The following is a 56015-nucleotide window of genomic DNA, read 5'->3' on the forward strand; positions in this document are numbered from 1 at the left end:
GGTGGAGGGCGGCTCCGCGGAGGACGGCTCCGCCGGCGCCTGCGCGGCGGGCTCGGACCGGCTCCGGGACGCCGGGCCGGCATCATGCGGCGGCACGGGGGACGGAACGCGGGCGGTGAGGAACTTGGTCTCCCCCACCAGCCGCAGCAGCACGTCGCTCGACGTGGGCCGCCGCGCGGGATCCTTGGCCAGGCACTCCACGACCACGCCGTGCAGGTCCCCCAGGTCGGGCAGTTCGGGGTCCTCGTTGGTGATCCGGTTCACGGTCGCCGCCATCGAGCCGCCGTCGAACGGCGAACCGCCCGTCGCCGCCGACACCAGCGTCGCCGCCCAGGAGAACACGTCGGCCGGCGGCTCCATCGGGGCTCCGCCGAGCCGTTCGGGCGCGGTGTAGGCGGGCGGCTGGACCTTGCGGGTGGTGGCGGACTCGGTGGCCGCGAGCGCCTGCCCGATGCCGACGTTGATCACCCTGGGGCCGTCGGGGCCGAGGACCACGTTGCCCGGCCGGATGTCGCCGTGCACGGCCCGCGCCTGGTGGATGGCGACCAGCGCGGTCGCGGTCCCGACCGCCAGGCGGTGCAGCGCCGCGTCCCTCAGCCGGGTGCCGGTCGCGGTGGCCTGTTCCAGGGTGGGACCGTCGATGTACTCGCTCACCACGTACGGCCGCCCGCCCGCCACGCCCGAGTCGAGCACCTGGGCGGTGCAGAAGGCGGTGACCTCCTGGAACGGCTGGATGATCGCCAGGAACCTGTCCTGATCGAGGTCGGGGTGCAGCAGCTTGACCACGACCGGCTCGCCGGCGTCGCCGCCGGGCGGCGGCATGGCGGCGAAGACGCCGCGGCCCAGGCGGCCGATCAGCCGGTAGCCCCCCACCTCGGACGGGTCGCCCTCGTGCAGGGGTAAGAACTCTGGCATTCGGGTGTCTCCTCCCGGCGGCCCTCCTAGATCACCCATTATGGGTACGCGGCGGGCTCGCCAGAAGGGTGGGCCGGGTTACGGCTCCTTGATCGCGCTGCCCTTCTTCCACTGCGTGAACGGCATCTGCCAGAAGCCCCAGCCGTTGTTCCACTCCAGCTCGCGGTCGGTGCCGGTGATGTCGACCACGTCGCCGCGCTGCATGGTGTCGTGGAACCACTTGGCCTGGTCGGGGCGGGAGTTGATGCAGCCGTGGCTGACGTTGCGCACGCCCTGGGCCCAGACGTTGTTCTTGGCGTGGACGTACTCGCCGGAGTTGGAGATCCGCACCGCGTGGTCGATCATCACGTCGTAGTACTCGGGATCGTCCTTCTCGCGGCCCGGGGAGATCATGCGTACCGGGTTGCCGCGTTCCATGGTCAGGTGGACGCCGGAGGTGGTCGTGTACTCGCGGGTGGTGCCGTTGCCCGCGCTGATGCGCATCGTCTGGACGCGCTTGCCGTCGCGGTAGACGTACATCATCTTCTTGCCGACGTCGATCTTGCTGATGACCCGGGCGCCGATGGTGAGCGTGGTGTCGTAGTCCTGCACGCCGTAGGTGCCCTTGCCGGCCTTGACGCCTTCGAGGTCGGCGCTGAACCTGACCTTCTGGTGTGCGGGCCAGTACTTGGCGGTGCGGTAGATGACGACCGTGTCGTTGATCCACCGCCAGGCGCCCGTTGCGCGCTTTTCGGCCTTGACCCGCAGGGTGCGCTCGACGTCCGCCTTCTCGGTGACGGGCTGGTTGAAGGTGACGATGATCGGCGCCCCCACGCCGAGCTTCTCCCCCTTGCGGTTGGGCGTCACGTCGACCACTCTCAGCTCGCGCTCGGGCTTGAGCGTGGTGAAGGCGCCGGCCGCGGTGGTGACGCCGGACTTGGCCGTGACCTTGTAGGCGGTGGACGGCTTGAGCCTGCCCTGTGAGACCCATCTGGTCTTGTCGGCGTTGTACTTGCCGGTGACCTCCTCGTCGCCGCCCTCGACGGTGACCTCGTCGAGCGTCCCGCCGGACGCCGTCACGACGATCTTCTTCTCGGGGCTGACCTGCGAGCTGCCCTGCGCGGGCGATATGGCGATCGTCGGCGCCTGAGGTGTCGCCGAGGTGGTGGCGTCAGGCGCGCCGGAGCCGCCCGGGACGGGGTCGCCGCCCGAGCAAGAAGCCACCAGGCAGGCCGCGGTCAGGAGCGCGAGGCCCGCGGTGGGCTTCCTCCAACGAGACGTGATGTTCAAGTCCTACCACTCCCCCCATTGCGGCAAACTGCACCAAAAAACCTTAAATGCTCCTGAACGTAAGACGCGGTTTTGTTTGGGAGAGTTCGGTCACGTTTGCATCACTAAGTGAAGTCAACCGCAGGTCAAGAGGGGTAAGGAGCGCGTAAAACGCGGAGGTCAGTGCTGGGACAGGCGGTGGGTGAGGCTGGTGTGCCGCCGCCCCGCCCCCTTGGTCCGCACGGCCTGCGCCAGCGCCCGGCGCGACCCGACGATCACAACGAGCTTCTTGGCCCGGGTGATCGCGGTGTAGAGGAGATTGCGCTGGAGCATCATCCAGGCGCTGGTGGCCAGCGGGACGACCACGGCCGGGTACTCGCTGCCCTGGGAGCGGTGGATGGAGACGGCGTAGGCGTGGGCCAGCTCGTCCAGCTCGTCGAAGGCGTAGTCGACCTGCTCGTCCTCGTCGGTGAGGACGGTCAGCTTGTGCTCGTCGGGCCGGATGTCGGTGACGATGCCGACGGTGCCGTTGAACACCCCGGCCGCGCCCTTGTCGTAGTTGTTGCGCAGCTGGGTGACCTTGTCGCCGACGCGGAAGACGCGACCGCCGTAGCGGCGCTCGGGCATGCCCTCGCGTGCGGGGGTGAGCGCCTCCTGCAGGGCGATGTTGAGCGCTCCCGCCCCCGCCGCGCCGCGGTGCATCGGTGCCAGCACCTGCACGTCGCGGCGCGCGTCCAGCCCGAACCTGCGCGGGATGCGCCGGGCGACCACGTCGACCGTGAGCTGGGCGATCTCCTCGGGCTCCTCGCACGGGAACAGGAAGAAGTCCTTCATCCCCTCCAGCACCGGGTGGCGGCCGGTGTTGACGCGGTGGGCGTTGACCACCACGCCCGACTCCTGAGCCTGGCGGAAGATCTGCGTCAGCCGTACCCGGGGGACGTCGTCGGCGGCGAGCAGGTCCCTGAGCACCTCGCCCGCGCCGACCGACGGCAACTGGTCGACGTCGCCGACGAACAGCAGGTGGGCGCCCGGCGCGACGGCCTTGACGAGCTTGTTGGCCAGCAGCAGGTCGAGCATGGACGCCTCGTCCACCACCACCAGGTCGGCGTCGAGCGGGTTGTCGCGGTCGAAGGTGGCCTCGCCGCCCGGCCGCAGCTGCAGCAGCCGGTGGACCGTGGTGGCCTCGTGGCCGGTCAGCTCGGCCAGGCGCTTGGCGGCGCGGCCGGTGGGCGCGGCCAGGATGACGCGGGCCCGCTTGGCCCTGGCCAGGGTCACGATGGAGCGCACGGTGAAGCTCTTGCCGCAGCCCGGGCCGCCGGTGAGCACGGCGACCTTCTCCGTCAGCGCCAGCCGTACGGCCTGGCGCTGCTCGGCGGCCAGCTCCGCGCCGGTCTGGCCGCGCAGCCAGCTCTCGGCGCGCTCCCAGTCGACGTCGGCGAACGCCTTGAGCCGGTCGTGGCCGCCGCGCAGCAGCGACAGCAGCCCGGAGGCGAGCGACAGCTCTGCCCGGTGGAAGGGCACCAGGTAGACGGCGGGCACGACGTTGTCCCCGGCCGGGATCTCCTCCCGGACCACGCCCTCCTCGGCGACCAGCTCTTCAAGGCAGGCGCCGACCAGCTCGGCGGGCACCTCGAGGATCTTGACCGCGTCGCCGACGAGGTTGGGGGCCGGCAGGTAGCAGTGGCCGTCGTCGGCGGCCTGCGACAGGGTGTAGCGCAGGCCGGCCTTGACCCGTTCGGGGCTGTCGTGCGGGATGCCGACCGCCTGGGCGATGGTGTCGGCCGTCTTGAAGCCGATGCCCCACACGTCGTCGGCCAGCTTGTACGGGCTGGTCCTGACGACGGAGACCGACGACTCGCCGTACTCCTTGAAGATGCGCACCGCGATGGACGTGGACACCCCGACGCCCTGCAGAAAGATCATCACCTCTTTGATGATCTTCTGTTCCTCCCAGGCGGCGGCGATCATCTTCGTCCGCTTGGGGCCGAGCCCGGGCACCTCGACCAGGCGCTCGGGACTCTGCTCGATCACCTCCAGGGTCGCGGTGCCGAAGTGGTCGACGATCCGCTCGGCCATCTTCGGCCCGATGCCCTTGATCAGCCCGGACCCCAGGTAGCGGCGGATCCCCTGCACCGTCGCCGGCAGCACCGTGGCGTACGACCACACCTCGAACTGGCGCCCGTACCGCGGATGGGACGTCCACCGGCCGGTCAGCCGCAGCGACTCGCCCACTTGGGCCCCCAGCAGCGGCCCCACCACGGTCAGCAGCTCCGAACCGGACCTGTCGGTCGCCACGCGGGCGATCGTGTAGCCGGTCTCCTCGTTGGCGTAGGTGATGCGCTCAAGGACGGCGTCCAGGGCCACACCACGTGAACCATCCGATCCAGCCGCCACGAGACCCTCTCTCCCAAGCACCTCCGGCCAGGGTAAAGCAACGACGGCCGACCGCGATCAGCCCAACGCGTCGGTTCATCGCCATGGTCCTTCCGGTTGGTCGGCCCGCGCGCTGCCGGCCCGCCGCCAAGTCCCTGTTCTCGTATGGCAACGGCCAGGTGGCGAGTAACGTCGTACTGCTGGCGGAGCAGGTCCCGCTTGATGGTCCTGGTGGTCAGCACCGGCTTCGCGGACCGACGTTCTGTAGCCCGGGCATGAGCTTGAAGTCGAGCAATTCGCGGCCGTCAGGTCCGGGCAGCCGACGCGCGGCTGGTAACCCCTCAACTGCCTCTTCCGTCCGCCCCCGACCCGCCGGTCTCACCCCGACGCAAGCCGACCAGTCGTAGGCGGCCTCGATGTCCCAGCCCAGTTCGCGCCGTGCCCGCTCCGGATTGGCGCAGAGCGTCTCCACCTCGGCCGGACGAACCAGGGCATTGTCGATCACCACGTGGTCTTCCCAGTTCAGCCCGGCCGTCGCGAAGGCCAGGCGCACCACGTCCAGCACGGTGCGCATCACCCCGGGTCGCTGCCCTGGCACATCGCCCGACGACCGAACGGCCTCATCGCGCTCGCCATCCAATACGGGCAGCAGCAGCGGCATCCACGACCTCATCGGTATCGAGACCGTCCGGGCGGTCGCCGACACCGTCGCCGAGCTGCGCGACGGCCTGGACGCCGGTCAGGGAATCTCCGGCCAGGCGGCCCGGCGCGTCATCAAGGCCGCCGCCCGCGCGCCTGTCTTCGAAGGCACCGTCGTCAACGCGACCACCTTTAGAACCCAAGCCCGTAGGTGGGGCCAGAAGTCTCTCCCATAGCCAGGCTGCAGGCCGCATCGGTCGAAGCGCTGAGCAACAGCCCGTGAGGAAAGCTAAACGACGGCCGCTGCAATCGTTCGGACTTACCTAGCGCTTTCCGTACCGGGGCCGCTACTTGACGACCCGGAACCGCAGGTGCGTGACCGCGTCGGAGGCGATCACCTGCGTGCGCTCCAAGTCGATGTGCCCCAGGTCGTCCAACAGGCGGGTTCCGGCGCCCAGCACGACCGGCACCAGGTTGATCTGCAACTCATCCAGCAACCTGGCGCGCAGGAACTGCCGCCCCGTCTGGGCACCCATCACGATCACGTCCTTATCCCCGGCCGCGTCCTGAGCGGCCTTGAGGGCGGTCTTGATGTCGTCGGTGACAAAGGTGAACGTGGCGCTCTTCATGACGAGCTCGTAGCGGGCTCGGTGGGTGAGCACGAAGGTCGGTGCCGGATACGGGGTGTCGTCCCAGTGGGGCAGGCCGACCTCGAATGTGCGCCTGCCGACGACGACGGCGCCCACCGAAGCGGACATCGCAGCGACGACCTTCTTGTCGCGCGGGTCTGGCCGGTCGGTGAACATCCACTCGTGCAGCCGCATGCCGCCCTTGCCCATGGGATGCTCCGCGCCGATGTCCGGGCCGGCGACGAAGCCATCCAACGACATGCTCTTGTACAGGACCACAGTGCCCATCGAGACCTCCTGAAGTTGTCCTCAGGAGGGTGGACCACCCGGCCTCCCATAACTCATCGGCACAGAACGGGGGCGGACTTCGCGCTCGCCCTCCGTGATACGCCAGAACTCGCGCGTGTAGCGCATGCGCATCGAGTTCTCAGCTCTGGATGTGCTGGTCGTACTCCCTCTGATGCCTTTGGATCTCGTCTGCGTTGTCGACCGTCCAGTCGTACAACCGGCCGAACGGCTCCCGCAGCGATTCGCCGAGCGGCGTGAGTGAGTACTCGACCCCAACCGGCGACGTGGGGAGCACGCGGCGCGTGATCATCCCGTTGCGCTCCAGGCGGCGCAGGGTCTGGGTCAGGACGCGCTGGGTGACGCCCTCAAGGCGGCGCTTGATCTCGTTGAACCGCCTCGGCTCGTTGAGGACCGCCATCACCATCATTGACCACTTGTCGGCGATCTGGTCCAGGATCGGGCGGCTGGGGCAGTCGGCCCGGTAGACGGGGTCCGCTGCGGGGCCGGCTTCGGGAGTGGCCATATCGGTATCCTTCGCGGTCCTTGAGATGCCGAAAGTGCGTTATTGACGGCTGGTCGCCCGCCGCCGCATCGTAAGTATGCATCAGGAACCTAGATGCCTACCAGATACGGATCGGGGATCTCCATGAACGACGCCTACACGACCCTGCGGGTGAGCCGCGAAGCCGGCATCGCCCGCGTCACCCTCGACAATCCACCGGTCAATGTCTTGGGCGTCGCCCTGATGGGCGACCTTCGGCGCCTGCTGACCGCGCTTCGGGACGACGACTCGGTTCGGGTCATCGTGTTCGATAGCGCCAATCCTGAGTTCTTCATTGCCCACGTCGACATGTCGCTGGTTGACACGCCGGACGCGTTCGACAAGTTCGCGCAAGACCTTCCGGATGGTGTCAACGTTTTCCAGGCTCTGGGGGAACTACTCCGGCACCAGCCCCAGGTGTCCATCGTCAAGCTCGCCGGGATGGCGCGCGGCGGCGGGGCGGAGTTCGTCGCCTCCGCGGACATGACGTTCGCAGCGATCGGCCGCGCTGGGATCGGCCAGATCGAAGCCCTCATGGGCATCGTGCCCGGCGGAGGAGGCACGCAGTATCTCGCCAGCAGAGTCGGCCGCAACCGCGCGCTGGAGGCGGTGCTGAGTGCCGACCTGTACGACGCCAAGACCGCGGAGCGATACGGCTGGGTCAACCGGGCCGTCCCTGCCGATGAACTCGACGACGTCGTCGACCGGCTCGCCCGCAACATCGCCGCCCTGCCCGAGGGCGTGATCACAGCGGCCAAGCGCGCCATCCTGCCGGAGGACCTGGCCGAGGGGCTCCTGCGGGAGAACGACGCCTGGATGGGGCAGATCATTCGCCCTGCGGCCACAGCGCTGATCCGCGACGGTCTGGTCCACGGCGCCCAGACCCCCGACGGTGAACGCGATCTCGAGGGCCTCCTCCGGAGAGTGGCCCGTTAGGACCCGGACGAGGGTCCGGGACCTTCCGCTCTGGCAGCCGTGAGCCGTGCCGGACCACCCCGGCATGCCGGGCTGGTCCGGCCGCGGGGAACCTCGCACGGGGTGGGGCAGGCCATCAGGCCCGCCATGCCGCGTCCGGTCGCCGACCAGACACTGGTTGCCCGCCGTACGTCCCGAGCGGTGCCCCTCTTGACTACCCGCAGACGAATCCTGCTGGCGGTGCGACAGGCGACGCCGTCACCTCGCTTGAACCGGCTCGCCGAGGTCATGGGTAAGCCAGCCGGGCGTATCGAAGCGCACGGGCTGTGCATCCACCATTGCTGCCAGCTGCGTCTCGAGGTTCTCGAGTTCGGCGATGCCGATCTGCTGGGCCCACTGATCGCGCAGCTCGTCGAATATCGTCTCGCCTTAGACCAAACCCGTCCAGCGGCCCAAGACCCTCGATTCCTACGGTAACGAACGGCCGATGGTGACGCGGACGCACGAACGCTGTGCCCAGGTCCAGGCGCTGAAGGCCAAGAGCCTGTCGCTGAACGCCATCAGCCGCGAACTCGGCCTGGCCTTTCGCACCGTCCGCAAGTACGCCAACGCCACCAGCGTGGACGAACTCCTGGCCCCGACCCTCGGCCGCTCCAGCAAACTGGATCAGTTCAAGCCCTACCTCACCCGCCGATGGAACGAAGGCTGCAGCAACGCCGTCCAGCTCCATGCCGAGATCAAGACCCAAGGCTTCACCGGCAGCCAGCGCGCCGTCCAGGGCTGGCTCAAACCACTACGCGGCCGCGTCACCGGCTGGATCATGACCCATCCCGACCGTCTGGACAGAGAGAAGAAGACCGGACTGGAGCAAATCCTTGCCCGCTGCCCCGAGCTTCTCGAGACCGCGGGGCTGGTCCGCAGCTTCGTCACGATGATGACCAACCGCGACGGCCACCTGCTCGACGACTGGATCGCCACCGCCGAACCGGAGCCTCGCCCTACCTAGCCACCTTCGCCACCGGACTCCGACGCGACCACGCCGCAGTGCAGGCCGGGCTGACACTGGCTCACAGCAGTGGAGCCGTCGAAGAGACCGTTAACAAGATCAAATTCTTGAAGCGGCAGATGTTCGGCGGCGCCGACTTCGACCTTCTACGGGCCCGCATCCTCCGCTACTCCTGACACCCTGCACGCTCTGTTACCGAGATCATCGAGAGTGAGCCAGAGCCGATAAATGTCAGCGGCTTAACCTAGGGCCAAATGCCGGAGACGACGATCGTGACCAGTTCGCGCAGGGCGACGCGTGGCTGGGCTGAGCGGTTCACGTCGGGAGCTCATGCGATGCCCTACTTTCGGCGTCGGAGGGGGGCGCGGCCCAGGGAGCGTACGGAGGCGTGCCGGGAGCTGGCCGACGTCGGCAACCCCTACCCGGCAGCCAGGAGTTCGCCGCCTGCCCTTTCGATCCGGCCGAGGTGGATGGGATTGCCCCTCACGGACACGGCCGAAGCGGGAGAACTCCCAGGCGATGATCGCATGGGACTTACCGCGCTCGATCGGGGTGACGGCCTTTTGCATGTCCCGGTTGAAGTTGCGGCCGGTGCCGTCGAGCTCGATGACCCATCCTCCGTAGGGCCATGCGGGAGGCGCAGGCGCGAATGACGTCCATCTGGATCTCGGGTGAGATCTTCTCACCCAGGCATCATGGAGACCCGGACGTAGCCGATGGCAGGGAGAAGCGCAGGTCGTTCTGATGTGACCTTGGCTAGGGACAGCACGGTTCACTCGTTGCTGTCCGAGCTGGAGGGCGGGGCCGACCGCCCCCACCCATGGCCTGCAGCGGCGACGGGAGGAGGACCGGGCGCTCGCCACTCGGGCGCCTATTCAACTGGCGCCTCCCGCCGCTGCTGTCGTGGCTGGCCTCATCCCACCAGAGCGTCCCAAGGGACAACCAAAATCCCAGCTCAACGTACCTGAAGTCATCCCAGCGTCCCATTCTTCCGAGCGTTTCTTGACCACGGCGGCATCGGCTCCGGACTCTTGATCCGACATCACGGCACCCGGCCGACGAGAAGGGTTGAACAGAAACCCGTCCCCTTTTGTTCTCTGCCGTCGGCCCGGTGGTGCGGACCTGACGGCAGACAACCCGGTCTCGTCAGCGTCCGAGACAACCGAAGGAGCTCGCAGTGAAATCAATTCGCGTAACCCGGAAAGCGGCCGATGAGCCGAGCGTCATGAGTGCGCCCGCCGGACAACGGTCTCTGGCGAGACGTATCGCGCCGTGGGCGGCGGCATTCGCGTTCCTCACGGCCATGGTGACCCCTGCGGCGCCCGCCTCGGCCGCGGCTTGCACCTATCCGACTTTCTCCGTCTATCCAGGTTCGGCCACCTCTGCTCTCCGCTACGGCCAGGTGGACTTCCACTTCTCGGCGTGCGGCGAGCAGCCGCCTTCGGGCTGGTCCGCTTCCGTCACCAAGGCCACCGTCAACAGCACGGGGAAGAACCTCGGGTTCTTCATCGACGGCACGAGCATTCCCACGGACTCCACCGGAAGTAACTACCGCTACTACACCGGCCGCATATACGCCAGCACGTGCACGCCGAGAGTCGGTTGGCCGTGCTCACGGTCCTACAGCTTCTCCGTCGAGTTCCAGGTCACCACGGATAGGTTCGGCAACCCGCAGGTTTACATGGGGACGAGGAGTGCGCCCATAGGAATGGCTCTCTTCACTACTTCCTGACATCCAGGCGGAGGGATTCCCCGGCCCCGGTGATGGTTCAAGGCCTCCCGCGATCTCCTGCGGGTGCCTTGAACCATTGGCGCCGTGGCCGGGTGCCGGACACTCACGGCGTCGACTCCGCCGGCAGTCGCTCGGCACCGTCGAGGCGGCCCTGAGATCGGGTGACGCAGCCGCCCCCGCCTCAGGCAAGGACCCGTTGAGCGCTCATCGGTGCGGCGGCCAAGCCCAACCGGCCAGTTCTGCCGCACGAGGCCCCACCGGCTCGGCTGTCGGCGTCCGCGAGAACCGGGGGGCAGGTCTGGGCTGGTCCACCCCGTCGATGGACGTGAACACTCCCCGGCTGACCATGTGGGTATCCACCAGAGCCTCCTCGTAGGTGAGGACCGGCGTGACGCACGCGTCTGAGTCCGCGAACACCTCAGCCCACTTCCACATTGTCCTGGACCTGAACGCGGCTGCGATCGCGTCCCTCAGTTCGTGGCCCCGTTCGTGGTCATCCTGCTGAGGCAGGCCGCCCTGGTCCAGCCCGAGCAGGTCCATCATCAGCGAGAAGAAGCTCGGCTCGATGCATCCGACCGCCACAGAGCGCCCATCGGCGCACTCGTAGGTGTCGTAGTACGGATGGCTCCCGTCGAGCAGATTGACACCCCGCTCACTCGACCACAGGCCCATCGCTCGCATCGACCAGGCCATCTGAGCCAGCACACTGACTCCGTCACACATGGCGGCATCGACGACCTGTCCCCGCCCGGAGCGCTCCCGCTCCCAGAGCGCCGCCAGCAGACCCATGACGAGGAACATCGATCCGCCGCCGAAGTCACCGACCAGGTTCAGCGGTGGCACGGGGCGCTCTCCCCGGCGACCGATGTTCTCCAGAACGCCAGTGAGGGCGAGATAATTGATGTCATGTCCCGCGTCCTGCGCGCGCGGACCCCCTTGGCCCCAGCCAGTCATCCGGCCGAACACCAGCCTGGGATTGCGTGCCAGGCACACATCAGGACCAAGGCCGAGCCGCTCCACCACGCCGGGACGGAAGCCCTCGATCAGGACGTCCGCTCCGTCGATCAGGGCGAGGACGTGCGCCAGGTCGTCGGCGTCCTTGAGATCCGCCTCGACGACGACGCGGTTGCGCGCCATGAAGTCCGTGGGCCCGCCACCCGCTCCGACACGCTCGATGCGGACGACGTCCGCACCCAGGTCTGCCAGGAGCATGCATGCGTGGGGACCTGGTCCCAGGCTCGCGAGCTCGACAACGCGAAGACCAGAAAGGGGTCCTTCGGTCATGGTCTCCCCGCTCCGAGCGCCAGGGCACGCAGCCGCGTCTTGTCGATCTTCGTTGTCGACATGGGCCACTCCCCGGCGGCGACGAAGTAGACACTCCTCGGGACCTTGAAGCGTGCGATGCGGCCATCACAGAAGGTCACGACTTCGTCGGCGGTCAGCGAGACCCCTGTGCGGAGCTCGACGAAGGCCACCGGCACCTCGTCCAGGCGGTCGTCCGGGACGCCGATGACGGCCGCCTCGATCACCGCGGGATGTCGACAGAGGAACGACTCGATCTCGAGCGCGGAGACATTCTCTCCGCCGACCTTGAGCATGTCCTTGGCCCGCCCCACGAACACGAGGTTCCCGTTGGCAGCCCAGCGGTACAGATCTCCTGTGTGCAGCCATCCGTCGGCGTCGATCGCGCGGGCCGTTGTCTGGGGGTCCTTGTAGTAGCCCTCCATCATGGAGGGGCCCTGCACCCCAGAGCTCGCCGGGCTCACCCGGTTCGGCCGGGCACCCGTCGTCCGGCCGGACGATCTGCACCCGCACCCCCGGCAGTGGCCGGCCCTGGGTCTCGGCCCGTGACCGGACGTCCTCGTCGAGCGCGCTCAAGGCATAGACGCCGGCCATCTCGGTCATGCCACAACTGGTGACCAGTTCGACCTGCGGAAAGAGGTTCTGCACGCGCTGCAACAGTGACTCGGGCCCGATCAGCAGCATCTTCCGGAGATCGGCGAAGTCCGCAGGATCGAAGCTCGGGTGCTCGAGTATCGGCGACATGATGGCGGGGAAGAGCGGCCAGCCGATCGTCGGCCGCTCACGCCTGATCAGCGCGATCGCACGGTCGGCATCGAAGTGGGTGTCGCTGACGAACGTCCCGTTCGCTCCGATCGAACCGAGCAGCCATTGCAGGCTGCCCATGTGGAACAGCGGCCCCGGACTCCACACGACGTCGTGTTCGCGGGTGCGGAAGCGATCCCTGGCGCGACCGACCGTTCCGCGAGTCACGGCCTCGTGCGTCAGAACGCATGCCTTGGGGTTCGCGGTCGTCCCGGACGTGTACAGGATGACCCCGACGTCCCGCACACGGACGGCATCGCGGGACTCCTCGATCACGTGTGACGCCACGCCTTCGCCGAGCCGGATGAACTCTTCTCGGGCGACGAAACCGGCGCGGACCTCCCCGCCGAGCAGGACTACCGACCGGAGGCGCGGGAACGCGGGCAGTGTGAGCGACGTCGCGTCCGCCGAGGTCGACAGTTCCGGGGCACACGACTCCATCAGGGCAGGGAAGTCGGTGTAGGCACCTGCGAACCCGCTCGTCAACACGGTGACGATGTCCGCACTCGCCACGGCGTAGGACAGCTCGTGGGATCGGTAGCGCGGGTTGAGCGGGACCATGACGGCCCCCAGGTACGCGGCTCCGAAGAACGCCTCCACGAACTCCGGCCCGTTGGGCAGGAGGATGCCGACGTGATCGCCACGCTGGACGCCCAGTGCGGTGAGCCCGCGCGCCACCTGACGGGATCGCTCCAGGAGCTCCAGGTAGCTGAGTGACTCGTCGGGGAAGGCGACCGAACGACGGTGCGGGGTGAGCAGGGCGCCCCTGACCAGGAGGTCGGCAACTGTCGAGATCTCGTTCCACTGCCGGTGGTACGGCTCGGGTGCGCTTCGGTTCTCGAACATGTCACTCGCCTTCTCCAGGCGACAGGGGACCGCTCGACAAGCTCGGACGGACGTAGTCCCACTCCCTGAACGGGGCGTCGCGCCTCTTCAGCGCTTCCCGTAGGCCCAGGTCGTCAACAGAGTCCCAGAATGCTCCGGCTGCCTGGGTGCGATGGGCGATCGCGTCGAACTCGACGCCCATGCCACGGACCGCCGGCCCTCCTGTGACCATGTCGGCGCGAAGGATCAGCCTCTTGAGCAGCAGGAGGTTCTCCAGCGGCATGGCGCGCAGCGCAGAAAGGATCTTCTCCGTCTCGGCGTCGAGCTGCTCCTCGCTCACCGCGCGCGTGATCCAGCCTCGCAGTTGAGCCTGGGATCCCGGCACGGAGTTGCCGGTGAAGAGCATCTCGCGCATGTCGCGATGACCGAGCGTCTGCCCGAAGATCATGAACGGCGGCGTGCCCAACGCGCGCAGCGGCGGGTGGCCGAACCGGGCAGTCGTGGTGGCCACCACGAGGTCGCATGCCATCGCCAGCTCGAGACCTCCGGCGACGGCGTACCCGTGCACTTTGGCCAGGGTTGGCTTCGGGAAGCTGAAAATCCGCTCCCAGCGCTCGTTGTTGCGCTGGAGCCGCGCCCAGTCCTGCAACACGGACTGGTGCTTGACGTTGATCTGTCCGGATGGGTGGAGGTCGTACCCGCTGCAGAACCCCTTGCCGGCTCCGTGGAAGACCAGTGCCTTCACCCCGTCGTCGCCGGCCGCGCTCGCGACCGCCTCATCCATGAGCTCGAGTGTGGACAGGTCGAGCGCGTTGGAGCGTTCCGGCCGACTGAGCTCGATGTAGCCGATCGAGTCGCGCACCTGGTAGTTGAGCCCCGCCATCATGGTCCTATCTCCCTTCGACTCTCTCTTCGACGCTTGCCGTCGTCGACTGACTCGTACCGCGTGACGGTGTCTCGCAGAACCCGCTTCATGACCTTCCCGGAGGCTGTGCGAGGCAGCTCCTTGACGAAGTGCACAGCCTTGGGCACCTTGAACTTGCCGAGTCGCTCACTCGCATGAGCGATCAGCGCCTCTGTCGACAGGCCGTGAACGGAGTCCGCCACGACGAACGCGACGGGCACCTCACCCCAACGCTCGTCCGGGACACCGACGACAGCGGCGTCCAGCACGCCGGGGAATTCGAAGAGCACCCGCTCGACCTCCGGAGAGGCGATGTTCTCTCCCCCGCTGCGGATCATGTCCTTGACCCGGTCGACAAGGAACAGGTAGCCGTCATCGTCCAGTCGTCCGAGGTCACCGGTGCGGAGCCACCCGTCCGTGAGGGCGTGTGCGGTAGCCGCCTCGTCCGCGAGATAGCCGGGGAACACACACAGACCGGAGATCTGGACCTCGCCGGTCTCGCCGTTCCTGACGGGGGTGCCACTCTCGGACACGACGCGGACTCGGGTGCCGATCGTCGACCTGCCCACCGATCCTCGCTTGCCGATCGCTCGACCCATGTCGGCGTACGTCGCGAAGCTGCTCTCGGTGAGGCCGTAGCAGTCGTGGATCCCCGTCTGGGGCCAGGCGGCCTCGAGCCGCTCGAGCAGGTGCTCCGGCATCCGCTCGCCGCCCACGAGGAGGACCCTCAGCGCCGAGACGTCAACCCTTTCCCAGCCCGGGACCTCCGACACCATCCGCACCATCGTCGGAGAGAGCCACGTGTTGGTCACCGCTCGCTGCTCAAGGAGAGCGAGGACATTGCGCGGATCGAAACCGCGGGTCACGACGACGGAGCCGCCCACCACGAAGTGTGTGGATGCGAAGTGATCAAGCGCGCTTGCGTGGTAGAGGGGCCCGTTGACCAGATTGACGTCTCGCTCGGTGAAGTGGAACTCGGTCGCCCTCGCCAGCGCACCCATCCAGATCTGCCCATGGGTGGTCAGCGCGGCCTTGGGGTGTGACGTCGTCCCCGAGGTGAACATGATGCGTTGCGGATCACCGAGAGCACGCGGGACATCGGGCACGTGCCCGGTCTCCACAAGCAGCTCGTCGTAGTCCGGCCAGGTCGATGGACTTGCGTAGCGCCCCAACGGCAGACCCCTTGGACGGATCGCAGCCGCCGCGATGGCCGCATCGGCCAGTTCGACCGAGCCCTCGCCCACGAAGAGCACGTCGACCTGCGCCAGATCGAGCTGGTAGGCGACCTCGACACCCGAGAGCCGGTGATTCAGCGGGAGAAAGATCGCGCCCACCCGCATTGCCGCGAAGTAGAGCTGGAGGAACTCCCCCGAATTCTGGCTGACGACCGCGACAACGCTGGCTGGGCCGACCCCGTGATTGCCGAGGCCCCGCGCCAACGCGTCGACGGACTCGTCGAAGCGCGCGTAGGTCAGTGTGTCGGCGCCGTCGACGATGGCCACCCGCTCGGGATGGCGCGCTGCCGACTGCCGCAGGCACAGGCTGAAGTTGGTCATCGCACACCCCGCACTGCCGCGGTCACGAGAGCACCAACTCCCGGTAGTCGCTGGAGGCGACCGCGTCGAGGATCTCGCGATACTTCGGCTGGCCTCCGTTGAACATCACGTGGCGTACCTGGCCGTGTTCCCTGCCCGGGATGTTGGAGTTGTAGCCCGTGAACCAACTGCGTGCCTCTCTCATCAACAGCTTCTCGTAGAGGTGCGCGACGTAGGCGACCCATTCGCGCTCCGCCTCTGCCGTGGGCTCGAGCCGGGTGAGACCGTTTCGCCTGAGGTGGTCGAGTAGACCCATGCACCAGTCGACTTGCGCCTCGATGCTGCGCGGGAAGTTCACCGACGAGGAGCTGCTCTGTGGCCCGGCGACCATGAGCAGGTTCGGGAAGTGACGGACCAGCAGGCCCAGGTAGGTCTCGGGTCCGTCGACCCACTTGTCCTTCAGCAGTCGGCCCCCCACGCCGCGGATGTCCAGCTGCTCGTAGGGACCGGTGATGGCATCGAAACCGGTGGCGTACACGATGACGTCGAGCTCGAAGTCTTCCTCCGTCGTCTTGATCCCGGTGAGCGTGACCCCCACCATGGGCGTCTGCTGGAGATCGACCAGCCGCACGTTGTCGCGGTTGTAGACCTCGTAGTAGTTGGTCTCGAGCGGCACTCGCTGGACGCCGAACCCGTGGTCCTTCGGGATCAGCTTCTCCGCGAGCTCGGGGTCATGGACCCGCTCACGGACCTTCTCGGCCACGAAGGCAGAGAACTCCGCGTTGGCCTCCCGATCAACGAAGATCTCGCGGAAGTTCGCCAACCACACCGCGAATCCCGGCTGAGCGTAGAGCTCCTCCCAGAAGCGCCGGCGCTGCTCGGCAGTGAGGGAATGGAAGCCTCGGCGGTCGGGCTGGTGCACGTAACCACCGGGGCTGACGGCACAGAGCGCGAAGATCTCGTCGTAGCGCGAGCGGATCTCCGCCATCTCCTCAACGGTGATCTCGCTGTTGCCGAGGGGCGTGTGCCAGTTTGGACGACGCTGGAAGACCGTCAGGCTCGCTACCTCGGGGGCGATGGCGGCGATCGCCTGCACACCGGTCGCACCCGTGCCGACCACCCCGACTCGCTTGCCACGCAGGTCAATTCCGTCCTTGGGCCAGTCGAAGGTGTGGAACGACGGGCCTTCGAAGGTGTCGATGCCATCGACACGCGGCATCGTCGGCGTGGACAGCATGCCGAGGCAGGTCATCAGGAAACGTGACCGGATCGAACGGCCGCCCTCGATGTGCACGACCCACGTCCGCGTGCTCTCCTCCCAGTGAGCACCGGTAACCGTCGTGTTGAAGCGGATGACGTCGCGCAGCGCCAACTTCTCGGTGACGAACCGCAGGTAGCGCAGGTTCTCCGGCTGCGGTGAGTAGCGTTCCTTCCAGTGCCACTCCCGGAGGACCTCCTGGGAGAAGGAGTAGCCGTAGGTGTAGCTCTCGGAATCGAAGCGGCAGCCGGGATAGCGGTTGTGGTACCAGGTCCCGCCTACGTCGGGGTTCCGCTCCAGAGCAACCACATCGACCCCGCGCGCCTTGAGATGGTGCAGGGCCGCGAGTCCGGACACACCCGTGCCGACGACGACCACCTCGGTGTCGGTTACCGCGTCATCCACTCGTCCGTCGTCCATAAGCCCCTCACTGGTCCGCGTCTGCGTGCCAACACCCTGGTCAATGTAATCGATGTTCTATACAATAATCGATTATTATGCAACATCACGACAGCAGGAGAGACCAACCATGCTGGACCAGGACCTCTTCATCGCGGGCTGGGGACACTCGCGATTCGGCCGTCTCGAAGACCAGAGCCTCGAAACCCTGGTCGTCTCCGTCGCCGACCAGGCGCTGCGTTGCGCCGGCCTCGAGCCCGGGGAGGTCGACGCGATCTTCCTGGGCCAGTTCAACGCGGGTCTGCACCCGCTGGCCTTCACGTCATCGCTGGCACTCCAGGTCTCCCCCGACCTCTTCGGGGTGCCCGCGACCCGCGTCGAGAACGCCTGCGCCTCCGGCGCCGCAGCGGTCCACCAGGGCATCGCAGCGCTGCTCGCCGGTACCGCTGAGCGCGTCCTGGTCATCGGCGCGGAGAAGATGACGCACGCTTGTCCCGCGACCGTCGGCTCCGCACTCCTCGGCGCCGACTACGAGCTCGCGGGCCACCAGTCGGAGACCGGCTTCGCCGGCATCTTCGCGAGTGTCGCCACCGCCTACCAGGACCGCTACGGACCCGTGAGCGACGCTCTCGGCGCCATCGCCGCCAAGAACCATCGCAACGGCGTCCACAATCCATATGCGCACCTCCGCAAGGACCTGGGCGCTCAGTTCTGCCAGAACATCTCCGACGCCAACCCCGTCGTCGCGGGACCGTTGAGACGCACCGACTGCTCGCCCGTGTCCGACGGGGCGGCTGCCCTCGTCCTGACCCGAGATCGCCTACCCCACGCGTCCGTCGAGCCCGTCCGGATCATCGGGTTCGCCCAGGCCAACGACTTCCTTCCACGCGGCAGTCGCGACCCCCTGGTCTTCCGCGGCAGCGAGGCCGCCTGGTGGCGTGCCCACGAGATGGCGGGGACCTATCTCGCCGACCTCGACCTCGTGGAGCTCCACGACTGCTTCACCATCGCCGAGCTCATCCTCTACGAGGCCATCGGCCTGACCGACCGCGGGAAAGGTCGCATGGCGATCGACAACGGCTGGGTCACCCCCGAGGGGTGCATGCCCGTCAACGTCTCCGGGGGACTCAAGGCGAAGGGGCACCCGGTCGGCGCTACCGGAGTGTCCCAGCACGTGATGGCTGCCCTGCAGCTGACCGGCACCGCGGGTGACATGCAGCTGCCGACGGCATCGCTCGCCGCCGTCCACAACATGGGTGGTCTGGCGGTCGCCAACTACGTCAGTATTCTCGAATCGACGGGCTGAGGAACGATCATGAAGCTGCAGGCAATTCGCGAGGTCAGCGTCGCTATCCAGGCGACTCACCGGTTCATCTACTTCATACCCGAGATCGCTGAGGAGGCCACCCGGCTGGGCGTCGCCGAGCGCGGACGGACCTACTTCGCGTTCCGATCGGCCGCCATGGGGGCGGTCCCGTGGCAGGTCACGCTGGCGACCTTCTACAACTTCAGCCCCCGAGCAGTGCAGACCATGACGGGCGTCTGGGACGCCGCCCCACCCGCACAGTGGCAGGCCGCCCGGTTGACGGCCGCCGGCGGTGCCATGCGGCGCGTCGGCGTCGCCCTTACGGACCATGAGATCGCGGAGGCCAGGTCGCTGCTCGACCCGCTCGTATCCGACGCGGACTACGCAGGCAAGCCGCTGGCGGCCGCGAACGCATCTGTCGCTCTCCCGGATGATCCGCTGCTCGCCCTCTGGCAGGAGCTCACGGTGCTTCGCGAGTGGCGCGGCGACGCCCACGTCCTCGTGCTCGCCGACAACCGCGTCGGACCCTGCGAGTGCAACATCCTGCAGGCGGCGACGGGCCGCTTCCCGGCGGCGCCGGTCGCTCGCGCGACCCGCCTTTGGAGCGACCGGGAATGGACCGAGGCGACAGCGCGACTGGCCGCCCGCGGCTGGCTCAACGACGACGGCACGGCAACCGCAGCGGGCTACGAGGCCAGAGAGCGGATCGAGGTCGAGACCGATGAGCACTGCGCGGCGCTCTGGAGTCGGGTCGACGAACGGTCTGCCCATCGCTTGGCCGCGCTCGTCACTCCCATCAACGATGCCTTCACCGCGGCCGGCACCTACAGCGGCTGACCGGCTGCTGCGACCCCGGTCAGGTCAGCTCGGGGATCAGCCGGTACGTCGCACCGTCCCGCACGATGCGGCCGGCGGCGGGGGTGCCGAAGTGAGTTCCGATCACCAGGGTGGAGGAATCGGCGAAGCGCTCGAGGAACCGCTTCCGCGCAGCGACCGCCGCCTCGGCGTCGGTGTCCATCTCCACCAACCAATCGGGACGGGCGACCTGGACCTGGCTGTGCAGCAGGTCGCCCGTGACCACGGCGCTCTCGCCCGCGTCCTCGATCATGACCGAGACGTGCCCCGGGGTGTGGCCAGCTGTGCTGATCAGCGAAATCCCCGGCACGACGACCTGGCCGGATTCGACCCAGGAGATCAGGCCGGCGTCCTCGACAGGGGCAAGCGAGTCCTCGAAGACCGCGACCGCGTCCACGAGGCTGTAACCCCACTCCGAGTACGCCCGTGAGGCGAGCGGATCCTGAGCGAATGCCTTCCAGTGGTCGTACTCCTGGCGCACAAAGCAGTAACGCGCATGAGGGAAGGTCGGCTGCCAGCGACCATCCACCAGCGTCGTGTTCCAACCTACGTGGTCGACGTGCAGATGGGTGCACAGCACGACGTCGACCTCATCGCGCGGGCATATCCGCTCGAACCGGTCCATGAAATCGGTGTCCAGGTTGTCAAGCAGGGGCATCAGCCGCTTCTTGCCGTTGCCGATGCCCGTGTCGATGACGATCCTGTGCTCGTCCGTCTCGACGAGCAACGAGTGGACCAGGAGCGCATTGACCCTGTCCTCGTCCAGGTATGTCGGCTTGAGCCAGCCGACCGCCGCGATCTCCTCACGGGTCGCTGCGGGCAGTACGCGCAAGAAGAGTTCGAGCGAGGCCCACTCCATCGTCTCCTCGATCTTGGTGATCGAGATGTCGCCCACCATCCACCGCTCCGTGGCCATGACTCTCCTCAACACTCGGCACTGATAATCGATTATTTAGGGTTTGTGTGAGGTGTCGCGCTATTATCGCGGCATGTCCCGCGACGCTCCGGAGAAGCGAAGCACGTCCAAACAGATGCGGTCGGCGACCGTGTACTCGACGTTGCGAACCCAGATCCTGCATGGCGAGTTCGGCCCGAGCGAACCGCTCAAACCGCAGCAACTGGCGTCCAGCATGGGGGTCAGTCTCTCCGTCGTCCGGGAGGCCCTGCAACAGCTGATCGGGGAAGGGCTGGCGGACCGGCATGCGAACCGAGGATTCTCGGTGCCGGCGTTCTCGGACCTGCGCTGGCAGCAGATCGCCGAAGCGAGGCGGACGCTCGAGTCCAGCATGCTCCGCATGTCGATCGAGCGGGGCGACGTCGAGTGGGAGGCGCGGGTGCGCGGCTCGCACCACCGCCTCTACCGAACGCCGCTGCGAGCCGCGACCGACGACCCGTACATCAGCGACGAATGGGCATCGGCGCATCACGCGTTCCACCGCGCCCTGCTCGACGGGTGTGGGAACCCCGTGCTGCTCGAGACGTTCGACCGCCTGTGGACCGCCAGCGAACTGGCGCGCAGGTGGGCTGAACGAGGGCCTGTTCGCGACTACGTGACTGAGCACAGCAGGCTCGAGGAGGCCACGTTGGCACGTGACGCCGACGCCGCCGCCGACCTTCTCGGTCAGCACCTCACCCTCACCGCCGCTGCGCTGTCCTCATGAGCGAGTAGAGGGCATCCTCGGGGCCACGCACTGGCTCGACCGAGATGGGTGGGCCCGTGCGCCTGTCCACGAGCGTCGCGTCGACGACCTCGATGACCACGATCCGGTGCGCGATCTTCCACTCGCACCGGCGCTTCTCGAAACGGTCGTTGAAGCGGGCGTACATCACGACGCGCAGCTGTTGGTGGGCGGGCACATCGATATCCCCAACCCAGGCGTGGATGGTCTCCTCAGCCTCCGCGGGATAGCACTGAACGCTCAGGTCATAGGTCTCCGCGACCGCGACGTCCTCGGCAAGGAAGTCGATCTGCGTCTGACCCAGCAGATGCATCGACTGCTCGATCAAGGCATGACGACGAGAGATCCACTCGACCAACCCGTCCACGCCACCCTGGTAGGCGCCGTGATCGTCGTAGGCGTCGGGGTGGTAGGCGCTACGGACGAGGTCGTAATCACGTCGGTCGACACCTCGGGCGTAGCGGTGCATCACCGACCGGATCTGCTCCTTGTCCAGCAGTATCCGGAGTCCGGCGGTCAACGAGTCCTGCGCGGATGACATGGTCGCCTACTCCGGCGCGCGTGAAGGTGAGAGCCTGACCTTGGACCGGCGGATCTCGCGCTTCTGCAGGTACACCGTCAGCCCTACGGCGACGAGCAACGCCAACCCGTTGAACATGTCGGGGATCCACACCTCGCCGCCCAGGAGCGAAAAGCCCTTGACCCCTGTCCCCAGCAGGAACAGGGCAATGAGCAGTCCCGCCACGTTGTACCTGCCCGGTTTCACCTGCGTGGTGGCAAGGAAGCAGCCGGCGAAGACCGGCAGCAGGTAGCCGGCCCCGGCCGCCGGCGAGATGCTGCCGACACTGGCGCTCAGCAGCACGGCGGACAGCCCCGCTCCGAGGCCGCAGGTCACCAGAGCCCCGACCACGTACCGGTCGGTGCTGATGCCCGCGAGCGTCGCGGCGGCCTTGTTCGCACCTGTGGCGTAGAGGCGCCGGCCGAGCGGAGTGTGCTCGAGCACGTACCAGGCGACCAGGCAGAGCGCGAGTGCGTAGATGACGAGGACAGGGATGCCCCACGGCTGCCAGGCGGCGATGCTTTGGAAGCCGGACGGGGCCGGGCCGACGATCACGCCGCCGCTGGCCATCAGGGTGATGGCTGTGAGGATCGAGCTCACCCCCAGCGTCGCGATGAAGCTGTCCATGCCGACGCCCACTACGAGCACGGCGTTGACAGCTCCCACGGCCGCGCACACGAAAACGGTCGCGACCGAGGCGAGAAGTGGACTCCATCCGTGGGTCGCCATCAGGCTCAGGGCCAGCACGGCGCCGAAGCCGACGTTCGACCCGATCGACAGGTCGAAGACACCTGCGCTCAGGCACACCGTGAGGCTGAGGGCGAGGACGATGGTGATCGACTGCCCCCGCGCGACAGACGTCGCCGTCTGCATCGTCAGGAACGTTTCCGGCATGGCGGCACCGAACCCCGCGATCAGCGCCGCCAATAGGATCAGGCCGCCGAAACGAGGCAGTCGGAGCCCGCCGAGCCGCCCCGCGATGCTCGCGGTAGAGACGGTGGACTGGCCGGCCGGATCGGCTCCCTCTGCCGAACGCCGGTGCTCAAGCAGTTGGTCGGTCATCGGTTCCTCCTGCACGACGATGCCGCTAGCCGATGTTCCAGGCCGAGGTGAACTCGGCCTGAATGTGGGGCCACTCGCTCAGGTTGCCCAGGTCGTCCACGTTGTCCCTCGTCACGATGACGCTCTCCCACATCGGGTTGGCGTCCGCGATCGGGTCGCCGACCATCTTCCGGACGATCGCGTCCACGAGGTACCAGCCGTTGATGAGGACCGGGTGCGCAGTGCTGGCGAGCAGCTGGCCGTTCTCCAGGGCCGCCTTCGATTCCTCGGACGCAGCCTCACCGACGACCTTGACGTGGTCCAGGCCCGCGCTCTTGAGCGCCTGCGGGACACCGGAGAGGAAGTCGTCATTGGGCAGAAGCACGTACTTCACCCCTGGGTTCGCCTGGAGGTTGGTGACGATCTGGGCCGGCACGCCCTTGCCGATCTCCGACGAGCTGACCTTCAGCAGCGCGACCCGGCTGCCTACGGACTTGAGGACCTCGGTGCTCGCCGCGACCTGAGCCTTCGTCGGAACCTGGGCCGGGTCGTTGACGATCAGCACGTCGGTGGCTCCCTTCGCGTCATTGATGACGGCCAGGCCCTGCTCGCGCCCGTCGACGCTCAGTGCTTTCGCAGAGGTGGTGCCGAAGGTGAAGGGTGAGTCCCCGCCCGCCTGGACGTCGAGGCCGTAGCCCACGACCACGATGCCCTGCTCATTGGCCTGCGTGACCTGGTCGATGACCGTGTCGGTCGGCACGACGCCGGCCATCACCACGGCGTCGGGCTTGTCCTGAAGGACGGTGTCCCAGGTCTCCTTGAAGCCCTCAGGCGTGAACGATGCGACCACTGTCTTCGTCTTCCAGCCCAGGGCCTGCGCCGCCTTGGTGGCGCCCTCGGTGTAGAGCGCGCAGATCGGGACCGCGCAGGTGATGACCTCGAGCGTCTTCCCGCTCGGAGCCGGCTTGCTGATCGGCTTGATCGCGATGTCGGGATGGGTGTTGCCCACCGCCGCCTCGTACTCGTCGATGAGCTTGCCGACGGCCGCCGGAGCCGCTGACGTGCCCCTGGCATCGGACTGTCCTCCAGAGCCGCATGCGGCGAGCAGGGTCATGGACGCAGCCCCGAGTGCGATCACGATCTTCTTCATGTGCGTTGGTGCCTTTCACTCGTTGTCGCGGTGACACGCTCGCCGGGCGAGACGCTAGGAGCGGCGGCCCTCATACAGGCCGCCACGATCGAGTCGGGAGATAGGGGTGTGGAGCGCTCCTCGACCACTCGGCCGCCGCCGAAGATCAGCACCCGGCTGCACACAGCGGCCAGTTCCTCGGCATCGGACGAGGCGATGACCACGCCCGCCCCGGCGTCGGCTGCGTTGCGCAGCTCCCGATAGATGCCGAGCTTTGCCCCCGCATCGACACCGATCGTCGGCTCGTCGAGCAGGAACACCTTCGGAAGACACCGCAGCCAGCGAGCGATCACTACCTTCTGCTGGTTGCCGCCACTCAGCGATGCGAATCGCGCCTCCGGGTCGCCCGGCTTCACCTGCAGGCGGCGCAGCCAGTGAGCAGTGTCGACAGACTCCCACCGAGTACTCAGCCGGCGAGCGAGCCCTCGGGGCTTGAGGTTCGGGAGCGTCAGGTTCTCCCGCACCGTCCAGTCAGTCAGTGCCCCTCGAGTGCGGCGGTCGGCAGGCGCGTACGCGATCCCGGCTGCGAGGGCCCGCTTGGGGCCGGCCCGCAACAACGGGCGACCGCTCACGCGGACCGTGCCCGTCGAGCCGGGGACTGCCCCGAAGGTCGCGCCGAGGATGGACTCGTGACCGGAACCGATGAGTCCGGTGAGCCCCAGGACCTCTCCTGCGTGAACGGTGAAGGAGGCGTCATCGATCCCCTCGGCAGTGAGGCCGTCGACCTCCAGGACCGGCTCGCCTCGAAGGCTCGGATCCGCCGCCTGGTAGGGCTCGAGCGTCCGACCGAGGATCATCTCGAGGAGTCGGTCGCCGCGCACCTCGTCGATGGGTTCCGTCCCGATGACCGCACCGTCGCGCAGCACCGTCACCGTATCGGCGATCTCGAAGACCTCGTGGAGCCGATGCGTCACATACACGATCGAGACACCTCGGTCGCTCAGACGACGCACGAGATCCATCAGGTGACGGACCTCATCCGGTGGAAGCGCAGCGGTCGGCTCGTCGAGCACGAGGATGCCGCCGCCGTGGAGACCGTCCTCGACGGCGCGGACGATGGCGACCATGCTCTTCTCCGACGGGGGAAGGCCGGCCACGAGGCGCCGCGGATCGAGGTTGACGCCGTGCTTGCGCAGCGCAGTTGCCGCCGAGTCCCACTCGCGTCGGCTTGACAGCCAGAATCGGCGCGAGGCGGTAGCCCCCAGCAGGAGGTTCTCCGCGATGTCCAACTCGTCGACGAGCCCGAGGTCCTGGTGGATGAAGCGGAACCCCGCCGCATGTGACGCGCGGGCAGAGCCGAACTCGAGCCGCTCACCACGCACGTTGACGACCGATCCCGCCTCAGGCCGATGAACGCCGGCAAGCACCTTGATGAGGGTCGACTTGCCCGAGCCGTTCGCGCCCAGCAGGGCGTGGACCTCACCCTCGCGGATGCTCAGACTGACCCGATCGAGCGCGCGCTGCCCGGCGAAGTCCTTGGAGACGCCTTGTATCTCCACCCTGACGACGTTCACTGGTTGCGCCCCCCACTGAGGTCGACGACCTGCCCGGTCACGAAGCTGGCCTCGCTGGACAGAAGCCAGCCGGCCAGTGCGGCGAACTCCAGAGCCGTACCGGGACGACCGAGTGGGACCTTGGCGAGGAGTGTGGCGAACCGAGCCTCATCAAGACCTGCCAGCATGGGCGTGTCCATCAGCGATGGAGCGATGGTGTTGACGGTGACGGAGTCGTCCGCGCACTCCTTGGCGACGCTCTTGACGAGGGCGTTCAGACCGGCCTTCGAGGCGGAGTAGGCCGCTTGGCGCGGGTTCGCCGTGACCGCGCCGATCGATGACACCGCGACGATGCGACCGTACGAGGTCCGCCTCATCACCGGAACGAGCGCCCGCAGTCCGTAGAAGGCGCCGGTCAGGTTGACCTCGATCGTGTGCGCCCAGTCCGAGGCCGAGGTCTCCTGCGCCAGCGTCACGGGCCCGGCCACGCCGTGCGCAAAAAGCGCACCGTCAAGCCTGCCGTACTCGGCCATGATCTCGGCGACCAGCGACTGCCAGGCGCGGCGGTCCGTGACGTCCAACTCCCGACAGCGATCCGGCGAGCTGCCGTCACCCGTCGCCCCGACGTCCGTACAGACGACAGTGCCGCCCTCGGCCGAGATGCGGTCGCAGGTAGGTGCGCCGAGCCCACCCGATGCACCGGTCACCAACACGACCTGGCCCGCGAACCGCCCTGCCCACGTCGCCTCATGGCGGCCTCGCGCCCAACGCTCACGAAGATCGTCCATCGTTGCCACGGTGTTCTCAGACCGAAAGGCGGGCGACCCCGCCCGGCGCTTGCGGCCGAAACTCGTCGGGTCCCACGATGGGCGTGCGCAGAACACCGATCGACTCGAACTCGACCTCGACGACATCTCCGGGACGGAGGAACTGGGGCGGTTTCATCGCCGCACCGACGCCATCCGACGTACCGGTCGCGATCACGTCTCCGGGCATCAGGGTCACGGTGTCACTGATATACGCGATCACCCGGGCGATGCTGTGCACCATCTCCGCGGTGTTCGCCCGCTGCCGGAGCTCACCGTTCACACGCGTGCAGAACTCCAGGCTCGGCGAGTCGCCGATCTCGTCCGCGGTGACCACGACCGGGCCGATCGGCCCACTCCGGTCGGCGTTCTTCCCGAGCGTCCACTGGATGGTGTCCGCCTGCTTCTTGCGAGCGGACAGGTCGTTGAATCCCGTGTACCCGAGGACCGACGCCAACGCGTCTTCCTCCTTCGCACACCAGGTCTTCTTGCCGATCACGACGGCAAGTTCAGCTTCCCAGTCCAGTCCCTCCTCGTTGGGCGGGACCGGCACCGGGTCACCGTCCGCCACAAGGGTGCTGGGCCAGCGACCGAAGATCATCGGCACCTCCGGTGCGCCCAGACCCGCCTCTTGCGCCTCCATCACGTGCAACGGGTAGTTGACTCCGACGCAGAAGATGCGGGCGGTACTCGGCACTGGTGGAACCTGGTGCAGATCGGCGAGCCGCAGACTCGACAACTCCACAGCGCGGGCAACCGCATCGGGGTCGAGGTAGGAATCAGGATCGGCGAAGAAGTCGTCGATCGGAGCGAGATCCCTCACTTGGGTTCCGACGACTTGCCCGATCCGGGCTCCTGCGGGCGCGTCGAACGCGATCAGCTTCACGAGTGCCTACTTTCCGGATATGACGGGACTGGGGATCCGGTGGGAGCCGGACGGTTTGGAGGAGCCGGACGGTCGGAGGAGCCGGACTCTCAGCCAGGCGTGGGGAGCAACTTGTAGGTGGAGCCGTCGCGAGCGATGTAGCCGGCAGCAGGCGCGCCGAAGTGCGTGCCGATCACGAGCGTGGGCGTGTCCGCGAAGCGTTCGACGAAGTCCTTGCGGGTGAGGGCGGCCACCTCGGGGTCGGTATCCATCTCCGCGGACCAGTCAGGTCGGGCGATCTGCACCTGGGTGTGAAGTAGATCGCCCGTGATCACCGCGCTCTCGCCCGCGTCCTCGATGAGCACCGCGACATGGCCGGGAGTGTGACCGGCGGTGCTGATGAGCGTGACCCCTGGGACGACCTCCTGCCCCGGCTCAACCCAGGTGATCAGTCCCGCCTGCTCGATCGGGGCGAGCGAGTCCTCGAACACGGCGACCGCGTCGACGAGGCTGTAGCCGAATTCGGAGTACGCGCCGGGGGCGAGTGGGTCCAGCGCGAACGCCTTCCAGTGTTCGTACTCCTCACGCACGAAGCAGTACCTGGCATTTGGAAAGGTCGGCTGCCACCGACCGTCCTCGAGCATGGTGTTCCAGCCCACGTGGTCCATGTGCAGGTGCGTGAAGATGACGCCGTCAACCTGATCGCGGGGACACAGCTTCTCGAAGCGCTCCAGGAAATCGGTGTCGAGGCGGTCGAATCCCGGTGCCATTCGCTTCTTCCCGTTGCCGACACCCGTGTCGATCACGAGCTTGTGGGTCGGCGTCTCCAGCAGGAACGAGTTGACGAGAGTGTTCATCTCGCCGTCCCTCAGATAGGTCGGGGTCAGCCAGTCGACGGCCTCGATCTCTCCGAGAGTTGCTGCCGGCAAGACGTCCAGAAGGAACTCGAGCGGGGTCCAGCCCGAAGTCTCCTCAATCTTCGTGAGGCGGAACTCGCCCACCTTCCACCGTTCGATGGTCACGACGCTCCTCTGTGATTGGTCCGGCCGTTTCGAGCCCAACGCCGGAGGCTCGTGGGCCGGCTCTCAAACGCCGACCCGATCGTAGATCGATCATTAGAAGAATAATCGATTATCATGGCGATTACAACCCTGGCCCGCTGCGCATGCCCCGGCGGCGACCGCCCGCGCAGCCCGACCGGACCGGCGTGGCCGCCGGCGGGTATCGGAGAACACCGTCGCAGCGCGGATGGCCGAGCTCGGCCTGGCCGCCCGGGTGCCCAAATAGGGCCCCCAGGGAGAAACAGGGTGCGGGTATGCGGCGCGAGTGGGAGTTAGAGGACCCTGATTTGAGGCGCCCAGTCCTCTTCGGTGCTCTTCAGGAACGGCAGGGCCGCATCGACCTTCACCTGGCCCGCCACGTAGTCCACCGCGGCCTTCGGCACGTCCTCACGGCGCGGGGTGAATTGATCTGGGGAATCCTGCTCGGCGACTGCAACTCTGAGGCACTCATGGGTGTCGGGGCGGGGTCATCGGGGCGAAGCCAAGCTCGGCCACCGCGGCCGTGCCGTGGGCGGCATGGTCGCCGCCGGCGAGCATCCGGGTCCGCGCTGACTGATAGCGGCATCCGGCGGTGTCAAACGCGTTTACCGTGGCGAGCAACCGCTCCTGGTCATTGTCGAGCAGCGCTTGGGCCCGCTCCACCATGGCAGTGGCGACCGGGTTGCCGGCCACGACGGTGCGAGCCTCGGCCAGGCGGTCGCCTGCATCGGAGCTCCCGGCGAGCACGGCGGCTTCGGCGCGCAGCGCCACATACCAGTGAAGCCAGATCCAGGTGACCCATTGCCACACCTCGCCGGGCTCGGGCGCCAGCCGCTCCAGCGCCTGTGGTGCCTGCCCGCGGTGGAGCAGGAGCATCGCGTCGAAGACCGCCCCGTAGCCGTGAGTGTTCGCAGGTGAGGGGTCGAGCTGTTTCAGCACCGCGCTCCATTCGCGCCAGGCATCCTGGTCGTCGCGTAGGCCGTGGATCGTCGCCACTGCGGCCGCCGGCGGACCCAGAGTGGACCTGGCGGGGCCGCCGGCCCGGTGCCACGCGTCGAGGAACCGAACGCTGCCGGTGAGTACCTCTTCCACGTTGCCCGCCAACGTGTCGGCCACAAGGAGCCAGCCCACGGCACGATGGGCGACCTCCGCCAGCAGCGGATGATCCGCGAGTTGCCGTGCCCACCGGCGGGCGCCCGGCAGGTCCCCCACGCCGAGGCTGGCCTCGGTGGCCTCAACAAGCGCCTCGATCAGCTCGTGGGTACCGGCCGGGGTGCCTGGTGTGGACGAGAGCAGCGTGATCCGGCGCCGCGCCGTGCCGGCGGCGGCGAACGTGTCACCGGCCCAGCTCAGGGCGCCGGTGAGCGTATCGAGCGCGGCGGACTCGGCGAGCGGGTCACACGTGCGGTGAGCGAGTTCGACCGCTCGTTCGGCGCGCGCGAGCGTCACCGGGACCGCGTTGTCGTCCAGGTCGTCCGGGGCGTCCAGGCCCTGTGCGGCACCGATCGCGTCGCTGAGCGCCCTCCCGGCCTCGGCCAGCGCCACCGCGGCCTGGGCGGCCGGGTCGTCGCCGGCCAGCTCCCGCGCCTGCGTGATGAGCGCGATCGCCTCTTCCAGCGGCAGCTTCCGTACGAACTTGCTGGAGAACCGGTAGGTGTTGGCGGCGGCGGTCGCGAGGTCACAGGCGGCGCCGGCGGTGTCACCTGACTGGCGGGCGGCAGCGGCGGCCGCACGGTGCAGGCGGTCCATGTCATCACCGTGCATCCGGCAGCCGGCCACCGCCGCGGCCTGCCGGAGCATAGACGCGGAGGCTGCAGGCTCGGTCGCAAGCGCGGCGGCCGCTCATAGCGCCCCTGGGACTCGCCGATCAGGTGACGGGTGAAGGTGAGCTCCGCCAGGGAACGAGCGAGGCGGTACGCGTCCGCGCGCTGCTCCGGCCGGTCGACCGCCCACGCCAGGGCCGCGCGGAGGTCATCAGCCACCGCGTCGAACCGGGCCCGCCAGTTCGCCCGTGCCACCGCCAGCTCGGCGGCCTTGGCCAGGCACCAGCGAACGTGGCGGAATCGAGCGTCGATCAGCTCACCGGCCTCGGCGAGCCGGTCCATGCCGTACTGGCGGATGGTCTCCAACGCCCGGTACTCCGTACCGCCCGGGGACGCCGACACCACCAGCAGGCTCTGTTCAGCGAGCCGGGCCAGCCCGTCGGCGACCACGCTTTCCTCGGATCCGGCCACCTCCGCCGCCGCGGCGGTGGTGAACGGCGCCACGAACACCGACACCTGGCGCAGCAGCGCCCGGTCGGCCGGCTTCAGCAGGGCATGGCTCCAGTCCAGCGCCCCCCGCACCGAACGATGCCGCTCATCGGCACGGGAGCCGCCGGTGAGCATCCGCAGCGGGTGGGACAGGGCGGCGGTGATGCCGTCCAGCCCGAGCGTGGGGTACCGGGCGGCGGCCAGCTCGATCGCGAGCGCCATCCCATCCAGCCGCTCACAGATCGAGGCGATCTGGTCGCGCAGTGGCGGATCCAGCGGCCGGCCGACCGCCGCCGCCCGCTCCATGAACAACGCGACCGCGTCCGAGTCACCATCGACGGCCAGCGACAGCGGCGGAACCTGATAGACCCGTTCGAACGGCACCATCAGCCGGGCCCGGCTGGTCGCCAGCACCGTCACTCGGGGGCACGCCGCCAGCAGCCGCTCGAGAAACAGCGCCACTCCGTCCACCACTTGCTCGCAGTTGTCCAGCACCAGCAGCGCATGACGGTCGGCTAGCGCGGCGACCACGGACTCGGTCATGTCGCGGCCGGGTTGCTCACCGAGGCCGAGCGCCCCGGCGACCGCAGTGGCGATCAGCTCCGGATCGGTGACCGGGACCAGGTCGACGAACCACACCCCGTCGGAGTACTCGCCGGCTGCTTCCGCGGCCACCGCCAACGCGAGCCGGGTCTTGCCCACTCCGCCGGGACCGACCGCGGTCACCTGACGGTGTGCGTTGATCATCTCGGTCAGCTCGGCCCGCTCGTTCACCCGGCCGATGAACGACGTCAGCGGGGCCGGCAGAACCGCTGCCGGGCGAGAAGGGCCGGCGCCGGCCGGCTCGGACGCATGCTGGGCGAGCGCCCGCCGATCCGGCATCTCGAGCTTGCGCAGCAGCGAGGAGACGTGACTCTCCACGGTACGGACCGAGATGCACAGCCGTGCCGCGATCTCGGCGTTGCTGAGGTGCGCCCCGATCAGCTCCAATACCTCGGCCTCCCGAGGTGAAATGTCCACCGTCGATACCACTTGCCTAGTTTGCCGCATCCCCCAGCGTCCACTGCGCGCGATCCGTGCTGTCGATCCGTGCTGTCGATCCGTGGGCGTCTCCGTGGTCGCCACGGATGTGGATCGGCCAGGCCGGAAGCCAAGCTTTGACCACGCCAACGGCGGGTCGATGTGACCCACAACTAAAGGAGCGACCATGACCAGCTCTTCCACCCAGGGCATCAAGACCGTGCTGCACCCCGTGTCCGACCTGGGGAAGGCCAAGGCGGTGTACGCGGCCCTGCTCGGCATCCCGCCGCAGACCGACTCGCCCTACTACGTCGGCTTCGAGGCCGAAGGCCAGCACATCGGACTGGTGCTGGGCGGTGGACCGCAGGGCATGACCTCGGCGGTGGCCTACTGGCACGTACCGGACATCGAGGAGAAGCTGGCCGAGATGACCGCCGCGGGGGCCACCCTGAAGGAGGCCGCGCACGAGGTCGGCGGCGGCCGCCTCGTGGCCACGGTCACCGACCCCGACGGCAACGTCCTCGGGCTGATCCAGGACCGGTGAGCGCCGCCCCGCCCCTGTCATGACCGCCGCCGTTGCGGCCCGCCGACAAGACGACAAACCTACCCCACTCAAAGGACCTGCCATGAACTCCTTCGCATCCGTCACCCTGGAAGTTCCCGACCCCGCGACCGCGGACGCCTTCTACCAAGCCTTCGGATTGGGCTCGTACGTGAACGTACGCGCCTCGGATACGCCGACGACCGGCTTCCGCGGGTTCGCGCTGTCCCTCGTGGTGTCCCAGCCGGGCAACGCCGACGCCCTCATCGACGCCGCCCTCGATGCCGGCGCCACGACGTTGAAGCCGGCCACAAAGGGGTTCTGGGGCTACGGCGGCATCGTACGCGCCCCGGACGGGACGATCTGCAAGATCGCGACCTCGAAGAAGAAGGACACCGGCCCTGCCGCCCGGCAGATCGACCAGGTCGCGCTCCTGCTGGGAGTGGCGGACGTCAAGGCCAGCAAGCGGTTCTACGTCGACCGTGGCCTGGCCGTGGCCAAGAGCTTCGGCGGCAAGTACGTCGAGTTCGACACCCCGTCGTCGGCCGTCACGCTGGCGCTCTACCCGCGTCGCGCCCTCGCCAAGGACACCGGTGTCTCCCAGGAGGGCACCGGATCGCACCGGATCGTGATCGGCGGCGATGCCGGGCCCTTCATCGACCCGGACGGGTTCGTCTGGGAGGCCGCGTCCGTCTGAGGCAGGCGGCGGGGCGACCTCGACGGAATCACCACGCAGGCACAGGCCGGTGGTGCCGAGGTCATCCAGGCAGACCGGCAGCGAACTGCCCCACCGCGAGCTGATCCGCGATGGCAGCTGGTTGGTCTGACGCCTCTGCCGGACGCGCCGCCTGGTCGCGGCTCCACGGTCCGGTGGCACCGGCCCGAAACAGAGGACCATGAGGTCCTTCTCAGGACTCCGAAAGACAAGATCCTCAAGGAGGAAATCTGCCATGAGCAGCCCCAAGAGCAGCACGTACGAGGGATTCACGGCCGAGGAACGAGCCGCGATGAAGGAGCACGCCCAAGACCAGAAGAAGGCAGCACGCCGTAGCTCACGTGCGGACAAGGCGGCGCAGGACCAGAGGGACGTACTCGCGAAGATCGCCGGGATGCAGGAATCGGACCGGATCCTGGCCGAGCGCGTTCACGCCATCATCACAGCCAGCGCCCCGGTCCTGGCGCCGAAGCTCTGGTACGGGATGCCTGCCTACGCGCTGGACGGCAAACTCGTCTGCCACTTCCAGCCCGCGGCGAAGTTCAAGACGCGCTACGCGACGCTCGGGTTCAGCGACCATGCAAACCTGGACGACGGCACGATGTGGGCGACCGCTTTCGCCCTGACCGAGATGACCGCCGAGGTGGAGGCCCGGATCAATGCACTGGTCAAGCAGGCAGTGAGTTGGGACGCGCCCAGCAGCTAGATTTCGTCCGCGCCGCATGTCGCACCTTCCATCCGAGCCGGCGGTCACATCCTCAGCGCCGCCGACCCCCTGCCCACCGACCACCGCGACGTCCCCAACCAGATCCACGGCCAGGAAGGTGCGCACCAGGTTGGACCGCCCATGAGTCTCAGCGGCCCACGGCATAGCCCTGCATGCCTCGCGCATTGGCGGCGCCCCACATGACACCTGGCCGCTCAGGGTCGCGCCCGACGGCCGACAGGCGGCCGAGTGCCCAGTCACCGGCCCGGGTGATCCGATGGCCACGGCGTTCCAGGCCGGCGATGACACGATCCCCGAGACGGTCTTCGACGACAGCCCCGGCCGGTGTGCGGTGACGGGGCCAGAACGAAGCCGGTGAAGAGGTCGTGTGGAAGGCAGGGGCGTCGATCGCCTGTTGCGGTGTGAAACCACCGACGAGGGTGCGGAGCAGGTAGAGCAACTGCCACTGATCCTGCTGATCACCGCCCGGGGAACCGAGCGCGGCGATCGGGTTCTCGTCGCGCAGCACCAAGGTCGGGGTCAGGGTGGTGCGCGGTCTGCGGCCCGGGGTGAGTGTGTCGGGCAGGCCGTCTTGCAGCCAGGTCATCTGCAATCGCGTGCCCAGGGAGAAACCCAGTTCCGGGATCACCGGCGAGGATTGCAGCCAGCCGCCGGACGGCGTGGCCGAGACCAGGTTGCCCCAGCGGTCCACGACGTCCAGATGGCAGGTGTCGCCCCGGGTCTCCCCGCCGATCCGCACCGTCGGCTCCCCCAGGGCTCCCCCTTCTTCGGCTGCGGCGGAGTCCTCGACGTCCGCGAGATCAGGGAGGCGCGGGACACGTCCCGCGAGACGCCCCGGACGCAGATCCGCGGACGCCTCCTCGCCGATCAGGGCGCGGCGCTCGGCGACGTAGCCGGGATCCAGCAGGGCTGCGACGTCGATGGGGCCTCCGTCGCTCTCGCCGTACCAGGCGTCCCGGTCGGCCATTGCGAGCTTCATCGCCTCCAGCGCCAGATGGGCGCCGCGTTCGGTGGACGGATCGAGGTCGACGTCGTCGAACCCGTCCAGGATGGCCAGCGCGGCCAGCAGCGCCGGGCCCTGCCCCCACGGCGGCGTCTTGGCGATCCGGTGTCCCCGGAACTCGTGCATCACCGCGCCGGTGACCCGGGCGCGGTATCCGGCCATGTCGGCGCCGGTCAGCACGCCGGCGTGATCGGTGCCGGAGGAGTGCCGGTGCGGCACCAGGCAGAACTTCTCGACCTCCCCGGCGACGAATCCCTCGCCCCAGGCCGTGCGCACCGCGTCCACCCGGGCTTCGCGTGTCGGCCCGGCGGCGGCCGCGGTCAGCCGCTCCAGTGTGTCGGCCCAGGCTGGATTGCGCAGGATCTGCCCCCGTACCGGGGGTCGGCCGCCCGGCAGCCACAGGGCCGCGGAGTCGGTCCAGTGGTCGCGGAACAAGCCGGATACGGTCGATATCGTGGCGCAGATACCTTCCACCGCGGGGAATCCGTGGCGGGCGTAGCCGATCGCCGGTGCCACCACGTCGGCGACCTCCCAGGTCCCCAGATCGCGGAGTAGCATCAGCCACGCGTCCACGGCCCCGGGGATCGCCGCGGCCAGGGCGCCCGCCCCGGGCACCCGGTCCATGCCCAGTTCGCGGTACCGCTTCGCGCTTGCCCCAGCCGGCGCCGGTCCCTGCCCGTCGAGTACGCGCGGCGTGGGATCGCTGCCAGTGGTGAACAGCGCGACCAGGTCACCGCCGGGCCCGTTGAGGTGCGGCTCCACCACCTGCAGCACGAACCCTGCGGCCACGGCGGCGTCGAAGGCCGTCCCGCCTCGCTCCAGGACTCCCATCGCGGTGGCCGACGCCGCCCAATGCGTTGAGGCCGCCATGCCCACGGTGCCCTCCAGTGTCGGGCGCGTGGTGAACGGCGCGGCCCCGATCCATGCCGATCTCATGTTGTCGCTGCGACTCCTTTGGTACCGGCCGGGCGGTCCAGCTCGGCGATAGTGAGCTTTGATCGTAGCATATTGGATCCAATTTGGCGAGATTGCATGCAGGAGCATGCGGGGCGTTGAAGAGTCATAGGATCCAATCACCACAACTTCATATCCATCCTCGGGCAACCGGCTCGACCGACGAAGAAGGGAGGCTCAGGGTGCCGAAATCCGGCTCAGGGCATGTCGCGACCTCGTCGTCGCGGGACCAGGAGCGCTTGGTCGCCGGCCTGGTCAACGCGCTGCAGGATCGGATCAGCGAGGGCGACATCAAGATCGGGTCATGGATCCGTCAGGAGCGGATAGCCCAGGAGTACGGCGTGAGCCGCACCCCGGTGCGCGAAGCCCTGCGCCAGCTGGAGGCGCTCGGCGTGGTGGAGATGGTCGCCAACCGGGGCGCCCGGGTGACGTTGCCCTCCGTACGGGCCATCACCGAGGCGTTCGAAGTGCGCGGGGTGCTCGAAGGGCACGCGGCCTGTCTGGCGGCCCGCAACATCACCCAGGCGCAGCTCGACGTGCTGCACGAGATGAACGGGATCTTCCGGGAGGCGGTGCGGTACGCGCGGGCCGGGGACGAGGAGTCGCTGGCGAAGGCGCGCACCCTGTGGTACCGGGCGAACGACACCTTCCACGCCACCATCGTCGCCGCATGCGGCAACCGGCAGCTCCAGCTCACCCTGGAGACGCTGCACCATCGGATGCCGCGCAACCTCTCCTGGACCGCGCTGAACGGTGATCCGCGGCTGCTCGGGGAGAACGCCGACGAGCATGCGCAGATCGCCACCGCCATCGACGGGCGGGACGGTGAGCTGGCGCGGCAGCACGTCATGCACCACAGCCGCCGCGCTCAGGAGCTCATCTTGCTCCGCTTCGAGGACGTCCCCCCCGAGCCGTAGGCACCTCACCTTCCGGCCTACCCGCCGGCGACGTCGTCCAGCGATACCTCACCCTTGCGGCGGGACACCAGCACCCCGTACAGGGCGGCGAGCACCGGTATGACTGGCATGAACGCCACCACGATCGAGTCGCTGCCGGTCAATGCCTGATAGTTGACCACCACGATGCCCATCGTGACCAGCACCCCGATCCCGGCGATGCCCGGCGCCAGCACCGTCTCCCACCACCTTTCGGTCACCTTGCCGCGGAAAGCGGCCGCGATCACGCTGGCGCAGCAGCCGAGCATCAGCGCGAGCATGGAGAGCGAGGTGATGCCGGACGCCGCCGGGAAGAGATGCATGATCGGGTCCAGGCCGCTCGCCGCGAACGGGACGAGCATCACCAGGGTGAACACCGTCTGCGCGTACGTGCTCAGGTACGGGGTGCCGTGACGGTGGTGCACCCGGGCCAGGAAGCCGGGCAGCAGGCCGGCGCGGCCCAGTGAGAACAGGTACCGGGTGGATATGTTGTGAAACGCCACGGCGGCGGCCAGGAAGCTGAAGGCCACCAGCGCGCTGAACAGCGGGCCGGACCAATCGCCGAGGTACAGGTCCGCGGTACGGAAGATCAGTGAGCCTGGATCCTCGGCGGCCACCGTCCGCACGTCGGCGAAGGCGGCAGCGAGGGACCAGGTGGAGAAGACGAAGGCGACCAGCAGCAGGCCCAGGCCCAGGTACGTCGCGATCTTGATCGCCCTGCGCGGAGCGTGCGCCTCCTCACCATAGACCGCGGCCGCCTCGAATCCGCCGAAGCACAGCAGGCAGAACACCAGGGTCATCGCCACATTGCCGCCGAACATCTCGCCGGGTGAGAGCACGGACAGCGACCAGCCGCCCGGCCGCTGGACGACGATCGCCAGGCCGAGCAGCAGGATGATCCCGAATTGGGCGACCGAGATGACGGTGGTCACCCGCTGTGCGAGCTCCACCCCGCGCAGCCCCAGGAAAAACGTGATCACCAGCGCGACCGCTCCGTACGCGTACCAGGGCAGATCCACGTCCAGGTAGGAGGTGACGGTGATGTCGAGGAAGTAGCCGGTCGCCACGATCATCCCACCCGCCGCCAGGTTGTAGGCGAGCGTGGCGATGAACGCGGCCGCTGCCCCGCTGCTCCGCCCCAGGCCGAATCCGATGAAGGCGTAGTAGGCGCCGGCGTTGGTGACGTATCGGGTGAGCACGACGTACCCGACGGCGAACACGGCGAGCAGCGCGCCGGTCAACACCAGCAGCCCGACGCTTCCCGCGCCGACGCCGAGCCCCAGGCTCAGCGACATGTTGGAGGCCATCGCGGTCAGCGGCGCGGTCGCCGCGATGACCATGAAGGCCATCCCGAACACCCCGATGGTGCCTTTGCGTAGCCCGCCCGTGCGGACCGGCTCGGCCACGGGTTGATCGTGCAGGGACATGCTTTCCTCCAGGGGGATAGGCCACGACAGCGGGCGCGGAACGAGAATCCGGGCGGCCGTGACGGCCGCCGCTTCACAAGGGGCGAGTACGAGGATTCGTGACACCACCGGTCCACCGGGCACCGGGCGACCGCCCCCTCGGCCTGGATTCACGAATTCACGTATGCATCGGCGGTGGGAGATGGAAGAGAAGAGAAATCAGACGAAAGGGCCGACAACCGTCCGGGCCATGAGGCGCAGGTGCGCCCCACCCGCTTCACCCGGTGACGCCCTCCTTCACCTCACCTGTGAGGTCGTCCAGCATCCCGAACACGCCGCGTCCGTTGGACACCCACGGATGCGCCTCGGCACTGGGCGATTCCTCCAGCAGTTCGATGATGTAGTGCGTGACGGTGTTGTCCCCCACGTTTCTGATCCGGTGCGGGGGGAGTGGCGCGGCACGCCCCACGGTCCGGTAGAGCACGAAGCCGGGCTCGGCGTTCTGCACCAGCCCCCAGTCCGCAGCACCCAGCTCGTTGGCCTGCGCTCGCCCCGCATCCGGCCACAGCACCACATGGTCGTGATGGTGCCGGTGATAGTCGACCGCCTCCCCCGGCTTCAGGGTCATCGACCACACCCGAACCCGGTCGTTCGCGAACAACAACGCATCCCCTGGGGCTTCTGGGTACACCTTGCCCTCAGTCATACGAAGGCCACATCCTCTCGGCGGCCCCTCCCCCATCCACAGGAACGAGAAGGGTTGGATGCCTTTACGAGCAAATTGGATCCTATTTTGGAGAGTGCCACCCGCCGCCTCGCAGAGTCAAGACGTCCGGGGTCGGGATCTGCGACGTCATTGACGTTCCGGTCCGACGATGGAACCCTTCTGACAGGACGGTACCGTACCGTCCAATGATTGAGAAGGACGACGATGAGCCATACCGAGCCGACGGAACCGGCGGACCACGTGTCGAAACACATCATCGAGGTGCCAGTCGTCTCGGACGCCGTACGCGGGACAGGCGCGCCGCTGTCGCCCGTCGTGCGGGCCAACGGGTTCGTCTTCGTGTCCGGGCTCCCGGGGATCGACGTGGAGTCCGGCCGCATCGTGACCGGCGGGATCGCCGAGCAGACCGAGGCGTCGCTCCGAACCCTCGCACGCTCCTTGCGGGCTGCCGGCTCATCCTTGGACAAGGTCGTCAAAGCGACGATCTGGGTCAGCAACGCAGCGCACTTCGACACCGTCAACGCGATCTACGCTCGCTTCTTCCCCACCGACTTCCCGGCCCGTACCTTCGTCGCCGTCGGGTCGTGGCCGATGCCGTTCGACATCGAGATCGAATGCATCGCCCTGGCCTGAAGGCGCGCATCCGGCGTCACGCCGTCCTGGTCGCCATGCTGGCGCTGACGTTCTCGACCGGCATCGTCGACGCCGTCGGCTTCCTCGTACTGGATCGGGTCTTCGCCGGCAACATGACCGGGAACGTCGTCGTGCTCGGGATGGCGATCGCTCGAGCCGACGACCTGCCCGTGCTCGGACCGCTGCTCGCGCTGGCCGGCTTCTTCGCCGGCGCGGTATGGGGTGGCGCGGCGATGCGGGGCGTTCCGGCGCGGTGGACGGGCCGGACGACCGCGGCGCTGGTGGGCGTGGGCGCGGTGTTCGCGGTGTTGGCCATCGTGCTCGAGACCGCGCCGGCGGGTCAGACGACCATGGTCTCGAGCAGTACGGTCCTGGCCACGGCCATGGGGGTGCAGGCGGCCGCGGCGCGGCACCTCGCCGTCCGCGACGTCACGACCGTGGTGGTGACCTCCACGCTGGTCGGCCTTGCGGCGGAGCTGCGGTTCCTCGGGCGTACCAAGGGCGTCGCCCGGCGTGTCCTGGCGGTCGGCCTGCTGATCGCGGGCGGCGTGGCCGGGGCGCTGAGCCTACGGTGGAGTCCGTCGCTCGGCCTTGCCTGCGCCGGCGTCATCGTCCTCGTGGTCGCCGTGCTCGGCGCGATCACCGCGCCTCGCGCGGACGGTCGCGCCTGACGACCATCCTCAGCTGATGGCGTCGACCGCCGCGACGATCGCCGCCGCCACCCGGTCCAGATATTCCGGCGTGGCCTTCTCGCGTCGAGCGGCGACCTTCCAGAAGACCATCGCGCCCATGAGGTCCAGGATGAGCTCGCGGTCGGCCGATGCGGACAGCTCCCCCCGCCGCTCGGCGCGGTCGAAGATCACCATGGCGCGCGTCCGGCGGGGCCGGCCGATATGCGTGGTCAGCGCGTCGGCCATCGCCGGGCTGCGCAGGCCCTGCGCCAGCATGTCCGTGTAGATGCGGCTGATCCGCTCGTCACTGAGCCATTCGACCATCTCGTCGAGCGCCGCGCGCACGTCGCCCCGGAGCGAGCCGGTGTCCTCCAGGAAGTGGTCGGCCAGGACGATCAGCTCGCCCAAGGCCTCGACCACCATGCGTTCCTTTGACGGCCAGCGACGGTAGATGGCGCTCTTGCCCACGCTGGCGCGCCGCGCGACGGCGTCCATGGACATTCCGGCGAAGCCCTTCGCCGCGAGTTCGTCCAATGCGGCAGCGGTGATCGCTTCAGTGACCTCAGGACTGAAAACGGCGGCGCCCGTGGCGCGCCGCTTGGGCCTCGCGTCGCCTGCCATGGCCCCAAAGCTACCAGCATCGGATCACTCCCAGTGCGTACGGCGTCGGCCTGCGGCACTCCAACCGAGGGAATGCGCCGGGCGTCTTGCGCCACTGTAGGACGGAACGGTATCGTCCTGTCTGTGAACGGACGACCGCGCGGCGCGGCCGGGAGCCCATCCCGCCACCCATCATCGGCAGCATCGGAGAAGGACACGATCGCATGACGACGACCAAGCAGGTGAGCGACCTGAGCGACCAGGTGAGCGACCAGGTGAGCACGGTGCCGGCCTGGACCGCCTTGCCGGAGAGCTTCGACGAGGTGGTCTCTCGGGCGAAGGCGCTGCGGCCGACGTTGTCCGACCTCGGATTCGATGTGGACCGCCACGGCACCGACCCAACCGAGGGCATGCGGCTGCTCGGCGAGGCGGGGCTGCAGCGTGCCAACGTGCCCGTCGAGTTGGGCGGGCTGTGGTCCGGTGGGCCGTTCGGCGACTGGGACCGGGTCATCGAGACCGCGCTGGAGGTGACGGCCGCGGACGGGTCCATGGGGCAGTGCTGGGCGACAACGGCCATCCAGGCCCGGGAGCTCATGACCGCGCCGCTGCCCACCGAGACGAAGCAGGCTCTCGCACACGAGCTCATGCACGACGCTCGCCGCCTCGTCGCCTCCAACGCCGAGACAGGCGGCACCGGTCCGGTCACCGGCCGGCGCGTCACCGACGGCATCATCGTGACCGGGGTCAAGACCTTCAACACCAACAGCGGTGGCGGCGGCCGCGATCTCGCCAATGTGGGCGTCCGGATGCCCGACGCGGACGGCCGGCCGGCACGGCACCACGCCCTGGTCCGGCTCGACGCCCCGGGGGTGGTGCCGCACGGCAACTGGGACAACATGGGCCAGCGCGGCACCGTCAGCCAGACCATCGCCTACCACGAGGTATTCGTCCCGGACGGATGGCACTACCCGGCCGCTCGCAGCGACCGGCATTTCCTCCAAGCCGCCCTGTCCGGTCACGCGATGCTGCTTCAGGGCATCGGCGAGGGCGCGTTCCACGCGATGATCGACTACATCCGCCGGGTCAACCGCCCGAGCATGCCGATGTTCTCCTCCGCCGCCGACGACGTCCTGATGCACCGGCAGATCGGGGAGATCTCCGCGGCTCTGTCGGCCGGTCGCGCCTACCTGCTCCAGGCGTGCCACCGGCTCGCGCAGGCCGACGAGTCCACGGATTCCCGCGCGCTGGTGGTGGAGATGTTCAAGGTCAAGGTCGCCTGCACGGCGGCGGCGTTGGACGCCTCAGCCCGGCTGCACGACCTGACGGGCGCGCGCAGCACCTCCAACGGCTACCGGCTCGACAGGTTCTGGCGCAACGCACGCACCTTTGCCAGCCACGACAGCGTCGACGCCAAGAACGCTTTCGTAGGGGCCTACGAATTGACCGGCGAGCTCCCCGACGGGTCCCGGTACCTGCCCGGGCTGGGGAAACTGTGACCGCCCCACGTCACGTGCCGCACCCCGCGGACATGGGCTTCCCCGCCCTTTCGCCGCACCACCTCGCGGCGCCTGACCTGTGGCGCGCCGAGCCGGTGCGGCGTCTGGGCGCAGCCGTGTCACTGATGGGACTGACCTACGCCAGGCCCGCCGGGTGGCGGCCGCTCCGCCTGGACCTGCATCTGCCCCCCGAACGGACCGATCCGGTGCCCGTGGTCGTCTACGCTCACGGCGGCAGCTTCGTCGGCGGGGTCAAGGAGATGGGCCCGTGGGCGTCGCTGCCCGCGCGGGGCATCGCCGTCGCGAGCATCGAGTACCGGCTGGCCGGCGAGGCGTCCTACCCCGAACCGATCGAGGACGTCCTGGCCGCGATCCGCTGGGTCCGCGCCCGCGCGGGCGAGTTCGGGCTCGACGCCGACCGCATCGCCGGATGGGGCAGCTCGGCCGGTGGCTACCTCATGACCCGCGCCGCGCTCGCCGACGACGAGCCCGTCGGACGGCCCGTGGGCGAGCACCAGGACACCTCCGCGAGGCTGTCGGCCCTGGCCTTGCACTACCCCGTGATCGACTTCGGCCACCTGCTGGAGGACGCGTTGGACCCGACGCCCGCGTCCCAGGAGGCAGTCATCGACGTCGTGTCGGTCTTCCTGGGCCGGCCCATGGCCGAGGCCGCGGGCACCGTCGCCGCCGCGTCGTGCTCGCGTGCCGCGGAGCGGGCTCGCCACCTGCCGCCGCTGCACGTGAGCCACGGCGACGACGATCACCGCTGCGGCCTTGCGCAGAGCCGCCGGCTGCACGCCGCGTGGACCGCGCGGGACCGTCCCGCGACACTTCGGGTCATCCCCGGCGCCGATCACGCGGACCCGGTGTTCGCGACGGACGCCGTGGTGTCCGAGGCGGTCGCGTTCCTGAACCGGACGTGGCACGAGCCAGGACAGGGCTCGCCATGACCGCCGTGATCCCTCCCATGGCCACCGTGAACCCGGCGACGCTGCGCCTAGGGTTCGGCCAGATCCCGAGTGGCATCGCCGCGTTGTGCGCCCTGCTCGACGACGAACCGACCGGCATGGTCGCGAGCACCCTCACCGGGGTCTCACTCGACCCGGTGCTGGTGTCGGTGTGCGTCCAGCGGTCGTCGCGTACCTGGCCACGCCTGCGTGAGGCGCCCCGGCTCGGCATCAGCGTCCTCGCCGAGGACCAAGGCCATCTCTGCCTCCGGCTGGCCCGGCCCGAGGGTGACCGCTTCTCCGGTGTGCCGTGGCGCGGGCGCCACCACGGCGCGATCCTCATCGACGGCGCCGCCCTGCACCTGGAGACCCACCTGGTGGCCGAGTACGAGGCCGGGGACCACGTCATCGCACTGCTCGGCGTGGAGGTCCTGCGCGGCCGGACGGACGTCGAGCCGGCCGTGTTCCACCGCAGCGCGATCCGCCGGTTGCGATGACCGGCGATCGATCCGTCCTCTCCCCATCAGGAGTACACATGACATCGCAGGCAGGCACTCCCGAGACCACCAAGAAGCCCGCCCCCGGCCAGACGATCGGCGCCCGGCCCGGCCCCGTGTTCGACCCGGCCGACTTCGCCGACGAACTGGCCACCGCCGCGCGGAACGAGGCCGTCGGCACAGAGATCTGGTTCGAGAACGACCGGGTCCAGGTGTGGGACCTGGCACTGGCCCCGGGCGAGCGCGTGGCCTTCCACTGTCACCAGCGAGACTACTTCTGGACCGTCACCGACCCGAGCCGGCTCATGCAGCGCTTCGACGACGGCACCAGCCGGATAGCGGACGTCGCCGTCGGCCACACCAACTTCATGGAGTACGGCGACGGCGAGAAGACCATCCACGATCTCCAGAACATCGGTGAGGACTTCTTCCGGTGCGTGACGGTGGTGCTCAAGTGACAACGCGATCAACGACGAGAGGAATCGTGATGACCGACAGCGACGACAGCAGGCGGCAGCGCACCCGGGACACGTTCGCCACCCTGATCCGCTTGCTGCGTGAGCATGACATGCAGGGATTCGCCAGGATGTGGGCCCCCGACGGGATGATGGAGTTCCCGTTCGCGGTCGGCGAGCAGCCGCGGCGCATCGAGGGGCGGGCCGCGGTGGAGCAGTACTTGGCGCACTACACCGACATGGTCGACGTGCGGGACGTCACGGTGCACGCCGTCCACGACCTTCTCGACCCGGGCACCATCGTGGTGGAGTTCGACGCCGCCGGGATCGTGGTCAGCACGGGCCGGCCCTACCGGATGCCCTACATCGCCGTGATCCGGGTCGGTGACGAGGGTGTCGAGAGTTACCGCGACTATTGGACTCTCGCCGTGGTCGCCGACGCGCTGCGACCCGCCGACGAGCAGCCGGGGACTCCGGCATGAGCGCGCCGATCCTGGTCACCGGCGCGACCGGCACCACTGGTTCACGTGTCGTCGCCCGGCTCCGGCGGCAGGGCCGCGACGTGCGTGCCGTGAGTCGCGGCACGCCGGGCGCCGGACACTTCGAATGGGCCGACCCGAAAGGTTGGCCGGCGCTCCTCGAAGGGGTCGAGGCGGTGTATCTGGTCGCGCCCACGGACGGGTCGGACCCGGTGCCGCCGTTCGCCGAATTCCTGGCGGTCGCACGCGAGTCCGGCGTCCGCCGCGGGGTGCTGCTCAGCTCCTCTGCGCTGCCGGAGGTGGGCGCGGGGCCGGGCGCGCTGCCTAGGCTGGTGCGTGACCACCTGGAGGAGTATGCGATCCTGCGGCCGTCATGGTTCATGACGAACGTCCTCGGCGCTACGCCGCTGGCGGCCGGCCTGCGGTCCGGCGAGGTCGTCACAGCCACTGGTGACGGCCGCGTGGCGTTCGTCGACCCCGACGACATCGCGGCGGTCGCGGTGGTGTGCCTGCTCGCCGATCAGACGCCCGGCACCGACCTCGTCCTCACCGGACCGGAGGCCCTGGGCTATGCCGAGGTGTGCGCCATGGTCTCCGCTCTCCTGCGTCGCCCGATCGTCCACCGCAGCGTGGACGTCGGCACCTACAGCCGGTTCCTCGTCGAGCACGGGATCCCGGCGTCGTACGCCCCGCTGCTCGCGGCCCTCGATGAACCGATCAGCCGCGGGAGCGAGGATCGCGTGACCGACGGCGTGCAGCGGATCACAGGACGACCACCCAGGTCGTTCCGGGCCTTCCTGCAGGACCACGCCGCCGAACTCGCCGCCGGCTGAAATTCCCCGGCGGCGGCCGCCTTCTCGCCTACTGGTTCAACGACCGAGTCGTAGTCGCGGGTCGCGGCGGTGGGGACGCCACCTTCTCAGGTGCGCGCCTGGGCGGCGGCTTCGGCCTCGGAGTCCTGGATGCCTAGGTTTGCGTAGGCCACCGGGTTGGCGTACTCCCACACCTTGACGATCTTCCCACCCTCGACGTCGATTTTGAAGATGTACACGTTGCGGTAGACGAGCTTCTCGGCCGTGGACAGGATGTCGCCGTTGGCCTGCAGGAAGACCGAGCGGGCGTCCTGGCTGACGGTGTAGACCTTGTCCAGGAAGGCGACCCGGTCGAACCCCGCCGCAACCGACCGGATGTAGCCCATCACGTGCTCCTTGCCGTCGAAGACGTACCAGGGCTCGGGCGTGCCCTCGATCGACAGCGGGATGGTGATGTTGGCCTCCGGCGCGAGCAGGGCCGCCACACCCTCGGGGTCACGGCCCTCGAAGGCGGCGAAGAAGGCCTGGGCGAGGGACAGGGCGTCCTGATGAGCGTCGCTCATGGTGAATTCCTTTCGTTGCGACAGAACCGGCCGGGGCGAAGCGGGCCATCCGCCTCACCGTGGCCCAGCGGCGAATCTGACGTCGGGCACGGCGCGCGGGAACTCCCTCGCCTCGGCGTTACCGGGACTGCCGGCACCATGCTCACAGTACGTCAATGCCGCAGATTGGACGGCGTGACCTCGCATGACAACGAGTCCGTCCGCGTTGCTCCCGCACGTCTGGCGCGACCGCGCAGACAACCCCTCGCCGTATGTCGTGGCGGCGCTCGGGCGCGCTGCTGTCGCGCCGACGGGCTCCACCGCGCTAGGCGGCGGTGAACCGGACGGGCAGCGCGACAGGGCCACGGCTGATGCCCGCGGGCAGCCAGCGCCGCTCGGCCGACGGGTCGGCCCAGGACAGGTCCGGCAGCCGGTCAAGCAGCACGCGCAGCGCGATGGCGCCTTCGAAGCGGGCCAGCGGGGCGCCCAGGCAGTAGTGGATGCCGTGCCCGAAGGCCAGATGCCGTGGCTCTGAGCGAGTCACGTCGAGCCCGTCGGCGGGGTCGGCCGCGCGGCCGGCGGAGGTGAGGGCGACCGTGACCGTCTCGCCGCGCCTGATGAGCTGGCCGGCGAGCGCGAGATCCTCGGTGGCGAAGCGGGCCGGTGTGATCTCCACGGGAGGGTCGAAGCGCAGGAACTCCTCCACGGCGTTGGGGATGCGTTCGGGATGGGCCCTCAGGTACGCGGCCTGGTCCGGGTGGTCCAGGAGGGCGGTGACGGCGTTGCCGAGAAGGTTCACCGTGGTCTCGTGGCCGGCGGCGACCAGGATGACGGCGGTGCCGAGCAGTTCGGCCTCCGACAGGCGGTCCTGGTCGTCGTCGTGTACCCGGATCAGCTCGGAGAGCAGGTCGTCGGCCGGCACGCGGCGCTTCATCGCCAGCAGCCGCTGCAGGTAGGAGTTGAGCGCCAGCAGGGCGTTACGCTGCCCGGCCGAGGGGTTGCCCATGCCCTGCCGCGTCCAGCGCTGCAGATCGTCGCGGTGCTGCTCGGGCACGCCGAGCAGCTCGCAGATGACCGCCATGGGCAGCGGGCCGGTGAAGGAGACGACCAGGTCGGCCGCGCCCGCGGACGCGAAAGCGTCGATCAGCTCGTGTGCCAGCCGTTCGATGCGCGGGGCGAGCCGCTCGACGGCACCGGCGGTGAAGGCCCTGGATACCAAGCGGCGCAGCCGGGTGTGCTCGGGCGGGTCGGCCATCAGCATGTTGCCGCCGAAACCCGACCCGGCCAGCAGGATGTGCCGTCCGGAGGCGCGCAACCCCTTGGCGAACGGCTCCGGGTTCTTGCTCAGCTTCGGGTGGGCGAGCGCCTGGCGGCCCAGCTCGTAGTCGACGACCAGCCAGGTGGTCGATCCGTCGGCGGAGCGCACCCGGTGGAGGGGACCCTGCCTGCGCAGCTCGGCGTAGCGGGCGTGCGCGTCGGCTTTGAATTCCGGGGTTCCGACCAGGATGGTGCCATCTCGGGTGGTCATGACCGGCATGCTCGGCCGCGCAGCACGTCAGCGGCCAGAGCAGAAGCACGTCAATCACCCGTCATTTCCGCGCAGCTCGCGTTCCCACAACTGGTTGATGATCAGGCGGGTGCCGCGCTCCAGGTGGCGGCGGTAGGTGCTCAGGGACACGGCCAGGCGCTCGGCTCCCGCCTGCTGGCTCGGGGCGCCACGCAAGTGGGCGGTGGCCAGGGCCCGGTGGAGCTTGGCCGTGCGGGGGTCGCCGGCCAGGGCGTCGATCGCGCCGGTCAGCAGGTTTCGCAGGGTCTCGGCCCGCTGGTCTCCTCCCGTGTCTTTCCCGGCGTCGGCCACGACCCTGGAACGGGTCAGCGGGTTGGCGGTCAGCCGGTCGGGGCGGCGCAGGCAGTGCAGCGCCTCGACCACGGCCGCCTCGAACTGCTCACGGGTCAGGACGGTGAACGGCTCGCTGTCGCCGCGGCGTGGCCCGGTGAGCGGCCGGGCGCGCGGGCCGGTCAGCTCCACCGCGCCACTGACCTCGAGCCACCTGTCGACCGGCACCGTGCGCCAGTCATGCGCGTACAGGCTGATGGGCCTCTCACCGGCGAGGACGGCCCGCGGCAGGACGAGCTGGTCGATGTAGGCCATCAGCGGCTCCCAGAACCGGTCCTCGCCCAGAGCGACGAAGGACCAGGCGAGGCGGCGGGCGTGGATGAACTCCGCCAACACCCGGTGGATCATAAGGTCCATCACGGGAGAGGGCCGCTGGTAGGCCGCCGGGTGCACCAGGAACCGGGCGACGCCGATCTCCTCGCCCCGGCGCAGCGGACGGTGAGCGCGGGCGTGCTCCCAGGCGGCGGCCACGACCGGGTCGCGCTCCACCTCGTCCAGACTCTCGGCGTCCAGGCGCAGCCATGCCAGCACGGCGACCGGCCCGCCATGATCGGAGCGCCGATACACGCGGAAGGCGGACGGCTGCCGCTCCAGCCAGAAGCCGGCGATCGCGGCTGAGCGCGTCCCCTCGGCCTGCTCGATGAGGCCCAGCGTCGCAGTGCGGTCGGCGGGCCGATAGCCGTCCTCGTACAGGCCGTCCGCCTCGCGCCAGGTGATGAAGCGGGAGACGAAGCCGTTGTGCCGGTGCAGAAAGGACAGCGCCAGCGTGGCGGGCAGGACGTCGGACCCCGACGCGGCCCTGGCGCGTCCGACCAGATGGGTGCGGATGCGCTCGTGCATGTCCTGGTAGCCGTCGGGGTCGCGCCAGCGAAGGTCCGCATCGAGGAGCTCCCGTACGAGGTCGTGCGGGTGGAGGCCGTGGCGGCCGGCCACGATGTACGGCTGGCGGCGCAGCCATCCGAACAGCTCATCGGCCCGGCCCGGGACGGCGGCGCCCAGCAGCGCCTGGGTGGTGTCGAGCACGTGGGCGCACACCTCCAGCGCCCGGCGATGCGCGGCGCTGGGGACCTCGCCGACGAGCCGGTCCAGTAGGCGGCGCAGGACGTCGCCCCCCGGTCGCCATCGGCCCGGCTCGTCGCCGCGCCCGGCCGCGAGCTGGACCGCCATGCTCAGGGCCAGAGGGTGGCCACCGGTGAAGCGGATCAGCGCATCGTGCAACGCGATGGCCACCCCCGAGGCGTGCAGCAGCCTCCTGGCCTCCTCATCGCGCAGGTTGCCCAGCGGCAGCACCCGCATCGCCTCCACCCAGCCGGCGTCGTCGCTCCAGCGGCTGCCGGGCGGCTGCCGACCGGCGATGACCGTGCGCGCCGTGGCGGGCAGCCTTGGCAAGAACGTACCGCTCAGCCACCCTTCGAGCCCCTGGCAGCGTTCGAAGTCGTCCACCAGCAGGACCGCGGACGGGTCGTCGAGGACGGCGCCCGCCTCGGCCTCGAAGGCCGCGGGAGAAGGGGTGATGTCCCGGCCGTTGACCAGCGTGACGCGGCGGCCAGCGCGGCGGGCCTCTTCGGCATAGCTCCGGAGCAGGGTGGTCTTGCCGACCCCGCCGGCGCCGTGCACGTACAGCACCGCGATCGTGTCCCCGGCGAGGGCGTCACGGAACGCCGCCAGGTGCTCGGCACGGCCGGTGAAGGCCCGTCCTCGTGCGGCGTCCAGGCGGTCGGCGAGTCGCATGATGGCGCATCCTCGTGGTCAGGAGGTCAGGGTGCTCAGCAGGATCAGGCCTTCGGCGGAGCGGGATCCGATTCTCGGCATGTGCCGATTGTGGCGGATACCGACATGCACAGTCGCTCCATTGTCGTCTTTCCGATCATGGCCCCGCACCGACCCTAGATGGGCGACTGGCAACGACGGTGCGTGCCTAGCGGCGATAACGGATTCCTGTTGTCATTGACATCGCTTGGTGTTATCGTCGATGACATGGATACGAGATCATCGATAATCGAGGCCACCGCGGAGCTGCTCGCGCGCTCCCCCAGTGGCGATGTATCCACTCGAGCGGTCAGTGAGGCCGCCGGTGTACAGCAGCCTGTCTTGTACCGACTGTTCGGCGACAAGAGTGGGCTGCTCAGAGCCACGGTCGACTACGTCTGGGATCAGTACCTGGGCAGCAAAAGGGCCGCCGAGAAATCCGACGACCCGTTGGAGGACCTGCGGGCGGGATGGGACAGTCATACCGCGTTCGCGCTGGCACACCCCAACGCCTACAAGCTGATGTTCTCCTCGGCGCTGGACTCGGAGCCCGAGGCCGCGGAGGAGGCCATGCGCATCCTGCGCGAAGTCCTTGAGCGGCTCGCCAAGCAGGGGCGCCTGCGAGTCACACCGGACATGGCCGCACGCATGGTCATGACCGCGAACACCGGAGTCGCACTCGCCCTGATCACCCGCCCCAGACTGTATCCAGACCAGAACCTGTCCGTCATGGTCCGCGATGCGATCCACCGGGCCATCCTCCTCGCCCCGGAGGGCACCGCAGCCCATGCGGCAGACGCCGCAGCGCACGACGCACGGCGGGCAGCAGCCACCACGCTGCTGTCGTCCGTGGACGAGTTCACGCCGCAGCCCTTCACACCCGCCGAGTCCGCACTGCTCAAGCAATGGCTGGCCCAAATCGCAGGCTCCGGCCAGCCGAGCTGACTTTCCCGTCCGCGCCGCCCGAGTGCAGCTCGCGGCGCTGGTCAAGCACGCCCGAAATCAGGACACGCCCTCACACTCCGCTGCCTGCATTCACCAAAGGACGAATCATGAACAACAACGTGACCCGCGTCGCCCTCGTCACCGGCGGCTCCGGCGGCATCGGCCGGGCTGTCGCGGAACGCCTGGCGTCGGACGGCCTAGCCGTCGGCGTGCACTACGCAGGCAACAAGGCCAGGGCCGACGAGACGGTCGCCGCCATCACCGCGTCCGGTGGCAGGGCCGTGGCGGTGGGGGGTGACGTGGCTGACGAGCACGCGATGTCCGCCGCCTTCGACGCTGTGGAGCGGGAGTTCGGCGGCATCGACGTCGTGGTCAACACCGCCGGGATCATGATCCTGTCGCCCATCGCGACGCTGGACCTCGACGACCTTGACCGCATGCACCGCACCAACATCCGCGGCACCTTCGTCGTCTCCCAGCAGGCGGCCCGGCGCGTGCGCGGCGGCGGCGCGATCATCAACTTCTCCACGTCCGTCACCCGCCTGCAGTTCCCGACCTACGGCGCCTACGTGGCGAGCAAGGGCGCGGTCGAGGCCATGACGCTCGTGCTGGCCCGCGAACTGCGCGGCAAGGACATCACCGTCAACGCCGTGGCACCCGGCCCCACCGCCACTCCGCTCTTCCTCGAGGGCAAGGACGAGACCACGATCGAAAACCTGTCCAAGGCGGCACCGCTCGAACGCCTGGGCACCCCGCGGGACATCGCCGAAGCGGTGGCCTTCCTCGCTGGGCCGGCCCGGTGGATCAACGGTCAGGTCCTCTACGCCAACGGCGGCATCGCATGATCCCAACGCCGCAACCGGCCGCAGCCATTCAACGGCGGCGGCCGGCCCCGGTCGTCCAGACACCCCAGGAGATACCTCTCATGAGCAACATCGTCGTCATCACCGGTGCCTCCAGCGGATTCGGCGCCCTCACCGCCCGGGCCCTCGCGGACGCCGGGCACACCGTGTACGCCGGAATGCGCCAGACCACCACCCGCAACGCCCCACAGGTCGAAGCCGCTAGCGTCTACAGCAAGGAACACAACGTCGACCTGCGTTCCATCGAAATGGACGTCACCTCGCAGGAGTCCGTCGACGCCGCGATCAGCCGGATCCTCGACGAGCACGGCCGTATCGACGTCCTGATCCACAACGCCGGCCACATGGTCACCGGCCCCACCGAGGCCTTCACCCCCGAGCAACTCGCCGACCTGTACGACGTCAACGTGTTGTCGACGCAGCGCGTCAACCGCGCCGCCCTGCCCAGCATGCGTCACGCGAGCCGAGGCCTGGTGATCTGGGTGTCCAGCACCAGCGTCAAGGGAGGCACCCCGCCCTACCTGGCACCATACTTCGCCGCCAAGGCCGCGATGGACTCCCTCGCCGTCAGCTACGCGGCCGAACTTGCCCGCTGGGGAGTCGAGACATCCATCGTGGTCCCCGGCGCGTTCACGAGCGGCACCAACCACTTCACCCACTCCGGTCGTCCGTCCGACCGCGATGTCGAAGCGGAGTACGAGACCAAGTACGCCGGCCTGGTCGGTCAGGTGGGCGAGAAGCTCGCCGCGCTGACCCCTGAAGATGCGGAGGCGTCCCTCGTCTCCGCCGAGATCGCCCGCATCATCGCACTTCCCGCCGGGCAGCGCCCCCACCGAGTCACCATAGACCCGATCGACGACGGTTCCGAAGAAGTCTCGGACGCCGCCGACCGGATCCGACGCGAGTTCCTCACCCGCGTGGGCCTCGCCGACCTGCTCACGGTGCACCAGGCGAACAGCTGACGCCGCGGCGCCGCGGGGCACCAGGTTTGTTCGCGGGCGCCGTCGGGTCACTGTTCGACGGCGCCCGCGAGGTCTCACGGGTGGCTGGAGATCATCAGGTCCGCCAGGTCTTCGGGCTTGATGAAGGAGGGCGGGGGCGGAGGACCCCACTGAAAGAGCCCGCGTGCTCCTTCGAGCTCCTCCGGGGTCCACAGGGCGTCTTCAGGGATGCAGTCCATGTCGCTGTGGTACTCGGCGAAGTTGCCGGCCGGGTCCTTCAGGTACCAGAAGAAGTTGCTTCCGGCGTAGTGGCGGCCCAGTCCCCACACATGACGGCCAGGGTCCCTCTCCAGCATGCTCATCGCGCCGCGGCCGATCTCGTCGACGTCGTCGACCTGCCAGCTGGTGTGGTGCAGGAAGGGCACCGGGGCACGCTGGACCAGCAGATTGTGGTGGTCGGTGGAGCACCGCAGGAACACTCCGACGTCCTTGACGATGTCGCTGACCTTGAACTCCAGTCCGTCGGTGAAGAACTTGCGCGTGGTGGCGAAGTCCGTCGTGCCCAGGACGAAGTGGCCCAGTCGACGCGGCCGGACCGGATCGGGGCGCAGCAGGCCCGGGGCGCGCTGTGCGATGCGGGGCGTGCGACCGGGGCCGTTGTACACCGGGGCAGGTGCGGGCGGTTGCACCAGGCGTGAGCGGACGACGATACGGACGCTGACGCCGGTGGCCGGCTCGACTGTCACGCACTGGGTCTCCTTGCCGGTGCCGGTCGTGGTGACCGGCACCGGGAAGTCCAGGTGCCGCAGTCGGCGCGTGATGCGTGCCAGGTCGTCGGGGTCGTCGGCGGCGAACGTGGCCTCGAGCAGCCGGCGCCGGGCGCTGTGCACGAGGCGGAGCTGGTCGCCACCGTCTGTGGTGCCGAAGACGGGGCCGGGTTCGGCGCTTCCGCTGGGCGTGGTGTGGCTTCGGACGAGGCCGAAGTCCTCGTAGAAGACGGCGGCAGCGGCGACGTCGGGCACTCCGAGAGTCAGCTGTTCGATCCTGTGGAGTGGCACGGGTTACTCCCCTGCGGGGGCGGGCTGCACGGCCGTGGCCTGGTCGAGGAGGTCGTCGGCGAGCGCTGCCAGGCCGGCCGTGTCGGTGCCGCCGAAGACGTAGAAGTCCGGCCGGTTGATGACGACCTCGATGCCGCGGGTACGGAAGTACTCCGCGTAGGTTCCGTCGACGTCGACGATGTCGGTAGGGCTCGGAGTGCCGGGGCTGCTACCCGGGTCGGAGGCGGCTGGGCGCACCGTGTAGAAGTGGCAGCCGAGGCGTTCAAGGGCGGCGGTGCGCCGGGGGCCGAGCGCGGTGCGTGGGTCGTGGGTGATGCTGACGACGGTGAAGCCGGTGGCGGGCAGCAGGCGGTCGAACAGGTCGGTCCGGTCTGCGATCTGGACGCGTCCTTGGAGCCCGAGTTCTCCGGCGGGCGCCACCGGGCGGCCGTCGGACGCGCGGTGCAGGACTCCGTCGACCAGCTGCGGAAAGTCCGGCATGGGCGGGCGGAAGCCGGCGCGGAACATCTCGTCGCGTTTGCGGGCCTCGTCCGGGTCGATGATGCAGGGAATCTTGCCGCTCTCCAAGGAGATGACCGTCCAGTCCCTGACATGGGGGTCGCGCTCGACCTGGTAGGTGTCGAGGAGCGTCTCGTCGGCCGCTCCGGAGAGCACCAGGTCGAGTTTCCAGGCGAGGTTGCGGGCGTCCCGCATGCCCGAGCACATGCCCTGGCCCATGAAGGGCGGCATCGTGTGGGCGGCGTCACCGGCCAGGAAGACGCGGCCGGAGCGCCAGCGATGGGCGATCCGTGCTTCGAAGGTGTACACGAGTTGCCGGACCGGTTCGACGTCGTGCTCGGTGACGTCGAACGGGGCGAGCAGTTCCCACGCCTTGTCCGGCCGGAGGAAGTCTTCCGGGTCCTCATCCGGTCGGAGATGCCATTCCCAGCGTCGGTGGTCCTTGCCCAGCGGCAGCACGGTGGTCGGCCGGCGCGGGTCGCAGACCTGGCCGGAGTCGAAGGCCAGCCAGAAGGGACGTTTGATACGGGCGTCGATGACCAGCCACTTCTCGTTGAAGCCCAGATCGTCGCGGTCGATGCCGAGCATCTGGCGGGTTCGGCTGTTGGCACCGTCGCAGGCGACGACGTACCGGCCGCGGAATCGGCGGTGCTCAGCTGTGAGGACGGGGCGCGGCTCGCCCGGGACCGTGCGGGTGCGTTCCACGGTCAGTTCGACGTGGTCGTCGTGCTGGACGAGGTCCACGACTTCCCAGCTCGGCATGTGCGCGACGGTCTGGGACTGGAGGATCCGGTCGAGCAGGCTGCGTTCCAGGACGGCGGAGTTCTGCATGTAGTCCGAGTGCCAGCCGGAGATGCCCTCCTCGCCCCAGGGGAACTCCAGCAGGGTCTCACCCTCGGCGTTGATCCAGGTGTAACTCTTGGTCGCGTAGGCGTCCTCGAGGGTGGGGCCTTCGGCGCCCAGTTGCTGGAGCATCCGCATAATCTCGTGATCGACGTGGCCGGCCCGGGGAAGGCCGTACAGACCCGGTTGCCGGTCGAAGACGACGGCGTCGCGGCCGAGCATCGTCCAGGTCGCCCCCAGGGTCAGGCCCACGGAGCCTCCGCCGATGATCAGAAGGTCGTGGATCCTGTCGCCGTCCGCTGTGAGGGAGGTGTCGGCGTCGTTGTGGGATCGCGCTCTGGTGGACATCAGGCACCTCCGGTGAAGGTCTGCCGGAGGTCGCCCAGGCCGGTGATGTGGCTGTGCAGTGTCTGCCCCGGCCGCAGGTAGAGCGGCGGGGTCCGGCCCGCGCCGACTCCGGCAGGCGTACCCGTGAAGACCAGGTCGCCGGGGTAGAGGGTCACCACGGACGAGAGGTGGGCGATCAGCTCCCGCACCGGGAAGATCATCTGGCTGGTGCGTCCCTTCTGCAGCACCACGCCGTCGACCTCGCAGCTCAGCGGCAGATCCTCGGGATCGTCGAGCTCGTCCGGTGTGACGAGGAAGGGGCCGGTCGGCGAGAACCCGGGAAAGGACTTGGCAAGACTGAACTGCGGAGCGGGGCCGGCGTGCTGGGAGGTGCGTTCGGAGAGGTCCTGGCCCACGGTGAGCCCGGCGACATAGGCCCAGCTCTCGTCCGCGGAGATGTGCCGGGCCTCACGCCCGATCACGGCGACCAGCTCCACCTCCCAGTCGACGGTGTCCGTGGGCAGCTCCACGGTGCTCACCGGCCCGGTGAGCGAGGACACGTACTTGGTGAAGACCAGTGGCGTGGCCGGGCGCACAAAGCCGGATTCACGGGCGTGCTCGTCGTAGTTCAGTCCGACGGCGAACACCTGCCGGGGGGCCGGGACGGGCGGCCCCAGGTCCTCCGGCCGGAACGGGAGCACCTCGGCGCCCTCGAGGTCGGCCGTCGCAACCCAGCGGGACAGTTCGTCCCAGCGCTCGAAGGCCTGCTGCGGATCGGGACCGAAGCGCCCGCCGCTGAGTCGCCCGATGTCGACCAGGCCGTCGCCGTGCACGAGGGAGAGCCGTCCGCCTAGATTCGCCAACCGCATGGGAAGCCTTTCAGAAAAGGAACGCAGGGAGTGCCGGTGGACGCAACGTGGGCGGCACACTGGCGTGACGCGAGTCTCCTGCCTGACGGCTGCCCCGCACATCCGACGGCTGACGCTCAGCGCACGCGCGGACACGGAGTCATCGGGTAGCCGACCGGGCAACCGCAAATGGGACATTTGCCCTATGCGAAATGGGTGCAAATGGGGCACGCTTCGAGCGTGTCCCTGGAAAACATGGGTTTGGCAGTACTCGTGGAGCTGGTGGAGAGCGCAGTCGACGGAATCGCCGTGCTCAGCCCGGACGGCGAGCACTTTCAGCACGTCAACCAGGCAGGCTGCCACATTCTCGGCCGCCGGCTCGAAGAGCTGCGCGCCCTGCCCGCCGCCGACTTCCCGCTGCCAGTGGTCGGCGCGCAACCCGGTGTCATGGCCGTCATGGCCCTCGGGGACCGGGAGATCGAATACAT

General features: G+C 68.7%; 54 protein-coding genes and 1 pseudogene (1 of these 55 running past the window's edge). 23 read left to right on the plus strand and 32 right to left on the minus strand.

Features of this window, described 5'->3' with window-relative positions:
- The 6 genes from DQW85_RS16310 to DQW85_RS16335 all read right to left on the minus strand — a co-directional run.
- Window positions 1–915: serine/threonine-protein kinase (locus tag DQW85_RS16310; protein WP_162795036.1), on the minus strand; the 915-nt coding region annotated here is incomplete at its 3' end.
- Window positions 916–993: 78 nt separating this feature from the next.
- Window positions 994–2184 carry a L,D-transpeptidase gene (locus DQW85_RS16315; protein WP_113701155.1) on the minus strand — a complete coding sequence of 397 codons (1191 nt, stop codon included), beginning with the start codon at window positions 2182–2184 and terminating at the stop codon, window positions 994–996.
- A 159-nt stretch (window positions 2185–2343) separates the two neighbouring features.
- On the minus strand, window positions 2344–4527 hold the full coding sequence (recD2, locus tag DQW85_RS16320) for an SF1B family DNA helicase RecD2 (protein ID WP_240197219.1): 2184 nt from the start codon (window positions 4525–4527) through the stop codon (window positions 2344–2346).
- Between the two features lie 244 nt (window positions 4528–4771).
- Entirely contained in the window at window positions 4772–5197 is a 426-nt protein-coding gene (locus tag DQW85_RS44535; RefSeq protein ID WP_162795037.1) for a GDP-mannose 4,6-dehydratase, read from the minus strand.
- A gap of 325 nt (window positions 5198–5522) precedes the next feature.
- Window positions 5523–6092, minus strand: a complete 570-nt coding sequence (locus DQW85_RS16330; protein ID WP_113701158.1) for a dihydrofolate reductase family protein — start codon at window positions 6090–6092, stop codon at window positions 5523–5525.
- Between the two features lie 139 nt (window positions 6093–6231).
- A complete protein-coding gene (locus DQW85_RS16335; protein WP_113701159.1) occupies window positions 6232–6615 on the minus strand; it encodes a winged helix-turn-helix transcriptional regulator in 384 nt (127 codons plus the stop codon).
- Between the two features lie 123 nt (window positions 6616–6738).
- Here DQW85_RS16335 and DQW85_RS16340 point away from each other — a divergent pair, with 123 nt between their 5' ends.
- The 3 genes from DQW85_RS16340 (at window position 6739) to DQW85_RS16355 (ending at window position 10286) form a co-directional block, all read left to right on the plus strand.
- Window positions 6739–7569 carry an enoyl-CoA hydratase/isomerase family protein gene (locus DQW85_RS16340; protein ID WP_113701160.1) on the plus strand — a complete coding sequence of 277 codons (831 nt, stop codon included), beginning with the start codon at window positions 6739–6741 and terminating at the stop codon, window positions 7567–7569.
- Window positions 7570–8035: 466 nt separating this feature from the next.
- On the plus strand, window positions 8036–8554 hold the full coding sequence (locus DQW85_RS16345) for a hypothetical protein (protein ID WP_113701161.1): 519 nt from the start codon (window positions 8036–8038) through the stop codon (window positions 8552–8554).
- 1303 nt (window positions 8555–9857) lie between these two features.
- Entirely contained in the window at window positions 9858–10286 is a 429-nt protein-coding gene (locus DQW85_RS16355; protein WP_162795038.1) for a hypothetical protein, read from the plus strand.
- Between the two features lie 204 nt (window positions 10287–10490).
- Here the strand turns inward: DQW85_RS16355 and DQW85_RS16360 are convergent, their stop codons facing one another.
- Together DQW85_RS16360 and DQW85_RS45880 are read right to left on the minus strand one after the other, a co-directional pair.
- Window positions 10491–11570, minus strand: a complete 1080-nt coding sequence (locus DQW85_RS16360) for a CaiB/BaiF CoA transferase family protein (protein ID WP_113701164.1) — start codon at window positions 11568–11570, stop codon at window positions 10491–10493.
- Window positions 11567–12016: a class I adenylate-forming enzyme family protein gene (locus DQW85_RS45880; protein WP_205315166.1), complete on the minus strand. Its 450-nt coding sequence runs from the start codon at window positions 12014–12016 to the stop codon at window positions 11567–11569. Before DQW85_RS45880 ends, DQW85_RS16360 begins: the two co-directional genes overlap by 4 nt.
- Here DQW85_RS45880 and DQW85_RS47650 point away from each other — a divergent pair.
- A complete protein-coding gene (locus DQW85_RS47650; protein WP_275888208.1) occupies window positions 12015–12137 on the plus strand; it encodes a hypothetical protein in 123 nt (40 codons plus the stop codon). The two genes, DQW85_RS45880 and DQW85_RS47650, sit on opposite strands and share 2 nt — an antisense overlap.
- Here DQW85_RS47650 and DQW85_RS48220 read toward each other — a convergent pair.
- The 4 genes and pseudogenes from DQW85_RS48220 to DQW85_RS16380 all read right to left on the minus strand — a co-directional run.
- Window positions 12081–13238: pseudogene (locus DQW85_RS48220) on the minus strand (long-chain fatty acid--CoA ligase); the annotation flags it as partial. The gene DQW85_RS47650 and the pseudogene DQW85_RS48220 sit on opposite strands and share 57 nt — an antisense overlap.
- A 1-nt stretch (window position 13239) precedes the next feature.
- A complete protein-coding gene (locus DQW85_RS16370; protein WP_113701165.1) occupies window positions 13240–14103 on the minus strand; it encodes an enoyl-CoA hydratase-related protein in 864 nt (287 codons plus the stop codon).
- Window positions 14100–15677: an AMP-binding protein gene (locus DQW85_RS16375; RefSeq protein WP_113701166.1), complete on the minus strand. Its 1578-nt coding sequence runs from the start codon at window positions 15675–15677 to the stop codon at window positions 14100–14102. Before DQW85_RS16375 ends, DQW85_RS16370 begins: the two co-directional genes overlap by 4 nt.
- 22 nt (window positions 15678–15699) lie before the next feature.
- A complete protein-coding gene (locus DQW85_RS16380; RefSeq protein ID WP_205315167.1) occupies window positions 15700–17319 on the minus strand; it encodes a flavin-containing monooxygenase in 1620 nt (539 codons plus the stop codon).
- 124 nt (window positions 17320–17443) lie between these two features.
- Here DQW85_RS16380 and DQW85_RS16385 point away from each other — a divergent pair, with 124 nt between their 5' ends.
- Window positions 17444–18619, plus strand: a complete 1176-nt coding sequence (locus DQW85_RS16385; protein WP_113701168.1) for a thiolase domain-containing protein — start codon at window positions 17444–17446, stop codon at window positions 18617–18619.
- A 9-nt stretch (window positions 18620–18628) separates the two neighbouring features.
- Complete coding sequence (locus DQW85_RS16390; RefSeq protein WP_113701169.1) at window positions 18629–19456, plus strand: SCO6745 family protein; 828 nt, start codon at window positions 18629–18631, stop codon at window positions 19454–19456.
- A gap of 19 nt (window positions 19457–19475) precedes the next feature.
- Here the strand turns inward: DQW85_RS16390 and DQW85_RS16395 are convergent, their stop codons facing one another.
- The gene (locus DQW85_RS16395) at window positions 19476–20369 is read right to left on the minus strand and encodes an MBL fold metallo-hydrolase (protein WP_162795040.1); all 894 of its coding nucleotides are present in this window, start codon (window positions 20367–20369) and stop codon (window positions 19476–19478) included.
- A gap of 73 nt (window positions 20370–20442) precedes the next feature.
- Here DQW85_RS16395 and DQW85_RS16400 point away from each other — a divergent pair, with 73 nt between their 5' ends.
- Window positions 20443–21135, plus strand: a complete 693-nt coding sequence (locus DQW85_RS16400; RefSeq protein WP_240197226.1) for a GntR family transcriptional regulator — start codon at window positions 20443–20445, stop codon at window positions 21133–21135.
- On the opposite strand, the gene DQW85_RS16405 is transcribed toward DQW85_RS16400, so the two are convergent.
- The 9 genes from DQW85_RS16405 to DQW85_RS46885 all read right to left on the minus strand — a co-directional run bounded on the left by DQW85_RS16405 (window position 21110) and on the right by DQW85_RS46885 (window position 31622).
- Complete coding sequence (locus tag DQW85_RS16405; RefSeq protein WP_162795041.1) at window positions 21110–21673, minus strand: nuclear transport factor 2 family protein; 564 nt, start codon at window positions 21671–21673, stop codon at window positions 21110–21112. The genes DQW85_RS16400 and DQW85_RS16405 overlap by 26 nt on opposite strands.
- Window positions 21674–21700: 27 nt before the next feature.
- Window positions 21701–22774, minus strand: a complete 1074-nt coding sequence (locus tag DQW85_RS16410) for an ABC transporter permease (protein WP_113701173.1) — start codon at window positions 22772–22774, stop codon at window positions 21701–21703.
- A 25-nt stretch (window positions 22775–22799) separates the two neighbouring features.
- Window positions 22800–23903 carry a sugar ABC transporter substrate-binding protein gene (locus DQW85_RS16415; protein WP_113701174.1) on the minus strand — a complete coding sequence of 368 codons (1104 nt, stop codon included), beginning with the start codon at window positions 23901–23903 and terminating at the stop codon, window positions 22800–22802.
- Window positions 23900–25456, minus strand: coding sequence for a sugar ABC transporter ATP-binding protein (locus tag DQW85_RS16420; protein WP_113701175.1), 1557 nt, complete (start codon window positions 25454–25456; stop codon window positions 23900–23902). Before DQW85_RS16420 ends, DQW85_RS16415 begins: the two co-directional genes overlap by 4 nt.
- Window positions 25453–26142 (minus strand): SDR family oxidoreductase, encoded by a 690-nt coding sequence (locus DQW85_RS16425; protein ID WP_162795042.1) that lies wholly within the window; start codon window positions 26140–26142, stop codon window positions 25453–25455. The genes DQW85_RS16420 and DQW85_RS16425 overlap by 4 nt, the downstream gene beginning before the upstream one ends.
- A 97-nt stretch (window positions 26143–26239) precedes the next feature.
- The gene (locus DQW85_RS16430) at window positions 26240–27127 is read right to left on the minus strand and encodes a fumarylacetoacetate hydrolase family protein (protein WP_113701177.1); all 888 of its coding nucleotides are present in this window, start codon (window positions 27125–27127) and stop codon (window positions 26240–26242) included.
- A gap of 89 nt (window positions 27128–27216) precedes the next feature.
- A complete protein-coding gene (locus DQW85_RS16435; RefSeq protein WP_113701178.1) occupies window positions 27217–28128 on the minus strand; it encodes an MBL fold metallo-hydrolase in 912 nt (303 codons plus the stop codon).
- A 486-nt stretch (window positions 28129–28614) separates the two neighbouring features.
- Window positions 28615–29691, minus strand: a complete 1077-nt coding sequence (locus tag DQW85_RS46880; protein WP_240197221.1) for a hypothetical protein — start codon at window positions 29689–29691, stop codon at window positions 28615–28617.
- Window positions 29592–31622 (minus strand): LuxR C-terminal-related transcriptional regulator, encoded by a 2031-nt coding sequence (locus tag DQW85_RS46885; protein WP_240197222.1) that lies wholly within the window; start codon window positions 31620–31622, stop codon window positions 29592–29594. Before DQW85_RS46885 ends, DQW85_RS46880 begins: the two co-directional genes overlap by 100 nt.
- On the opposite strand from DQW85_RS46885, the gene DQW85_RS16445 reads away from it, so the two are divergent.
- From DQW85_RS16445 to DQW85_RS16455, 3 genes are all read left to right on the plus strand, one after another.
- Window positions 31606–31962, plus strand: a complete 357-nt coding sequence (locus DQW85_RS16445) for a VOC family protein (RefSeq protein ID WP_113701179.1) — start codon at window positions 31606–31608, stop codon at window positions 31960–31962. The two genes, DQW85_RS46885 and DQW85_RS16445, sit on opposite strands and share 17 nt — an antisense overlap.
- A gap of 82 nt (window positions 31963–32044) precedes the next feature.
- Window positions 32045–32656: a VOC family protein gene (locus DQW85_RS16450; RefSeq protein ID WP_113701180.1), complete on the plus strand. Its 612-nt coding sequence runs from the start codon at window positions 32045–32047 to the stop codon at window positions 32654–32656.
- 253 nt (window positions 32657–32909) lie between these two features.
- Window positions 32910–33380, plus strand: coding sequence for an iron chaperone (locus DQW85_RS16455; protein ID WP_113701181.1), 471 nt, complete (start codon window positions 32910–32912; stop codon window positions 33378–33380).
- A gap of 148 nt (window positions 33381–33528) precedes the next feature.
- Here DQW85_RS16455 and DQW85_RS16460 read toward each other — a convergent pair whose 3' ends face one another.
- Window positions 33529–35340 carry a gamma-glutamyltransferase family protein gene (locus tag DQW85_RS16460; protein ID WP_205315168.1) on the minus strand — a complete coding sequence of 604 codons (1812 nt, stop codon included), beginning with the start codon at window positions 35338–35340 and terminating at the stop codon, window positions 33529–33531.
- Between the two features lie 200 nt (window positions 35341–35540).
- Between DQW85_RS16460 and DQW85_RS16465 the strand changes: the two genes are divergently transcribed.
- Entirely contained in the window at window positions 35541–36275 is a 735-nt protein-coding gene (locus DQW85_RS16465) for a GntR family transcriptional regulator (RefSeq protein ID WP_162795043.1), read from the plus strand.
- Window positions 36276–36292: 17 nt separating this feature from the next.
- Here the strand turns inward: DQW85_RS16465 and DQW85_RS16470 are convergent, their stop codons facing one another.
- A complete protein-coding gene (locus DQW85_RS16470) occupies window positions 36293–37720 on the minus strand; it encodes an APC family permease (protein WP_113701183.1) in 1428 nt (475 codons plus the stop codon).
- A 256-nt stretch (window positions 37721–37976) separates the two neighbouring features.
- Window positions 37977–38405: a cupin domain-containing protein gene (locus DQW85_RS16475; protein WP_113701184.1), complete on the minus strand. Its 429-nt coding sequence runs from the start codon at window positions 38403–38405 to the stop codon at window positions 37977–37979.
- Window positions 38406–38630: 225 nt separating this feature from the next.
- Here DQW85_RS16475 and DQW85_RS16480 point away from each other — a divergent pair, with 225 nt between their 5' ends.
- Together DQW85_RS16480 and DQW85_RS16485 are read left to right on the plus strand one after the other, a co-directional pair.
- Window positions 38631–39059, plus strand: a complete 429-nt coding sequence (locus DQW85_RS16480; protein ID WP_205315169.1) for a RidA family protein — start codon at window positions 38631–38633, stop codon at window positions 39057–39059.
- Window positions 39041–39730 (plus strand): YoaK family protein, encoded by a 690-nt coding sequence (locus tag DQW85_RS16485; protein WP_113701185.1) that lies wholly within the window; start codon window positions 39041–39043, stop codon window positions 39728–39730. The genes DQW85_RS16480 and DQW85_RS16485 overlap by 19 nt, the downstream gene beginning before the upstream one ends.
- Window positions 39731–39739: 9 nt before the next feature.
- On the opposite strand, the gene DQW85_RS16490 is transcribed toward DQW85_RS16485, so the two are convergent.
- Window positions 39740–40351, minus strand: a complete 612-nt coding sequence (locus DQW85_RS16490) for a TetR/AcrR family transcriptional regulator (RefSeq protein ID WP_113701186.1) — start codon at window positions 40349–40351, stop codon at window positions 39740–39742.
- Window positions 40352–40554: 203 nt separating this feature from the next.
- On the opposite strand from DQW85_RS16490, the gene DQW85_RS16495 reads away from it, so the two are divergent.
- Genes DQW85_RS16495 through DQW85_RS16520 form a run of 6 tightly spaced genes read left to right on the plus strand, consistent with a single transcriptional unit; the run spans window position 40555 to window position 45037 of the window.
- Window positions 40555–41826: an acyl-CoA dehydrogenase family protein gene (locus DQW85_RS16495; RefSeq protein ID WP_113701187.1), complete on the plus strand. Its 1272-nt coding sequence runs from the start codon at window positions 40555–40557 to the stop codon at window positions 41824–41826.
- Window positions 41823–42776 carry an alpha/beta hydrolase gene (locus tag DQW85_RS16500; protein WP_205315170.1) on the plus strand — a complete coding sequence of 318 codons (954 nt, stop codon included), beginning with the start codon at window positions 41823–41825 and terminating at the stop codon, window positions 42774–42776. The genes DQW85_RS16495 and DQW85_RS16500 overlap by 4 nt, the downstream gene beginning before the upstream one ends.
- Window positions 42773–43270: a flavin reductase family protein gene (locus DQW85_RS16505; protein WP_113701188.1), complete on the plus strand. Its 498-nt coding sequence runs from the start codon at window positions 42773–42775 to the stop codon at window positions 43268–43270. The genes DQW85_RS16500 and DQW85_RS16505 overlap by 4 nt, the downstream gene beginning before the upstream one ends.
- A gap of 38 nt (window positions 43271–43308) precedes the next feature.
- On the plus strand, window positions 43309–43728 hold the full coding sequence (locus DQW85_RS16510; RefSeq protein WP_113701189.1) for a cupin domain-containing protein: 420 nt from the start codon (window positions 43309–43311) through the stop codon (window positions 43726–43728).
- Window positions 43729–43757: 29 nt separating this feature from the next.
- Window positions 43758–44207: a nuclear transport factor 2 family protein gene (locus tag DQW85_RS16515; protein WP_113701190.1), complete on the plus strand. Its 450-nt coding sequence runs from the start codon at window positions 43758–43760 to the stop codon at window positions 44205–44207.
- Entirely contained in the window at window positions 44204–45037 is an 834-nt protein-coding gene (locus tag DQW85_RS16520; RefSeq protein ID WP_113701191.1) for an NAD(P)H-binding protein, read from the plus strand. Before DQW85_RS16515 ends, DQW85_RS16520 begins: the two co-directional genes overlap by 4 nt.
- Before the next feature lie 86 nt (window positions 45038–45123).
- On the opposite strand, the gene DQW85_RS16525 is transcribed toward DQW85_RS16520, so the two are convergent.
- The 3 genes from DQW85_RS16525 to DQW85_RS16535 form a co-directional block, all read right to left on the minus strand.
- Window positions 45124–45579, minus strand: a complete 456-nt coding sequence (locus tag DQW85_RS16525; protein ID WP_113701192.1) for a nuclear transport factor 2 family protein — start codon at window positions 45577–45579, stop codon at window positions 45124–45126.
- A gap of 304 nt (window positions 45580–45883) precedes the next feature.
- Entirely contained in the window at window positions 45884–47086 is a 1203-nt protein-coding gene (locus DQW85_RS16530) for a cytochrome P450 family protein (protein ID WP_240197223.1), read from the minus strand.
- A 54-nt stretch (window positions 47087–47140) separates the two neighbouring features.
- Window positions 47141–49186, minus strand: a complete 2046-nt coding sequence (locus DQW85_RS16535) for an ATP-binding protein (protein ID WP_113701194.1) — start codon at window positions 49184–49186, stop codon at window positions 47141–47143.
- A 159-nt stretch (window positions 49187–49345) separates the two neighbouring features.
- On the opposite strand from DQW85_RS16535, the gene DQW85_RS16540 reads away from it, so the two are divergent.
- The 3 genes from DQW85_RS16540 (at window position 49346) to DQW85_RS16550 (ending at window position 51974) form a co-directional block, all read left to right on the plus strand.
- Window positions 49346–50149 carry a TetR/AcrR family transcriptional regulator gene (locus tag DQW85_RS16540; protein ID WP_240197224.1) on the plus strand — a complete coding sequence of 268 codons (804 nt, stop codon included), beginning with the start codon at window positions 49346–49348 and terminating at the stop codon, window positions 50147–50149.
- 107 nt (window positions 50150–50256) lie between these two features.
- Window positions 50257–50994, plus strand: coding sequence for an SDR family oxidoreductase (locus tag DQW85_RS16545; RefSeq protein ID WP_113701196.1), 738 nt, complete (start codon window positions 50257–50259; stop codon window positions 50992–50994).
- 80 nt (window positions 50995–51074) lie between these two features.
- Window positions 51075–51974 carry an SDR family oxidoreductase gene (locus DQW85_RS16550; RefSeq protein ID WP_113701197.1) on the plus strand — a complete coding sequence of 300 codons (900 nt, stop codon included), beginning with the start codon at window positions 51075–51077 and terminating at the stop codon, window positions 51972–51974.
- Window positions 51975–52048: 74 nt separating this feature from the next.
- Here DQW85_RS16550 and DQW85_RS16555 read toward each other — a convergent pair whose 3' ends face one another.
- The 3 genes from DQW85_RS16555 to DQW85_RS16565 are packed head-to-tail and all read right to left on the minus strand — an operon-like array spanning window position 52049 to window position 55548.
- Window positions 52049–53011: a VOC family protein gene (locus DQW85_RS16555; protein WP_113701198.1), complete on the minus strand. Its 963-nt coding sequence runs from the start codon at window positions 53009–53011 to the stop codon at window positions 52049–52051.
- Window positions 53012–53014: 3 nt separating this feature from the next.
- The gene (locus DQW85_RS16560; RefSeq protein WP_113701199.1) at window positions 53015–54700 is read right to left on the minus strand and encodes a bifunctional 3-(3-hydroxy-phenyl)propionate/3-hydroxycinnamic acid hydroxylase; all 1686 of its coding nucleotides are present in this window, start codon (window positions 54698–54700) and stop codon (window positions 53015–53017) included.
- Window positions 54700–55548 (minus strand): fumarylacetoacetate hydrolase family protein, encoded by an 849-nt coding sequence (locus tag DQW85_RS16565; RefSeq protein ID WP_113701200.1) that lies wholly within the window; start codon window positions 55546–55548, stop codon window positions 54700–54702. Before DQW85_RS16565 ends, DQW85_RS16560 begins: the two co-directional genes overlap by 1 nt.
- 234 nt (window positions 55549–55782) lie before the next feature.
- Here DQW85_RS16565 and DQW85_RS16570 point away from each other — a divergent pair, with 234 nt between their 5' ends.
- On the plus strand, window positions 55783–56015 hold the beginning of the coding sequence (locus DQW85_RS16570; protein ID WP_162795044.1) for a PAS domain-containing sensor histidine kinase. 1279 nt of this gene lie beyond the right edge of the window; the window shows 233 of its 1512 coding nt (coding positions 1–233); its start codon is at window positions 55783–55785; its stop codon lies off the right edge, out of view.

The sequence above is a fragment of the Nonomuraea lactucae genome, from assembly GCF_003313395.1.
GTDB classification, from domain to species: Bacteria; Actinomycetota; Actinomycetes; order Streptosporangiales; family Streptosporangiaceae; genus Nonomuraea; species Nonomuraea lactucae.

What these genes read in the sequence shown, in the direction of transcription:
- DQW85_RS44535 (WP_162795037.1), bottom strand. Translation starts at nt 5,197, where the DNA reads ATGCCGCTGCTGCTGCCCGTATTGGATGGCGAGCGCGATGAGGCCGTT.
- DQW85_RS16330 (WP_113701158.1), bottom strand. Translation starts at nt 6,092, where the DNA reads ATGGGCACTGTGGTCCTGTACAAGAGCATGTCGTTGGATGGCTTCGTC.
- DQW85_RS16335 (WP_113701159.1), bottom strand. Translation starts at nt 6,615, where the DNA reads ATGGCCACTCCCGAAGCCGGCCCCGCAGCGGACCCCGTCTACCGGGCC.
- DQW85_RS16340 (WP_113701160.1), top strand. Translation starts at nt 6,739, where the DNA reads ATGAACGACGCCTACACGACCCTGCGGGTGAGCCGCGAAGCCGGCATC.
- DQW85_RS16345 (WP_113701161.1), top strand. Translation starts at nt 8,036, where the DNA reads ATGGTGACGCGGACGCACGAACGCTGTGCCCAGGTCCAGGCGCTGAAG.
- DQW85_RS16355 (WP_162795038.1), top strand. Translation starts at nt 9,858, where the DNA reads ATGGTGACCCCTGCGGCGCCCGCCTCGGCCGCGGCTTGCACCTATCCG.
- DQW85_RS16360 (WP_113701164.1), bottom strand. Translation starts at nt 11,570, where the DNA reads ATGACCGAAGGACCCCTTTCTGGTCTTCGCGTTGTCGAGCTCGCGAGC.
- DQW85_RS47650 (WP_275888208.1), top strand. Translation starts at nt 12,015, where the DNA reads ATGGAGGGGCCCTGCACCCCAGAGCTCGCCGGGCTCACCCGGTTCGGC.
- DQW85_RS45880 (WP_205315166.1), bottom strand. Translation starts at nt 12,016, where the DNA reads ATGATGGAGGGCTACTACAAGGACCCCCAGACAACGGCCCGCGCGATC.
- DQW85_RS16370 (WP_113701165.1), bottom strand. Translation starts at nt 14,103, where the DNA reads ATGATGGCGGGGCTCAACTACCAGGTGCGCGACTCGATCGGCTACATC.
- DQW85_RS16375 (WP_113701166.1), bottom strand. Translation starts at nt 15,677, where the DNA reads ATGACCAACTTCAGCCTGTGCCTGCGGCAGTCGGCAGCGCGCCATCCC.
- DQW85_RS16385 (WP_113701168.1), top strand. Translation starts at nt 17,444, where the DNA reads ATGCTGGACCAGGACCTCTTCATCGCGGGCTGGGGACACTCGCGATTC.
- DQW85_RS16390 (WP_113701169.1), top strand. Translation starts at nt 18,629, where the DNA reads ATGAAGCTGCAGGCAATTCGCGAGGTCAGCGTCGCTATCCAGGCGACT.
- DQW85_RS16410 (WP_113701173.1), bottom strand. Translation starts at nt 22,774, where the DNA reads ATGACCGACCAACTGCTTGAGCACCGGCGTTCGGCAGAGGGAGCCGAT.
- DQW85_RS16415 (WP_113701174.1), bottom strand. Translation starts at nt 23,903, where the DNA reads ATGAAGAAGATCGTGATCGCACTCGGGGCTGCGTCCATGACCCTGCTC.
- DQW85_RS16445 (WP_113701179.1), top strand. Translation starts at nt 31,606, where the DNA reads ATGACCAGCTCTTCCACCCAGGGCATCAAGACCGTGCTGCACCCCGTG.
- DQW85_RS16450 (WP_113701180.1), top strand. Translation starts at nt 32,045, where the DNA reads ATGAACTCCTTCGCATCCGTCACCCTGGAAGTTCCCGACCCCGCGACC.
- DQW85_RS16455 (WP_113701181.1), top strand. Translation starts at nt 32,910, where the DNA reads ATGAGCAGCCCCAAGAGCAGCACGTACGAGGGATTCACGGCCGAGGAA.
- DQW85_RS16460 (WP_205315168.1), bottom strand. Translation starts at nt 35,340, where the DNA reads ATGAGATCGGCATGGATCGGGGCCGCGCCGTTCACCACGCGCCCGACA.
- DQW85_RS16470 (WP_113701183.1), bottom strand. Translation starts at nt 37,720, where the DNA reads ATGTCCCTGCACGATCAACCCGTGGCCGAGCCGGTCCGCACGGGCGGG.
- DQW85_RS16475 (WP_113701184.1), bottom strand. Translation starts at nt 38,405, where the DNA reads ATGACTGAGGGCAAGGTGTACCCAGAAGCCCCAGGGGATGCGTTGTTG.
- DQW85_RS16480 (WP_205315169.1), top strand. Translation starts at nt 38,631, where the DNA reads ATGAGCCATACCGAGCCGACGGAACCGGCGGACCACGTGTCGAAACAC.
- DQW85_RS16485 (WP_113701185.1), top strand. Translation starts at nt 39,041, where the DNA reads ATGCATCGCCCTGGCCTGAAGGCGCGCATCCGGCGTCACGCCGTCCTG.
- DQW85_RS16490 (WP_113701186.1), bottom strand. Translation starts at nt 40,351, where the DNA reads ATGGCAGGCGACGCGAGGCCCAAGCGGCGCGCCACGGGCGCCGCCGTT.
- DQW85_RS16495 (WP_113701187.1), top strand. Translation starts at nt 40,555, where the DNA reads ATGACGACGACCAAGCAGGTGAGCGACCTGAGCGACCAGGTGAGCGAC.
- DQW85_RS16505 (WP_113701188.1), top strand. Translation starts at nt 42,773, where the DNA reads ATGACCGCCGTGATCCCTCCCATGGCCACCGTGAACCCGGCGACGCTG.
- DQW85_RS16510 (WP_113701189.1), top strand. Translation starts at nt 43,309, where the DNA reads ATGACATCGCAGGCAGGCACTCCCGAGACCACCAAGAAGCCCGCCCCC.
- DQW85_RS16515 (WP_113701190.1), top strand. Translation starts at nt 43,758, where the DNA reads ATGACCGACAGCGACGACAGCAGGCGGCAGCGCACCCGGGACACGTTC.
- DQW85_RS16520 (WP_113701191.1), top strand. Translation starts at nt 44,204, where the DNA reads ATGAGCGCGCCGATCCTGGTCACCGGCGCGACCGGCACCACTGGTTCA.
- DQW85_RS16525 (WP_113701192.1), bottom strand. Translation starts at nt 45,579, where the DNA reads ATGAGCGACGCTCATCAGGACGCCCTGTCCCTCGCCCAGGCCTTCTTC.
- DQW85_RS16530 (WP_240197223.1), bottom strand. Translation starts at nt 47,086, where the DNA reads ATGACCACCCGAGATGGCACCATCCTGGTCGGAACCCCGGAATTCAAA.
- DQW85_RS16535 (WP_113701194.1), bottom strand. Translation starts at nt 49,186, where the DNA reads ATGCGACTCGCCGACCGCCTGGACGCCGCACGAGGACGGGCCTTCACC.
- DQW85_RS16540 (WP_240197224.1), top strand. Translation starts at nt 49,346, where the DNA reads ATGGGCGACTGGCAACGACGGTGCGTGCCTAGCGGCGATAACGGATTC.
- DQW85_RS16545 (WP_113701196.1), top strand. Translation starts at nt 50,257, where the DNA reads ATGAACAACAACGTGACCCGCGTCGCCCTCGTCACCGGCGGCTCCGGC.
- DQW85_RS16550 (WP_113701197.1), top strand. Translation starts at nt 51,075, where the DNA reads ATGAGCAACATCGTCGTCATCACCGGTGCCTCCAGCGGATTCGGCGCC.
- DQW85_RS16560 (WP_113701199.1), bottom strand. Translation starts at nt 54,700, where the DNA reads ATGTCCACCAGAGCGCGATCCCACAACGACGCCGACACCTCCCTCACA.
- DQW85_RS16565 (WP_113701200.1), bottom strand. Translation starts at nt 55,548, where the DNA reads ATGCGGTTGGCGAATCTAGGCGGACGGCTCTCCCTCGTGCACGGCGAC.